Raw genomic sequence first — 56307 nt, 5'->3', positions numbered from 1 at the left:
GTAGTAGCAGACCGCGGTGGCGACGGCGGAGGCCACCGTGCCGAGGGTGGCCGCGAGCACGTGCTCGCCGGCCGCCTGGGTCGCCGGGTCACCGAGCGACCGGCCCGCCAGCCCGGCCCGGACGACCGCCGGAGCGGCGAGCGCGGCACCGGCCGCCGCGGCGCCGATCAGGGCCGCACGGACGAGCAGGGCGACCGGTCGCGGTCTGCCCCGGCCGCCGGCCATCCAGCCCAGCAGCAGCGCGGTGAAGACGGAGATCGCCCACAGCACGGCCCGCTGGGAGGCCTGCAGCGGGGGTTGCGGCGTGCTGGAGGCGGCCATCACCCAGGGCAGCACCGCGGGCAGGGCGAGCAGGTACCCGGCGACGAACCAGCCGGGGAACAGCAGGAGGACGGCGCACCCGCAGCCGCCCCCGTCCGCCCGTCCGACCCCGGGACCGTAGTGCCCTGACATCGCCACCCCCCGGTGCCGCCGTTGCATTCCGGCCGACGATAGCGGGGGCACCCGCCCACCGGGGCGAAACGACCGAAACGGTCGACGGACCGTCAGGCGACGATCTGGTAGATGCCCCTGGCGGTCAGGTACAGGCCCGCCACCAGCGACAGTGTGACGATCAGCCGCTCCTGGTGCCGCGTCAGCCAGGTCCGCAGGGCGTTCAGCCGGGCGTTCGCGGCGGCCGGCGACCGGAGGGCGTACACCTCCATGACGGCCAGGCTGAGCGTGGCCAGCAGGCAGTAGACGATCAGGGCGATCCAGTCGGTGAGGGAGGAGAGGTCGGCGTCGACGACGACGGCCGCGCCGGCCCCGACCAGCGCCCAGGGCTGCAGCAGCCAGGCGAGTCCGGCCGCGGTGCCGAGCGAGGCGTTGTCGACCCGGGCCGTCCAGCGCGGCGGGCCGTGCGGCCGGGGCGGCCGCCGGCGGCGGTACACGGCGTAGCCCGCCAGGCCGACGCCGATGGCCAGCTCGGCGGCGTCGGCCGCGGTCGACGGGGTGCTGTGGCGGGCGGGCGGGGTTCCGCCGGTCAGCAGCAGCACGCACACCACCACCGCGACCAGGTTGGCGAGCCAGGACAGCACGAAGGCCAGGCCCTTGCGGGCGCCGCGCTGCGAGGAGAGCAGCAGGATGAAGGCGCTGTTGTGCAGGGGCCCGAGGGTGATGGCCGTGCCGATCACGACCAGGTCGACCACCATCGCCTCAGCCGCTCCCGGAGGTCGGGGCCGCCTGCCGTCTCCGGACGGGCGGGCCGGTCGGGCACGGGCGGGCGGCACCCGCGGCGCCGCACCCCGACTCTCCGGCCCGCCGCCGCACCGGTCAAGCGGACCACGCCGACACCGCCCGGAATGCCACCGGGCGGCCGGACACCGCCTACACCCCGTTCTCGAGGGCCCGCAGCACCCGGCGGGCGTCGTGTCGGAACATCCGCGGCCCGACCGTCCGGTACGCCAGGGAGAGCAGCCGGGCACCGGGTGTGCCGAGGAACTCCCGGACCCAGATCATCTCGACGTGGCTCCCGCTCGCGGTCGGCGTGGCGGTGAGCTCCCAGGTGCTGCCGGGGGCGTAGACGTTGGAGTCCACCACACGGGCCTTCACCGAACCCGGCCGCGACCAGTCGTAGGCGCAGCGCTCCCAGACGACCACGCCGGCCCGGCTGCCCTCCGTGACGTCCGCCGACGACGCACCGACACGGTGCACCCGGAAGTGCTTCGGTGACACCGCGGGGAAGACGGCCGCCCTGCGCGGCGAGAAGTCGTGCGCCGCCTCCAGCACACGGTCGGCCGTCACCGGGGTCTCGACGGCCACCCGGATCGTCGTCGCCATGATCCGATTCTACCGACGGACCCCGCGCCGCCCCATCCGACCGGCCGCCGCCGTCAGCGCACGAGCGGGAGGAAGATCGTGTCGACGATCTCCTCCAGGACGTGGTCGGGCACGGGGGCGTAGGTCGTGAGGATCTCGTGGCGCAGCAGGTCGAAGGGGAGGGCCTTGATCCGGTCGCTGAGGCGGTCCGGGTCGATCTCGCCGCGGGCGGCGGCCCGTTCGAAGAGCACGTCGCCGCTGGGCTCGTGCCCGCCGGCGAGGAGGTCGCCGGGGCCGGTGCCCGTCTCCTGGTAGTAGCCGGCCAGGTGCACGCTCATCACGGTGACGAGCCGGACGCGGGTGGCGTTGATCGTCCGCATCAGGGTGAGGACGTCCTCGCGCAGGCTCCCGGTGTCGGGCGCCTCGATCCGGGACTCCTCCAGGACGTGGGCGATCGCGGCGCGGACGAGCTCGTCGCGGTCGGCCCAGCGGCGGTAGAGCACCGGGGGGCTGGTGCCGGCGCGGCGGCCGACGGCGTCCATGGTGAACCGGGCGTAGCCGTTGGCCGTGAGCTCCTCCCAGGCCGCGTCGAGGAGTGCCTTCTCCAGTGCCGCCCCGCGGCGCCGCTCGGGCATCCGAACCTCCATTAGAAAGACTTGCCTATCTTATTTCGCCGCCCTACGCTGGGCGCCGCAAGATAGGACTCTATATCTTAAGGCGGTTGCCCGTGAGCATCCCCGAGATCACCGGGGCCGGTGCCGGAACGACGGCGCCCGACCCCGACCGCGTCGACCCCGCCGTGTGGCGCACGGCCTTCACCGTCGTGGTCGGCGCCCTCGCCGTCGTCTTCGACACCACCGTCGTCACCGTCGCCCTCGGCGACCTGGCCCGGGAACTCGGCGCTCCGCTCGCCACGATCCAGTGGGTGAGCACCGGCTACCTGCTGGCCGTCTTCGCCACCGTCCCGCTCGCCGGCTGGGCGCAGGCCCAGCTCGGCGGCAGGCGCCTGTGGATCGCCGCCCTGGGCGTGTTCCTGCTCGGCTCGGTGCTGAGCGCCCTGGCGTGGAACGCGCCCGCCCTCATCGTCTTCCGCGTCGTCCAGGGGATCGGCGGCGGCATCATGATGCCGCTCATGGCCACCCTGGTCGTCCAGGCCGCGAAGGGGCGCAACATCGGCCGGGTGATGGCCGCCGTCACCCTGCCCACCGCACTCGGTCCCGTCCTCGGCCCCGTGCTGGGCGGCGTCGTGCTGAGCGTGGCCGACTGGCGCTGGCTCTTCCTCGTCAACGTGCCCTTCTGCGCCGTCGGCGCCTGGCTGGCCCGGCGCAACCTGCCCGACGACCGGCCCGCACCCGACGGCCCCCGCACCCGTCTCGACGCCGCCGGCCTGCTACTGCTCTCCCCGGGGGTCGCGGCGACCGTCTACGGCCTGTCCCGGGTCGCGGGCAGCGCGGGCTTCGCGAGCGCCGGGGTGCTGGTGCCGCTGCTCGGCGGGCTCGCCCTGACCGGCGGATTCACCGCACGGGCCCTGACCCGCACCGGTGCCCTGGTCGACCTGCGGCTCCTGCGCCATCGGGCGCTGGCCTCGTCCTCCGCCCTGGGCTTCCTGGCCGGCGCCGCCCTGTACGGGGCGATGCTGCTGCTGCCGCTGTACTGGCAGCAGGTCCGCGGCGAGGACGCGCTCGGCGCCGGGCTGCTCCTCGTCCCGCAGGGCGTCGGCGCGCTGCTCGCCCGCACCCTGGCCGGCGGCCTCACCGACCGTCTCGGGCCGCGTCCGGTCGCCCTCGCCGGGTTCGTGCTCACGACCGCCGCGACCGTGCCGTTCGCGCTCGCCACCGCCGGCTCCGGCGAGCTGCCGCTGATGGCCGCACTGCTCCTCCGCGGCATCGGCATGGGCGCCGTCATGATCCCGCTCAGCGGCGCCGTCTTCACCGGCCTGGGACACCGGGAGATCCCGGACGCGAGCATCATCACCCGGATCGCCCAGCAGGTCGGCGGCTCGGTGGGCACCGCCGCGCTCGCGGTCGTCCTCCAGCACGCCACGGGCGGAGCCCGCACCCCGGACGCCCTGGCCGGCGGCTTCGCCGACGCCTTCTGGTGGTCGGCCGGCCTCACCGCCGTCGCCGTGCCGCTCTGCATGCTGCTGCCCGGCCGCCGGCGCCCCTGATCACCCGAACGGTCGACCGCTCCCGACCGGCGGCTTCCGGCCGGCGACTTCCGGCCGACAGCACCCGCCGGGCGGGGTGCCGCACTCCCCGGGCACCCGGACGACGGCAGCGGTCGTCCGGCCGCTCGCCCGGTCGGGGCAGATCCGCAGGACGGGTGGTCGGACGGCGGCCGAACCGGGCACGGATGACCGGACGGATGCCGAGAACCGGTCCGGCGACCGCCTGCGCTTCCAGGAAGGGACCACCGTGCCCACGAGCCGTGCCCAGGATCCGGGTCCCTCCCCCGAGACCGGCAGGGCGTTCCGCATCGCCCGGGACTTCGTCTTCGAGGACGCCGCGCTCGGACGGCTGCGCTACCACCTGCTGCGGCTCACCACGGTCGGGCTCACCCGGGACGAGGTCGAGGACGTGCGCGAGCTCGGACGGCTGGCCTTCGACGGCACCGACCCGGCCGGCTGCGCCGCACGGATCAGGGACCGGGCCGGTGCGAGCCGCCTCGCGGTGGCCCTCGTGGAGATCGTCGAGCACGCGGAGCCGGACGAGCGGGGCCCGGTCCTGGTCGGTGCGGTGCTCGGCGCGTACGCGAGCCTCGGCAGTGTCGGCAGCGGCGAGGGCACGACGGCGGCGCTGCTGGGCGCCGTCGGGGGTGCGGTGGTGGCGGCCTCGCGGTTCTTCGTCGAACGGCGGATGCAGCTGGAGGGTCTGGCCGTCTACCTCGGCGCCGAGGACTGACCTCCGTCCGGCGCGGGCGCGTCCCGGGCCGCGGCTCTCGCGAGGGCTTCGCGGGTCGCGTGCCGGCCGCCGAGCAGGAAGGCGTACTCGCTGGAGTCGACGGCGTGGGCGCGGGCGCCGGTCAGCACCACCCGCACGGCGGGCCGGGTGCCGGGCGCCGCCGCGGAGAGTTCGTCGCGGACGCCGTGCTCGCAGGCGGCGAAGAAGACCGGCAGGTCCTCCGGCCAGTCCCAGTCGGCCAGCACACCGGACGCCACCTCGAAGACGACACCCTCCTCGGCGGGCTCGAAGTCCAGGGTGACGTCGACGAACGGGCCGCAGCCGCCGACGCCGTGCTTGCGGTACCGCACGGAGCGCACCGGACGGACGGGGAAGCGCACCGGCTCGGTCATGGCGGCACCCTACCGGGGCCGCGCTCGGACTTTCGTCCCGCGACGACGGGCCGATCGTCGCATCCCCCGGTCCACCGCGCGGTCTACGCTCGTAGACACAGTGCTCGCCGGCACAGTGCTCGTAGACGCAGCGCCCGTCGGCACAGCGCTCGCACACGCAGTGGGAGGGCGACCGGGGACGCGCATCGTCGGACCTCGTGGGACGGACCCCGCCCTTGGAGGACGAGAGCCATGCATACCCTGATCGCGGCGGACCTCACCCTGCCCCGTGTTCCCCAGGCCGTGACCAGGGCCCGGCACACGGTGACCGCGCTGGTGGCGGACTGCACCGTCGCCGACGACGCGCGCCTGCTGATCTCCGAGGCGGTCGCCAACGCCGTCGAGCACACCGCCGGGCCCGCCGTCCGGATCCGCATCAGCCACGACAGCCGCTCCGGTGAACTGCTCTGCCACGTCCGGGACTTCTCCCGCACGGTGCCCCGCCACGAGCCGACGGCCGCACCGGACGGCGAGGCGGAGGGCGGCCGGGGACTGCACCTCATCGCCGCGCTCAGCGAGAGCTGGGGGTACGAGAGGGACGCCGCGGGCAAGCAGCTCTGGTTCCGCCTCCTGCCGAAGGAGGAGGCCTGGGGTGTGTCTTCAAAGATGATCAAGTGATGAGCGATCATGTCGGGCGTGATACGTCGTCACGAGCTTTCGGATGTCGAGTGGGCCGCGCTCTCGCGGTTCCTGCCGAGTTGGAGCGGACGTTTTCCCGGCTGGGGCGGTACAGACGGTTGGCGAGGGACTACGAGCGCAAGACCGCGCACGCCGAGGCGATGATCAAGGTCACGATGATCCGGCTCATGGCCGCTCGCCTCGCCGGTGAGGAGGTCGAACCGCGCGGTCCCATCGAGACCGAAGCAGCCCGCCGCCTCGCCGACGACCTCAAGAACGAGTAGTCACCCACGTACCCAACACTTTCTGAGCCGAACGCCTGCGCCCGTTCGCGGGCCGGGAGGCGCGGTCTACGACGCACCCCCGCTCCGGCCCAGGTCCTGGCCGCGCAGACGCTCGGCCTCGGCGAGGAACCAGGCCGGGCGGACGAGTTCGACGTTGCCGACGATGCCATCGGCGGCGCGGGTGAGGGCGTCGGCGGCTGCCGCGGGCTGGGAGGCGGGCACGGCCCGGGCCGCCTCGGCGAGGGCTTCCGCCGCCGCTGCCTCCGTCGCTCCGGCGAGCCGGAGCGACGCCGCCGCCCGGTCCGCGGCGTCGGCCGCTCGGTCGTACCGCTCCTCGGTCCAGTAGGCCCATGCCAGATCGAACAGCGACACCCCGACGGCGCGGGGATTCTCCATCTGCAGCGACTCGTCCAGCGCCGCCTCCAGGGCGGTGACCGCCTCCGCCCGGCGGCCCAGCGCCAGTAGGGCAATGCCCTGGGCGTTGAAGGCGTAGTTGACGGCTTCGCTCACGCCCGCGTCCCGGTATCCGCGGATGGCTTCGTCGCCGGCCGGGAGCACGTCCTCCCAACGGCCCAGCACCAGGAGTGCGATGGCGCGCGCGTTCCATGAACGCGCCTCTGTGAGACGGTCGCCGGACCCGCGCGCCAGGCCGCGCAGGCGGTCCGCGCCGGCGAGCGCGGCCGTGCCTTCGCCGAGGTAGCTGTGGGTGAGGCTGAGGCTCAGCAGCGCGTGCGCCTCGCCATCCGTATCGCCCGTCTCCTGCGCTAGTTGGGCGGCCCGGGCCAGCGGCTTCGCCGCGGCGTCGAGGCTACCGAGCTGCCGGTGCGCGTCGCCCAGGCCGAACAGGGCGTCCCTCAAGGATCCACGCTCACCATGGCGTTCCGCCAGATCGGCGGCCTGGGTGAACAGGGCGACGGCATCCGCCATCGGACCCGCGCTGAGCCGTGCGTGCCCGAAGCCGATGAGATGGGCGAGGCGTGCCCGGTCGTCCGTCAACTGTCCCTCCAGGGTCAGGTGCATCGAAATCACTGCGGCCACTCCTCCGCGCCAGATCATCCACTCGCTGATCTTGCCGAGGACCAGCGCGGCCTGGTCCGGTTCCCCGGCGCGGGTCCGGTGCTCGAACTCGCGCCGGTACGGCTGGATATCGTCCAGAGTGCGCCAGGTCTCGCGGGGCGGGGCGATCCCCGCGTACCAGTCGGCTGCCCGCCGCTCCACGGACCGGCGTCCCAGCGGGCCGTCCAGGGGCATGGCTCCGTACGCCAGGTCGGCGTCCATCGGGTGCAGCGCGAATGTGCGGCTCGCCCGGTCGACCGAGAGCATGTGCACCCGGAGCAGTTCGGCCAGCACCACGGCGAGATCGAGTTCCGGCGCGAGCCCGGCGACGATCCACTCGATCGCCTGGCGCGGCACCGGTGTGCGCAGCACCGCGAGGACGTTCAACACGGTGCGGCCTTCGGGACCGAGCCGGTGGTACCGGTCCTCGGCGAGGCCCGCGACCACATCCCCGCGCAAGGTGAAGTCCTCCAGGATCTCGCGCAGCGTCGGCAGGGTGAGCATGTCGTCGGCCATCGCGCCCACAAGGAGCTCCAACGCCCTCGGCACACCGTGGACATGGACCGAGGCGCGGAGCAGCTCCGCGTCTGAGAGTTGCCCGACGCCGAGGCTCCCGTCCCGGTCGAGCTCTCGCAGCAGCGCCACCGAGTCACCGGCGGGCAGTCCGTCGGACAGCTCGACCTCGACGGCGAAGCGCCGCAGCTCCGGTGCGAGGCGCAGCGGTACCTGCGAGGTGACCAGCAGTCGGGGCGTGGCCCTGGTCCGGAAGAGGCAGTCGAAGAAGACGGCGAGGTCCTCGTCGTCGAGGCGGCCGTCGTCCTGGAGCCGGTCCTCGAGGTTGTCCATGAGGATGACGACGAGCTCGTCCCCCATCGCGGAGAAGAGCTCTCCGACCTTCTCCGGCACGGGCCGGTTCGAGGACCAGACCTCCTGGAGGCGCCGCTCGCGGTCGGGGCCGAGTACCCGGGCGCAGTCGAAGTACACGCGCTCCAGCGAGACCCCGGTCGTGCGGGTGCTCAGGTTGACGAGTGCGGACGGCAGGGGCGCGGACACCCGGCCGGGCCACTCCCCGTTCGCCAGCCCTTCCATGACCTTGGCCGCGACCGCGCTCTTGCCCATACCGCGCCGCCCGGTGACGGTCACCACGCGGATGGCCGGGTCCGCGAGACAGCGGCCGATCGTCTCGCGCGCCTCGGTCCGGTCCTTGAACAGTTCCAGCCCGTGAGCCACGGGCAGCCCGATGACCCGGAAGCCCGCCGGCTCAGGGGGTTCGGGCTCCGCGTTTGCCGACTCGGCGGCCGAACGCGGGAGCGCCTCCGGATCGGGTATCGCCAGCAGCCGGACGAGCTCGCGTCGCTGCGGCTCGTCGACCCGTCGCAGCGCGTGGTCGATCCGGGCCGCGGTCAGTCGGCCCATCCCCTCCCCGCGGTGATGTTCGGCGACCACGCCGACGATGCGGCTTCCCGCCCAGACCGCTGCGCCTGACATCCCTGACCACGGCGACACCGCGGGGTCCGGGTCGGCCGCGGCCGCCGGCACGGTGAGCTCCAGGGTGCCGGTCCTCAGGTTGGACAGTGCCGCGACGGTCCCGTCGGCCTGGTGCAGTTCCCGGAAGGCGCGCCCGTCGGCACGACGTCGCTGCTTCCACAGCGGGAATCCCGCCGCGTGGACGGCGACCACGGCGTGGCGATCGTCGGGGATGCGACCGAACCGGGCGGGAGGCACGGACTGCGCGCCCGGCGGCGTGAAGCTGAGCACTGCCAGGTCGGTTCCGGGGTCCGCCCAGGACACCGCGGCCTGTGCCGCCCACTGTCCGGCGCGGTCGGCGTCGAAGCGCACGCGCACCTCCGCGGCCTCCGCCACCACGTGCCAGGCTGTCAGGACCGCGGTGTCGCCGACTCGGTAGCCGGATCCGCGCCGCCCCCTTCCGGCGGCGGAGGTGGCGATGACCTCAGCGATGCGGTGCGGGTCCAGGCCTCGGTCCGCAGCCTCCGGGTCCGCGGCGTCCCGGTCCGCGGGTTCCCGGTCAGTCCTCACCGAACAGCTCGTCTCCGGAGATCAGGGCCATCCGGTCCGGGGCGTGGGCGCGGACGGGCTGCAGCACCAGGGTGAGCTTCTGCGTGGTCGTAGCCGAGCGCTTCACCGACACACCCGCGTCAAACACCCAGAACCGCACCTTCACCCCGGGCTCGTGGCTCCGCTCCACGCCCACGGTCAGCTCCAACTCGACGCGCTCGGCCCGGAAGCGCAGACCCGCGTCCTCGCCCTCGGCCATCGCCCGGCTCAGCTCCCGGCGCAACTGCGCGATCATCTCCGCCAGCTCGACGGCATCATCCACGACCCAGCCCCCAACCCGCTCGTTCCCCAATCACTGTTCAGCCTAAAGGATGTCACGGTCCGTCATGAGGTCGGGTGCTCCCAACGCCCGTCTCCGCGGAGGACCTTCACCCAGGTGCGAAGCTCGTCCGCGATATCGCCGGTGTACTGCTCGATGGCGAATTCGACCCGGGCCGCGTCGGCGTTCTTCCGCTGGGCCGGGGCGAGCCCAAGTCGGCCATTGGAGAACTCCAACGCGAGGCCGCCGGCGTGGTGGCCGCCGGCGCGCAAGCAGTGCTCCTGGCGACCAGCGGCGAGGATGGCGGCCTGAGCGTCCTCGGCGGCGCCCGCGTCGCGGGCGGCGAACAGGTCGCGGGCGACGTCGCCGGACAGGTGCCGGCTGATGATGCGCAGCCGGGGTCGTCGGTGGAACCGGCCGCGCTGGCGAACCCACTGCCCGTCCCGCGGCAAGAAAGCGACGGCGCGAGACTCATCTCGGTTGCTGGATGCGGCGCCAACGCCGGGGCCGGCTCCGGTTCTCATGGCCACGATGCACACGGAGACTTGCGTTGGGGTGACCGGTCCGGGCCCGCACGGGAGTGGTTCTGCTGGGTCGACGAAAAATTCTTGGAATCGCTCCGCTGCTGCGGACACGGAAAGTGTGTGGAGTCCTTCTTGCCCCATCAGCAGAGCCCGGCCGGTGATCGGCGCGCCTTCGCCTTACTCTTCGATGAGCACGCCAGGACGGTGTACCTGCATGCGGTCAGAGCGACGGGGGACGGGAGCTGGCCGACGGCGTGGTGTCCCTGACGTTCCTCGAGGCCTGGCGGCTGCGCGGTGACGTGCTCAACCCGCGGGCCTGGCTGTTGGGAGTCGCAACCAACGTGCTGCGCAACACCGCGCGGGCGGCCCGCTGGCACCGTGCAGCGATGTCCCGGCTACCTCCACGCGAGCCGCTGCCGGACTTCGCCGAGGTGGTGGGCAGGATCGTCGATGCCGACACGGCCGTGGCGGCGGTGAAGGCACTCGATCAGCTTCGACCGACAGACCTACCGCCTTCGCAACGTCGTCGAACGCTGCTTCAACCGGCTCAAGCAGTGGCACGGCCTGGCCACCCGCTACGACGAGACCCGCGAGTTCTACCGGGCCGCCGTCACCATCGCGTCCATCCTGCTCTGGATTTGATCTTTGAAGACGATCTCTAGAGCGGGCGGACCCGAGGGGCGGGAGACCGGAGTGACCGGGGCGAGGCCCGACCGGCACGGAGGCGGCAGGGGCGAGGGCCGCGCTGCCGCCCTGGAGGACCCGGGGACGCGCGAGGTGAACGCGCGGCACGGCGACGACCACGGCGTGGACCTCGGCAAGCTGCGCGCGCTCGCGAAGCGGCTGAAGACGCAGCAGGAGTTCGCCCGCGGGCTCCGGGCGACGGGCGACTCGGCGGCGCGGCTGCCGGCCACCTGATCTGCCGTCCGAGGGCTGCGGGGAGGGTTGTCCGGCCGGGCGGACGACGAAGGCAAGGGAGCGAACCCGCCCCTTGCCACTCTCAACGTATAGCGCACCGGGGGTCTTGCGGCAAGGCCCCCGTGGTGCCGCACAATCGCTCGTCTGAGCCGGTAGCTGCGGATTTGGGAGATTCACGACGTGTGTTCAGGTATGCCCGTTCACGGGACGCGGGACGGTGCGGGTGCGGCCTCGGATCGGAGTGCGTGAGATGAACCCTTCGGCCACCGGTGCGTTCGACCTGCCCGGGCACCTCGCCGCCAAGGCGGACCCGGCGCTGATCGCCGACGACGAGCGGCACTTCGCGACCGTCGCGAGGACCCTGGACCGGGAGACCGCCGAACTGTCCGGCCGCCTCGACGAGATGCGCAGGGCGCCGGGCGGCCCGGGCCGGGCGGCGATGGACCGGGACGCGGAGATCCACCGGCTGACCGCCCGGCTGCGCGCGCTGCGCCGCTTCGGGCTGGACCTGTGCCTCGGCCGGATCGTCGCCGCGGACGGCGCCGATCCGGTGTACGTCGGGCGGCTCGGCCTGACCGACGACACCGGCCGCCGGCTGCTGATCGACTGGCGCACCCCCGCGGCCGAGCCGTTCTTCGCCGCGACGCACGGCAACCCGATGGGCCTGGCGAGCCGCCGCCGGTACCGGTGGACGCGCGGCCGGATCGGCGACTACTGGGACGAAGTGTTCACGGCGGACGGCCTGGAGGGGCATGCCGCACTGGACGACCAGTCGGCCTTCATCGCCGGCCTGGGCAGCAGCCGGTCGGCCCGGATGCGGGACGTGCTCGGCACCATACAGGCCGACCAGGACGCGATCGTCCGCGCGGGCTCCCGCGGGGCGCTGGTGGTCGACGGCGGCCCGGGCACCGGCAAGACGGTCGTCGCGCTGCACCGCTCCGCCTACCTGCTGCACTCCGACCCGCGGCTCGGCCACCGCCGCGGCGGCGTGCTGTTCGTGGGCCCGCACCAGCCGTACCTGGCGTACGTCGCCGACGTGCTGCCGAGCCTCGGCGAGGACGGCGTGCAGACCTGCACCCTGCGGGACCTGGTCGCCGAGGGCGCCGGCGCGGGCGTCGAGGGCGACCCGGAGGCGGCCCGGCTGAAGTCGTCGGCGGCCATGGTGAAGGCGATCGAGGCGGCGGTGCGGATCTACGAGGAGCCGCCGACCGAGGGGATGACGGTGTCGACGCACTGGTCCGACCTCCGGCTGAGCGCCGCGGACTGGGCCGACGCCTTCGACGCGCCCGATCCGGGCACGCCGCACAACGAGGCGCGCGACCAGATCTGGGAGGAACTGGTCACGATCCTGCTGGACCGGCACGAGGACGAGCACGGGGAGGAGGAGGCGCCGCCGCGCGACCTGTTCCGCAGGTCGCTGCTGCAGGACCGGGAGCTGGTCACGACCCTCCACCGGGCCTGGCCGACGATCGAGGCGGCCGACCTGGTCGGCGACCTGTGGTCGGTGCCCGCCTACCTGCGGCTGTGCGCCCCCTGGTTGAGCCGCGAGGAGGTCCGGCTGCTGCAGCGCGCGGACGCCCGGGCGTGGACGGTGTCCGACCTGCCGCTGCTGGACGCCGCACGGCAGCGGCTCGGCGACCCGGAGGCGGCCCGGCACCGACGCCGCCGGGAGGCCGCGGTCGCCGCCGAGCGCGAGCGGATGGCCGGGGTCATCGACGACCTGCTCCGGGCCGACGACGACGGCGAGGGCGCGGTGACCATGCTGCGCGGCCGGGACCTCCAGGACAGCCTGGTCGACGGGAGCGCGCTGCCCGGCACCGACCCGGACCGGCTGGCCGGGCCGTTCGCGCACATCGTCGTGGACGAGGCGCAGGAGCTCACCGACGCGGAGTGGCAGATGCTGCTGCAGCGCTGCCCGTCCCGGAGCTTCACGATCGTCGGGGACCGCGCGCAGGCGCGGCACGGCTTCCCGGAGTCCTGGCAGGAGCGCCTGGAGCGGGTGGGGCTGGACCGGATCGAGCTGGCCTCGCTGGGCATCAACTACCGCACGCCGCAGGAGGTCATGGCGGAGGCCGAACCCGTCGTCCGGGCCGTGCTGCCGGACGCCAACGTGCCGGTCTCGGTGCGCAGCAGCGGGATCCCGGTCCTCCACGGGTCCGTGGCGGACCTGGACTCGGTGCTCGACGGCTGGCTCGCCTCCTCGCCCGACGGGACGGCGTGCGTGATCGGCGCACCCTCGTTCCGGGGGACGGGCCGGGTCCGTTCGCTGACCCCGGAGCTGTCCAAGGGGCTGGAGTTCGACCTGGTGGTGCTGGTCGACCCGGAGGGGTTCGGCGGGGGTGTCGGAGGCGCGGTCGACCGCTACGTCGCGATGACCCGGGCGACCCGGCAACTGGCCGTGCTGACCGGCCCCTGACGCACCGGAGCCCGGCCATGGTCTGGACCACTGGACGGGTTCGGGCCGGGTCGGGAGACTTGCCCGATGAGTCGTCAACGAGGCACGCCCGAGATCGAGTTGCATCGACTGGCGGTGCCGGACCGGGGCCGGCTGCCGTTCGCCGTCGGCACCTTCGACACCATCGGCCCGCTCTCCCGGGCCGGTTTCCCCCACCGGCACTCCTTCTACGAGCTGGCCTACGTCACCGCCGGCCGCGGCAGCCACGTCCTCGATCTCGCGGACCAGCCGCTGCGTCCGCCGCAGCTCTGCGCCATCGTGCCGGGCCAGGTCCACCACTGGGCTCGGGCCGCGGGGCTGGACGGCTGGGTGCTGCTGTTCGAGGAGGACTTCCTGCTGCGCCACCCCGAGGACACGGCACTGGCCCGGGAGCTGGCCGGCGCCCCGCCGCTGCGGCCCGACCGTGCGGAGGCGCGCCGGCTGGCCGGGCTGCTCGCCGACCTGGACGGTGAGTACCGCACGGCCGGGGCGGGTCACCCGGGTGTGCTGCAGGCGCTGCTGCACGTCCTGCTGGTACGCGCCGTGCGGGCACTGCCCGACCGGCCGCGGCAGGCACCGCCGGCCGCGGAGTCGGCGGCGGCGCGGCCGCACCCGCTGGTCGACCGGTTCGGCCGGCTGGTCGCCGAGCCCGGCCGGGCGGACCGGTCCGTCGGCTCTTACGCCCGGGAGCTGGGCGTCTCCACCGGGCGGCTGCACGAACTCGTCCGGGAGACGACCGGCCGCACCCCCGCACGGCTGATCCGCCAGCAGCAGACCCTGGAGGCGAAGCGGCTGCTGAGCGCCACGGACCTGACCGTCCGCCAGGTCGCGGCGGCCGCGGGCTTCGCCGACCCGGCGTACTTCTGCCGCTTCTTCCGCCGCGAGGTCGGGCTGACGCCCGGGGAGTTCCGCGCGGGCACGGGCGGAGGAAAGCACCACGGCCCGGGCGCCGAGTCCATCGACCTGCGGACGGCCCGGCCGTAGCGTCGGTGCACGGCGGGCGGGTCGCTCCCGCACCGCCGCCGGACGTTGCCTGTCATGCGCAGGACACCCCCACGGTCCTGCGCCCCCACCCCCGAACGGAGCGATCCGCCATGCCCATTCCACCTCCGCCGCAGCCCCAGGGCCGGCCCCAGGAGCGACCGCAGTCCCGGCCGACCGGCGAGCCCGGGATCACCCGCAAGAACCTGCTCAAGGCCGCCGTGCTGGCCGGCGCCGCCCCCGTCCTGCTCGGCGGCGGCGCAGCGCTGGCCCGCGACGGCGGCGGCGGCCCGGTGGGCCTGACACCGGCCTGCCACGACGGCGACGAGCCGACCACCGAGCAGATCGAGGGCCCGTACTTCAAGCCGGGCTCGCCGCTGCGCACCGTGCTGACCGGCTCCGGCACACCGCTGACGGTGAGCGGCTACGTCTTCGGCCGGGCCTGCCGGCCGCTGGCGGGCGTGCTGCTCGACTTCTGGCAGGCGGACACCGCCGGGGCCTACGACAACTCCGGGTACGGCTTCCGCGGGCACCAGTTCAGCGACGAGCAGGGCCGGTTCACCCTGACCACCGTGGTGCCCGGGCTGTACCCGGGCCGCACCCGGCACCTGCACGTGAAGCTGCAGGCCCCCGGCCGCCCGGTGCTGACCACCCAGCTGTACTTCCCCGGCGAGCCGAGGAACTCGACGGACACCGTCTTCGACCCGCGGCTGGTGATGACCGTCCGGCAGTCCGGGCCCGGGCGGGAGGCGTCCTTCGACTTCGTCCTGGACGTGCCCCAGTCACCGTCGCCGTCCCCGTCACCCACCGGGCCCACCCCGACCCCGACCGGGCCGACGCCGGGCGGCACCTGGCGGGCCGGCACGGCGTACCGGGTCGGCGACGCGGTCACCTACGACGGCGTCGGCTACGTCTGCATCCAGGCGCACACCGCCTTCGCCGGCTGGGAGCCGCCGAACGTGCCGGCGCTGTGGCGGCGGGTCTGACGGACGGGACCGGTCAGCGGACGGCGGTCACCACGTGGGCGCGCATCGCGCCCACGACGGGGCCGCCGCCGAACCGCTCCTCGATCGCCGAGGCGACCGCGTCGGTCGCCCCGGCGATCGAGATCCCGGGCCGGGCCTCGATCTCGTCGCGCATCGGCGTGCCGTGGCAGAAGGCGGTCGCGACCTCGACCGCCGACCCGGCCCGGCTGCGGGCCTCCACGGTCTCGATCCGGGGCGCCTCGAACCCGCCGGCGCCGACGTCCCGCGCGATGGCCACGTGGTCGTGGTAGCCGTGCGGGATCCGGGCCATGAAGTCCGGCGGGTCCTCGGGCACCAGCGCGGCCACGGTCGCCGCCGCGGTCGCGGCGAACTCGTTGGCGGCGATGTGGTCCCACACGTTGAACAGCAGCACGCCGCCCGGGCGCAGCACCCGCCGCGCCTCGGCGAAGGCCCGCGGCTTGTCGGGGAAGAACATCGCGCCGAACTGGCAGACCACGGCGTCGAAGGAGCCGTCGGGGAAGGGCAGGTCGAGGGCGTCGGCCTGCCGGAAGTCCACCGGGCGTCCGGTGTGGGAGGCGGCGGCGAGTTCGATCATCGGCCCGCTCAGGTCGGTGGAGACGATCCCGGTGGACCCGGGCAGCACCGCGGCGAGCTCCCGGGTCACCGCACCGGTGCCGGCCGCCGTCTCCAGCACCCGGGCGGGCCTGTCGGACATCAGTCGGGCGGCGAGGTCCCGGGCGTAGGGGCGGAAGAGGAGCGGCACCATGTACTGCTGGTAGACGCCGGGGATCGAGCCGTCGAAGGCCATGCCGTCTGCCTCCCGTGGTGGGCGACCGTGGACCGGCGGGCCGGTCGCGGCTACGGCCGGACTGCCGTTCCTGCGAGTGTGGCACGCCAGCAGGGCGGTGAGCAGCAGGATCGACGCCTCCGCAGCCGCGGGTGCACCACCAGGTGCCCCCCCCACGCCCCTGAGGTGACCACCCGCGCACCCCCGGAGCCGTTCCTAGTGCCGCGTCAGGCAGCCTTCGCCTGTCAAGGAGCGGCACTAGGCCACGGCGGCGCGGCTGCGTTCGGTGGCGATGCGCAGGGCGAAGGCGGCGAGCAGGGTGCCGGTGGCCCAGCCGTGCAGGCGCTGCAGCAGCGGGCGGCGGGAGAGGAAGCCGGCCAGTGCGCCGGCGGTGAGCACGAAGGCGGCGTTGCCGAGGGTGCCGACGGTGATCTGGGTGAGGCCGAGCAGGGCGCTCTGCAGGGCGACCTGCCCCTTCTCCGGCCGGACGAACTGCGGGAGCAGGGTGATGTAGAGGACGGCCAGCTTGGGGTTGAGCAGGCAGGTGAGGGCGCCCGTGCCGAAGAGCTTGAGCGGCCGCTCGTGGGGCATCTCGGCGGCCCGGAAGGGCGAGTGGGCCGGGGAGCGGAAGGCCCGCCAGGCCAGCCGGAGCAGGTAGCCGGCGCCGGCGAGCTTGAGCGCCAGGTAGGCGGTCGGGACGAGCGCGAAGAGGGCGGATATCCCGGCGACCGCGGCGGTGAGGTAGACGAGGAAGCCGAGGACGACGCCGCCGAGCGAGATCAGTCCGGCGCGGCGGCCCTGGCTGACGGACCGCGACACGCAGTAGATCATGTTCGGCCCGGGGGTCATCACCATGCCGAAGGAGACTGCGGCGATTCCGCCGATGGCACTCGCGCTGATCACCCGGTGAGCCTATCCCGCCCCCGCTCAGGTGTTCGACAGCCCCACCGCGCCGATGCCGATCCGAGACCGACCGACCATTGTTCGACATTGTCGAATGGCGTAGCGTCTTCACGAACGGGCTGCCCCCGCACCCGGCGCGCATGGCGACGACTGCACGCCCCGGCCCTGGCGGCCCCCGGGCCGCCTCCCCTGCCCGCGGCCCGCGCACCACCTGCCGAGGAGCCGCCGGATGTTCACCTTCACCAGCAGCGACGGGTTGGCGATCCACGTCCACGAGTGGCAGCCCGTCGGCCCGCCGCGCGGCATCGTCCAGCTCGCCCACGGCACGGGCGAGCACGCCCGCCGCTACGCCCACCTCGCCGCGTCGCTCACCGGCCAGGGGTACGCCGTGTACGCCGCCGACCACCGCGGCCACGGCCACAGCCTCGGCGCCGGCCCCGGCCCCGGCCACCTCGGCGAGGACGGCTGGAACCTGCTCGTCCAGGACATGGTCGCGCTCTCCGACCTCGCCCACCGGCGCCATCCCGGGCTGCCGCTGGTGCTGGTCGGCCACAGCCTGGGCTCCCTCGCCTCCCAGCAGTACGTCCTCGACCACTCGGAGCGGCTGGCGGGCGTGGCGCTCTCCGGCACCACCGCGCTGGACCGGCTGCTCACCGCCCTGGCCGCGGCCGGCGGCGACGCCACGGCCGCCTTCAACGCGCCCTTCGAACCCGCCCGCACGGATCACGACTGGCGCACCCGGGACGAGGCCCAGGTCGACGCCTACCTCGCCGACCCGCTCTGCGGCTTCGCACTGGACGCCCGGGGCTGGGAGGACCTCGCCGCCGCGGCACACCGGCTGGCCAGGCCGGAGACCGTCCGCCCCGACCTGCCGGTCTACGTGGCGGTGGGCGACCGCGACCCGATGAACGCCGAGCTCACGCTCTCCGACGTGGTGGTGGAGCGCTACCGGCGGGCGGGCCTCACCGACGTCACCTACCGCACCTACCGCGGCGCCCGGCACGAGATCCTGCACGAGACCAACCGGGTCGAGGTCGCGGCCGAACTGGTCGCCTGGATCCTCTGCGTCACCGGCTAGAAGACGACTCCCGGGCGGCCCGGAGCCACCCCTCCGACCCCGGCGACCTATGCACCTAGTTGCACAATCGGGTCCCGGCGGTCTACAAAGGGCCCGGGCCTGTCCGACGAACGGCGCCGCATCGGCGCGCGGCGGGGATCGCCGGACGGGCCCAGCCACCCGACCGTGCGAGGAGCCCCGGATGACCGCGTACCCCCACCTGCTGAGCCCGCTCGACCTGGGCTTCACCACGCTGCCCAACCGGGTGGTCATGGGCTCGATGCACGTCGGCCTGGAGGAGGCGCCCGACGGCTTCGAGCGGATGGCCGCCTTCTACGCGGAGCGCGCCCGCGGCGGCGTCGGCCTGATCGTCACCGGCGGCATCGCCCCCAACGAGGCCGGCCGCCCGTGGGAGGGCGGCGCGATGCTGGCCACCGAGGAGGAGGCCGCCCGGCACCGGGTGGTCACCGACGCGGTGCACGCCGCCGGCGGCCGGATCGCCATGCAGATCCTGCACTTCGGCCGGTACGCCTACCACCAGGACCTGGTCGCGCCCAGCCCGCTCAAGGCGCCGATCAGCCCCTTCACCCCGAACGAGCTCACCGACGAGCAGGTCGAGCAGACGATCGAGGACTTCGCCCGCTGCGCCGAGCTCGCCCGCGCGGCCGGGTACGACGGCGTCGAGATCATGGGTTCCGAGGGCTACCTGATCAACGAGTTCATCGCCGCCCCCACCAACCACCGCACCGACCGCTGGGGCGGCTCCTACGAGAACCGGATGCGCTTCCCGGTCGAGATCGTCCGCCGGGTCCGCGAGCGGGTCGGCGAGGACTTCATCCTGGTCTACCGGCTCTCCATGCTCGACCTCGTCCCCGGCGGCTCGACCCTCGCCGAGGTGGTGCAGCTCGCCAAGGCGGTCGAGGCGGCCGGCGCCACCATCATCAACACCGGCATCGGCTGGCACGAGGCCCGCATCCCCACCATCGCCACCTCGGTGCCGCGCGGCGCCTTCACCTGGGTGACCCGCAAGGTGATGGGCTCGGTCGGCATCCCGCTGGTCACCAGCAACCGGATCAACACCCCCGAGCTGGCCGAGCAGATCCTCGCCGACGGCCACGCCGACCTGGTCTCGATGGCCCGGCCGCTGCTCGCCGACCCCGACTTCGTCGCCAAGGCCGCCGCCGGCACCCCGGAGGCCGTCAACACCTGCATCGGCTGCAACCAGGCCTGCCTGGACCACACCTTCAGCCTCAAGATCACCTCCTGCCTGGTCAACCCGCGGGCCTGCCACGAGACCGAGCTCGTCCTCTCCCCCACCAAGCTGCGCAAGCGGATCGGCGTGGTCGGCGCCGGCCCGGCCGGCCTCGCCTTCGCGGTCTCCGCCGCCGAACGCGGCCACGCCGTCACCCTCTACGACGCGGCCGACACCGTCGGCGGGCAACTGAACGTCGCCCGCAAGGTGCCCGGCAAGCAGGAGTTCGACGAGACCGTCCGCTACTACCGCCACCAGCTGGACGCCCGCGGGGTCGAACTGCGCCTGGGCACCACCGCGACCGCCGGGGCGCTGGCCGCCGAGGGCTACGACGAGGTCGTCCTCGCCACCGGCGTCACCCCGCGCGTCCCGGACATCGAGGGCGTCGACCACCCGAGCGTCGTCGGCTACCTGGACGTGCTCCGCGACGGGGCGCCGGTCGGCGAGCGGGTCGCGATCCTCGGCGCCGGCGGCATCGGCTTCGACGTCGCCGAGTTCCTCACCGACCCGGGCGAGCAGGCCGCCCACAACGCCGACGTCTTCTTCGCCCAGTGGGGCGTGGACACCGACCACACCACTCCGGGCGGCCTCGCCGAGCCGGTGCGCAGCGCCTCCCCGCGCCGCGTCCACCTGCTGCAGCGCAAGACCGGCAAGGTCGGCGCCGGCCTCGGCAAGACCACCGGCTGGATCCACCGCACCGAGCTCAAGCACCGCGGTGTCACCACCGTCGCCGGCGCCACCTACAAGCTGATCGACGACCGGGGCCTGCACTTCGAGCTCGACGGCGAGCCGCAGCTGCTGCCGGTCGACACCGTGGTGCTCTGCACCGGCCAGGAGCCGCGCCGCGATCTGCACGAGGAGCTGCGCGCGCTCGGCATCGAGGCGCACCTGATCGGCGGGGCCAACGTCGCGGCCGAGCTCGACGCCAAGCGCGCCATCGACCAGGGCACCCGCCTCGCCGCGGCGCTCTGACGGACGACGGGGACGCGGACAGGGCCGGGAACGGGGTCAGGGCGCGAGCGGGCTGAACGTGTGCAGCTCGCCGTGCCCGTCCTCGACGACGCCGTAGGAGGACTCGGGCACCTCGTGCCAGGCGCCCTCCAGGTCGCCGAGCGGCTCGGAGACCACGATCCGCGTCCCGTCCGCCACCTCCTGCAGCGCCTCGATCTCCGGATGGAGCGTGCGCAGGGTGCGCACGTCGGTGCTGAAGAACAGCGAGCGGGAGTGGCGCTCGGTGGAGTAGCGGAAGGCCCACAGCCGGCGGCCGTCGGAGACCGCCACCGTCATCTGCAGCGGGTCGGGGACGCCGTGGCGCTGCGCGACCGCCTCGATCGTGCCGATCATCCGCTCGACGGCACGCGGGGCGTCGTCCTGCAGGCCGAAGGTCAGCGCCAGGTAGAACATCAGCTCCGAGTCGGTGGACCCCTCGATGAACGGGTACAGCGACGGGTCCACGGACAGCGCCAGGTCGCGCTTGAGCTCCGGGAAGCCGCTGATCGCACCGTTGTGCATCCACAGCCAGCGGCCGTACCGGAAGGGGTGGCAGTTGCTCTGCTGCACGGCCGTGCCGGTGGAGGCGCGGATGTGCGCCAGGAAGAGCGGCGAGCGGACGCAGCGGGAGAGTTCGAGCAGGTTGCGGTCGCTCCAGGCCGGTCCGGTGGCGTGGAAGATCGCGGGTTCGGCACCGTCGGTGCCGCCGCCGATGTCCGGGTACCAGCCGACGCCGCAGCCGTCGCCGTTGGTGGTTTCGACGCCCATCCGGGCGTGGCGGCTCTGGTCGATCAGGGAGTGCCGGGGCTTGTAGAGCAGCTCCGCCAGCGCGATCGGCGACCCGGAGTAGGCCAGCCATCTGCACATGTCCTCACCGTCCCCTCGCGGGCGCACCGGGCGGCCGGGCGGAGCGGCCGCGGACCCGTCACCCGCCTTCCACGGTAGGCGGGGCCGGACGGGCGGGCCCTCCGGGCGGCGGGCCGGGATGCAGGGTGAGGACCTCGTCGGTGCCGGTCACCGCCAGCAGCCTGCGCAGCTGGTCCGGCACGTTCTCCAGCTGCAGGGTGCTGCCCCGGTCGCGGGCCTGCCGGTCGGCGTCCAGCAGCACGTTGAGGCCGCTGGAGTCGCAGAACGCGACCGCCGCGAGGTCGACCCGGACGGCCGGCGGCGCACTGCGCGAGGCCCACGGCTGCTGCAGCGCGTCGGCCAGCCGCGGCGCGGTCTCGCGGTCGATCGTGCCCGCGACGCGCACCAGCGGGCCACCCGCCTGGGCCAGCACCACGACCGTGAGGTGGGACGGTGTCCGGACCATCTCGGAACGCTCCCTTCGCCCCCCGACACTCCACGGTAGGCCGCGCCGGCGGACCGGGCCGTACGCAGCCGTCGGGTGCGGCCGTTCGGTGCGGCCGTCGTCGGGCGGGCCGTCGTGCGCGGCCGTCGTGCGGAGCGGGGCTGTCAGGGACCGTCGATCAGCCGCTGCAGCGCCGGGGCGCAGAGGTCGGCGAGCCGCTCGGGCGCGGTCTGCTCACCGGCGCCGCCGTCCCGGTGGATGCTCAGCGTGGCGCCCAGGCCGAGCAGCTGTCCGAGGATCAGCTCGGCGCGCAACTCGGCGTCCGGGCCCTCCAGCCGGTCCGTGAGGCGGCGGGTCGCCTGGTCCCGGAACCGGCCCCTGATGATCGTCCGCTCGTCGGCCATGCCGAGCGAAAGGACGACCCGCAGCAGCGGGTCGGTGTGGCGCTCCCGCCGGACGCGGACCAGCGTGAGCACCAGGTGGCGGCCCAGCCGCTCCAGCGGGGCGTCGAGCAGCTCGTCGAGGTCCGCGGAGAAGTCCGCGGTCTGCGCGAAGAGCTCCTCCTTGCTGCCGAACAGCTTGACGATCAGCGAGGCGCTGACCTCGGCCTCGGCGGCGATGCCGCGCAGCGTGACCTGTGCGTACGGCTGGAGGGCGAAGGCCCTGCGGGCGGCGCGCAGGATCGCCTGCCGGCCACCGCCGGCGGCGGGGTCGGGGTGGGGGTCGGTGGTGTGGTCGGTCATGCCCGGCCCTCCCCGACCGCCGCGGACTCCCGGTCGCCGGCGACCGGCCCGTCCGCGGCACCGGTGGCCGCCGGGCGCTGCCGGCCGGGCAGGGCGAGCGTGACCAGCAGGGCCAGCACGGCGGCCGCAGCGGCGACCAGGAAGACGACCAGGTAGGCGTGGAGGGTCGGGGCGGTGCGTCCGCCGACCCGGAAGGTCAGGTCGGCGAGGACGGCGGCGACCACGGCGCTGCAGACGGCCTGGCCGAGCGAGCGCATCAGGGTGTTGAGGCCGTTCGCCGCTCCCGTCTCGGAGGCCGGCACCGCCCGGATCACCAGGGCGGGCAGCGCGCTGTAGGCGATGGCGGTGCCGGCGGAGACGACCGTCGCCCCGGCGATGATCATCCACAGCTGGTGGCTGGTGAAGAACCGGACGACGTAACCGACCGCCATCACGCCCGCCGCCACCGCCAGGGTCACCTTCGGTCCGAAGGCGGCGGAGATCCGCGCCGAGACCGGCGAGAGCGCCACCATCGAGAGGCCGCCGGGCAGCAGGCACAGGCCGCTGACCACGATGGACGCGCCCAGTCCGTACCCGGTGCTCTTCGGCTCCTGCACCATCTGTGCGGTGACCAGCGAGTTCGCGTAGAAGGCGAAGCCGATCAGCAGGGCGGCGACGTTGGCGAGCAGCACCGCGGGGCGGGCCGAGACCCGCACGTCCACCATCGGGCTGGGGTGGCGCAGTTCGTGGCGCAGCCAGAGCGGGGCCAGCACGACGGCAGCGGCGACCAGGCCGAGGGTACGGCCGGATGTCCAGCCCCACTGGGCGCCCTGGGTGACCGCCAGCAGCAGCGCCACCAGCACGGTGGAGAGGCCGACCGCGCCCGGCACGTCGAAGCGGCCGGCGGTGCGCACCGGGGACTCGGGGACCCGCCACAGCACCAGGGCCATGTCCAGCAGGCCCAGACCGGCGGACACCCAGAACATGGTGTGCCAGTCCGCGTGCTCGACGACCAGTGCGGCGGCCGGCAGGCCGACGGCGGCGCCGATGCCGAGCGTGGAGCTCATCAGTGCGACGGACGGGAGCACCCGGGCGGGCGGCAGTTCGTCGCGCATGATGCTGATGCCCAGCGGCACCACGGCCAGCGCCGCGCCCTGCAGGGCGCGGCCCGCGATGAGGACGCCGATGTGGGAGCTCACCGCGCACAGCGCCGAACCGAGCACGAGCACGCCGAGCGAGGCGAGCAGGACGCGGCGCTTGCCGTACATGTCGCCGATCCGGCCGAGCAGCGGGGTGCAGACCGCGCCGGTGAGCAGGGTGACGGTGACCAGCCAGCTCGCGGCGGTCGGGGTGCTTCCGGTCAGCTGCGGGACGTGCGGGAGCAGTGGCACCACCAGCGTCTGCATGACGGCGACGACCACGCCGCAGAAGGCGAGGATGCCGACGAGGTACGGGGGTGCGGAGGGCTCGGTGCCGGGTGGCCCGGTCTCGGTCATGGTGCTCCTGATCGGCAGCCGGGGGCTGGTGTACGCGTGTTCACCCCCAGGGTAAACGTCTGTGCACCCGGGCGGGTGAGCGGGTACGGGTGGGGCAGGCGGGGCCGGAGAGGTCGTCGGTCCGCCGCTCCCGGCCGGGCGGCGCGGCATGCGACCGGACGGGGTCGGGGTGCGGGCCGGTCGGGGGCCGTCGCGGGGCCGGGCGGGTGAGCCGCCCGTCGCGCCGGCCGCCGGACCGGGGGCCGTGCAGGCCGAAGCGGAACCGCAGTGGACGGTCCAGGAGGGCGAGGACCCGGCCGGCATCACCGAGGCCCGGGGGTCTCCGGCGGCCGGCAGGCCCTGCACGAGCCGAACCCCGACCTCATCGGCGACGACCCGGACCTCGTCGTCCTCGGCCAGGTCCTCCGGCTCCCCGCGTAGGCCGTTCCCGCAGGCCGTTCCCCGCAGGCCGTTCCCCGCACAGGCCCCCGGGGGATCCCGGGGATCCGTCGGACGTCAGGCCGAGGCCTGGTACGCGGTCATCCGTTCGAGCAGGCCGCGCGGGGCGTCGGCGGCGAAGCAGAGGTCGAGGTTGCCGGCGGACTCCGCGGCGGACGCCTCGCTCCGCGGGAAGAGCTCGCGCTCGTAGGCGGCGAGCGCGGCCTCGGTGTCGCCCGGGTGGGCGACGATCGCGGCGGCGAGCTCCGCACCGTCCAGCATGGCGAGGTTGGCGCCCTCGCCGGCGAAGGGCGACATCAGGTGGGCGGCGTCACCGAGCAGGGTGACGCCGGGGGTCCGCGGCCAGCGGTGCCCGATCGGCAGGGCGTGGATCGGCCGCGGCACGAGGGCCCCCTCGGCGTCCGCGATCAGTGCCCGCAGCCGCTCGTCCCAGCCGTCGAAATGTGCGAGGACCTCGGCGCGGGCGCCACCGGCGTCGGTGAAGTCGATGCCGCCGGCCCACTCCTCGGGCACCCGCAGGGCGGCGTAGCCGTGCACGGTGCCGTCGCTCTCGAGGTGGGTGAGCAGGCCGCGGTCCTCGCCGAGCGCGAACATCATGCCGCGCCCGGTGAGGCCGAGCGTCGCGGCGTGGGCGGCGGAGGTCGCGGGCAGGTCCGTCTCGACGAAGGAGATGCCGGTGTAGGCGGGGACGGCCGCCGAGACCAGGGGCCGGATCCGCGACCACGCGCCGTCGGCGCCGACCAGCAGGTCGGTGGTGAGGACGCCGCCGTCGGCGAGCCGGACTTCGTGCCGCCCGTCGCCGAGCGGCCGGGCGCCGGTCACCTTGGCGCCCCAGCGGACGGTGCCGGCGGGCAGCGAGTCGAGCAGGATGCGGCGCAGGTCGTTGCGGTTGACCTCGGGCCGGCCGCCCTCGTCGCCCTCGTCGTCGGCCATCAGGACGCTGCCGTGCCGGTCGACGATGCGCATCGCCTGGCCGCCGGGGTGGACGATCGCGAGGAACTCCTCGTACAGGCCGGCGGCGCGCAGCGCGACCTGGGCCGAGTCCTCGTGCAGGTCGAGCATGCCGCCCTGGTGGCGGGCGGTCGGCGAGGCGTCCAGGTCGAGGACGATCGCGTCGATGCCGTGGACGTGCAGCACCCGGGCGAGGGTCAGGCCGCCGAGTCCGGCGCCGACGACGGTGATCGGGTGGTGGGTGGTGGTGGTCATGTCGGAACTCCTGACAGGGATGCGGGCGGAGGCGGCGACGGGGTGGGCGCGGCGGTTCAGCGCGGGGTGTGCAGCACGCCGCTGAGCAGGACGCGGAAGCCCCAGGCGAGCCGCGCCTCGCCGGGGCCAGCGAGCAGGTCGGCGCCGAGGGCGGCGAGGTGCGGGCGGGTGTCCGCGGTGGCGCCGCGCACGGCGGCGGCGAGTGCGTCCCAGTCCTCGGCACGGGTGCCGTCTCCGCTCGCGGCGCCGGCCCGCGGGGCGTGCTCGGCGGCGGTGGCGGTGGCGAACTGCAGCAGCAGGTCGAGTGCCCAGGACGCCCGGTCGCCGGGGACACCGCCCTCGTCGAGCAGGGCGAGCACCGCCTCCACCAGGTCGAGGTAGCGCTCGCCGGAGGGGCGGGCCACCAGCGCCGACTGGGCAAGGCCGGGGTGCGCGAAGAGCAGGTCGGTGTACGAGGTGAGGACCGCGACCAGGCGGTCCTGCCAGTCGCCGGGCGTGGTGACGGGGGTGAGGTCGACGGAGCCGAGCAGGTCGTCGAGGACGGCGGCGTGCAGCTCGGCGGTGTTGCGGACGTAGACGTACAGCGAGGCGGGGCCGGTGTCGAGCTCCTGCGCCAGGCGGCGCATGGTGACCCGCTGGAGGCCCTCGGATCGCATCAGCTCCACGGCCGTGGCGACGATCCCGGAGCGGCTCAGCGCGGGCTTGGCGGGTCGTTCGCGGCGGCTGCGCGGGGCGTCGGGGTGTGCGGTCATGCCTCCACCGTAACGAACATGTTCGTGACGAACAAGCTCGTAACGAACATGTTCGTCAGAGCCGGCGACGGGCCGCCGCGTTCCACCGCCCCGGTGGCGCCCCCGGACTACGATCGGGCCATGGTCGCTCGCACGCCCGCCCGGGCGGACTCGCTGCTCTCGCTCTGGTCCAAGGACTCCGTGCTGTCGATCGCCTCGACCGGCTCGGCCCTCTCCATCGGGTCCGTCGGCTCGGTGCTCTCGGTCGGCTCGGTGGGCAGCGCGCTGTCCGCCGGTTCCATCGGCTCGGCCCTCTCGCTGGTCTCGGTCGGCTCCTGGCTGAGCACCGGCTCGCTGCTCTCCGCCCGGTCCTGCTGGTCGGTGCTCTCCTGGCGCTCCTCCCGCGGGGTGATGGCCGCCGGCGCCGTCGCGGCGGTCGCCGCCACGGCCCTGCTCGCCGGCCGCCGGACCACCCGGCCCTGAACCGCCCACCCCCGAACCGGCCGCCGCGACAGGGGCGGGTACGGCCTCGGGGAGGCCCCCGGAGGCTGGGCCGCGGCCACGACCGACGTGCTGCTTCTGCTCGCCGCCCTGGACGGCACCGGGGCGGGGCCGATCCTGCTGCGCCCCGCGACGGCCCCGACACGCCGATGCGGGAGGTGCGGGCGCTCGTCGGCGACCGACGGCACGGCCCGGGCGACCGCGCGGGCGCCGACGGAGTGTCAGCAGTGTGTCAAAGGTCGGCGGTTCTCCCTGTCGGGGTGGGCGATTGCCCCGGTCGGGCCGTGGTCCGAGACTCCAGGGACGTCGGCGGGTAGCCTGCCGGGACGACGGACCGTCACCCGGGAGACGCCACGCATGAGTACGCCAGCATCACCGCCCGGAGCGGAGCGGACCGGCCCGCCGCCCGTCCGGATCGGTGCCCTCGTCCCGCTGACCCGGCCCGGCTGGGTCGAGGCGGGCCGGCACCTGCTCGCCGGACTCGAACTGGCCGCCCGCGAGGCCGACGACTCCGGCGGGATCGCCGGAAGGCCGCTCGAACTGCTCGTCCGGGACACCGCGGCCGACCCGCAGCAGGCCACGGCGGCCGTGGACGAACTGGACCGCCTGGGCGTGGCCGCCCTCGTGGGCGAGTACCACAGCGTCGTCGCCCGGGCCGCCGCGGCCAGGGCCGACGCGCTCGGCCTGCCGTTCCTCTGCTCGTCGGCCGTCCTCGACGCGCTCACCGATCGGCCGACCGAGGTGGTCGCCCGCCTCGCCCCGGCCCAGTCCCACGGCTGGCGGACCTACGCGGACTTCCTCCTCGGCGCGGGCCACCGCAGCATCGCCGTCGCAGCCGAGCCGAGCGTCTACTGGGCGACCGGGACGGGCATCCTGCGGGACCGCCTCGCCGCGCACGGGGCGACCGTCGTCGAGTGCGACATGCGGGCGCTCTCCCCCGCGGACCTGTGCGAGGAGCTCGCCGGCCGGCGGACGAGCGCCCTCCTGCTGCTGGTCGGACACCCGGAGCCGGCGGTGCCGATCGTCCGGGCCGTCCGCCGCGACCCACGCCTCGCCGGGGTCCTCGTCGGCGCTCCCGCCGGGCAGCCGGAGTTCGCCGCATGGGCGGCGCTGCTGGGCGAGGACGGCGCCGGGATCCCGTTCCTGCGCTACCTGCCCGAACGCCTCGGCCCGCTCGGCACCCGGGTCGGGGCGGCCCTCCGCGAACGGCTGGGCGAGGCCCCCTCCTTCGTCGCCTTCGAGGGCTACGACACGATCGCCGTCCTGACCGAGGTGCTGCGCACCCGCGGCACCGGGCGGGCCGACGTCTCCGGGGCCTGGCCGCACGTCGCGGTCGAGGGCACCCGCGGAACGATCCGGTTCTCCCGGGTGCCGGGCATCGGCGTCCGGCAGTGGGCCTGGCCGCCCGTCCAGGTCGTCGACCGGGATCCTGCGGCCCCCGACCGCTTCCGGGTCCTTCACTCCGGTTGAGGGCTCGCACGAGGGCTCGCAGCCCCGGCGGGGCGGGCACCGCGGCCGCGCAGACGGCGGGCCGGCTCCGTCAGACCGAAGCCGTCGGCCCACTCCGGTGCCGTCCGGCCCCTCGTCCGGGCCTCGACGTCGGGCCCTGCGGGCCGCAAAACCTGTGGAACCCCAGGCGGTGAGCGGTGAGGATCGGCCGATGACCACTGATCCTTCTGCTCCTTCTGCGGCCGAGGCCGCCGCCGCTGACCGCGAAGCACTGCTGACCGTCCTCGGTCGTCCGATCCCCCACGACTGGCCGGACGGGGCCTGGGCCGCGGGCCGCCGCGTCACCGTCGTCGGCGACGAGGCGTTCGAGGGGCCGTGGCAGCGGGAGTTCCGCGGGACGATCGACGGCTTCGCCGCGCCGCAGCCGATCGAGCACCGCCGTGCCCGCCCCGGCGACCTGGCGTACTGGGTCGCCTTCGACGAGCCCGAGTACGACGTCGACGGGGACGGCCCGTACCGCAAGGCCCTGATCTGGGAGCGCCACCTGCGCCCCGGTCCCGAGCCGGCGGAGGGCTGACGGGCGGCCACGGCCCGGTGCGGCCGGCGGTCGGTACGATGCACGCCGGACGACTGGGGGAGCCGCGGTGTACTGGGTCGGGCTGGCGTTGTGCGTGCTGTTCGGCGGTGAACTGGGGGCGGTGGCCGCGGGCATCGCGGACACCGGCGTTCCGCTGATCGTGATCGGCGCGAACCTGGCGCCGTGGACGGCGATGCTCGGATTCGCGCTGCTGCTCGCGGGCCGCCGCCGGCGGCAGGAGGCCGTGGCGGGCCCGGTGCGGACGGAGGCCGCGATGGCCCGGATCGAGTCGTCCCGGGCGGTCGGCGAGGGCCCGGAGATCCCGCTGCAGCTGGATCTGACGGTGGCGCCGACGGGCCGTTCCGCGTACCGGGCGCACGCCACGGCCGTGGTGAACCTGATGGACCTGGAGGACTACCGGGCCGGCCGGACGGTGGTCGTGGACCACGATCCGGAGCGGCCGTGGGACGTGCGGGTGCGCCGGCGGCCCGGCGCGGAGTTCGCCGGCCGGATCGCCCTCGCCAAGATCGACACCGCACCGGTGGAGACCCGCCGCAGCGCCCCCGCCCGCACCCGCGAGGCGGGCGGCATCCGGCTCGGCCTGCTGGCGGCCCTCGCCGGGGCGCTGCTCTCGCTGGTGCCGTTCCACGGCCTCTACGGCTGACGGCTGACGGCTGACGGCGTCCGGCGGGACCTCCGCGGGCGTCAGGTGCGCAGGTCGAAGACGCCGTAGGAGAAGCCCTCGGCGCGGATGCGGGAGCCCTCGACGGTGACCCGGTCGACCTCCAGGGGGTGGGCGCCGGCCGGGGCGGTCCCGGGGGCGAGGGAGGCTTCGGCGGCGTCGCGGCGCGGGTTGACGACCACCAGGTGGGTGCCGCCGCGGAGGTAGACGAACGGGTAGCCGCTGTGCAGGACTTCGACTCCGGCGCCGGCGCCCAGGGCGGGGTGTGCGCGGCGCAGCGCGACCAGCCGTCGGACGCGGTGGAGCAGCGAGTCCGGGTCGGCTAGGGCGGCGGCCACGGTGGGGCGGTCCTCGGCCGGGTCGATCGGCAGGTAGAGGCGGTCGGCGGGGGCGGTGGAGAAGCCGGCGTTGGGGCCGTCGTCCCACTGCATGGGGGTGCGGGAGCCCTGGCGGACCTGGCCGTCGTCGAGTTGGGCGCCCTCCTTGTCGGGGGTGCCGGGCACGTACCGCATGCCGATCTCGTCGCCGTAGTAGATGGTCGGCAGGGTGGGCCAGGTGAGTTGGAAGGCGAAGGCGGGGGCGGTCATGTCGCGGGTGCGGGTGCCGCAGGCGAGCCGGGAGAAGTCGTGGTTGGCGGTCGGCAGGGCGACGTGGCCGGAACCGGCGACGGCGGCGGACGCGGACTGCCAGGCGGCGAGGAAGGGCTCCATGCTGCCGCCGCCCTCGGGGGCGAAGTAGCAGGGGGCGGTGCCCCAGTCGGCGCGGTGGCTGCCCTGGGCGTTGCCCCAGAGGGAGCGGAGGGCGTCGCCGACGAAGTGCAGGAAGAAGTCGGCGTGGAAGCCGGCGGGGACGGAGACCGCGGGGTCTCCCCATTCGGCGACGAGGGCGCAGTCGGGGTAGGTGGTGTCGATCCACTCGCGCATCTCGGTCCAGAGCTTGCCGGTCTCGGCGAGCCCGGGGTCGTCCTTGACCAGGGAGAAGGCCATGTCGACGCGGAAGCCTGCGATGCCGCGGTCGAACCAGTACGCCATGATCTCGCGCAGCGCGGCCCGGTTGGCCTGCGGGCCGGGGGCGTCGACGCCCTGCCGCCAGGGTTCGTCGGGGTGGGGGCGGGCGTAGCCGAAGTTGAGGGCGGGCTGCACGGGATAGAAGTTGGCGAGGTAGTAGCCGTCGCGGGCGCCGGGGGCGGGGATCCAGTGCGAGACGGGGGTGCCGATCCGGTCGGACCAGATGTAGCGGTCGTCGTCGGGGTCGGCGGCGGAGGCGGTGAACCAGGGGTGCCGGTGGGAGGTGTGACCGGCCACCAGGTCCAGCATGATGCGGATGCCGCGTCGGCGGGCCTCGGCGACGAGCCGGACGAGGTCGTCGTTGGTGCCGTAGCGCGGGGCGACGGTGAGGTAGTCGGCGACGTCGTAGCCGGCGTCGCCGAAGGGCGAGGTGAAGCAGGGGCTGAACCAGACCACGTCGACGCCGAGCCGTTCCAGGTGGTCGAGGCGGCTCAGCACGCCGGGGAAGTCCCCGATGCCGTCGCCGTCGGAGTCGGCGAAGGTCTGCGGATAGATCTGGTAGATCACGGCGTCGGCGAGCCAGGCCGGGGTGCGGCGGCCGGGCGGGGCGGGGACGGGCGGGGCGGGGACGGGCCGGTGCGGCGGTGTCGGCTGGGTCATCGGAGGCGGTTCTCCTTCGGCGACGGCGAACAGGGGCCTTCAGGGCATGCTGCCAGGCCCCTACCCGCCGGGCCCGTCGTGGACGCGGCCGGGTCGGGGCGCCGGTGCCGAATCGGACACGCGACCCGCCGCCGGGTGGACCGGGCCGGACGGACCGGACGGGCCGAGGACGGCGGGTCGCGTGTCGAGCGGGGTGTCAGGTGAGGGTGGTGCGGTCGGCCCTCGCGTGGACGGTGAGCCCGTCGCCGTCCACCGAGACGCTGCTCGCGGCCAGGCCGATCGGCAGCTCCGGCAGGGTGCGGTCGCGCTGCTGGAAGACCGCGGCGAAGCGGGTGTCGGCCGGGTCGAGCGGGCGGCCGGCCAGGGTCGCGGTCGCCGGGACGACGGTCACGGTGTGCCCGGTGAGCCGGACGTCGGCGGTGACCTCCAGCGGCAGGCCGAGGACGCCGCGGGCGAGGTGCAGCCGGCCGTGGTCGGCGGTGACGGTGGAGTCCGGGCCGAGTGCGGTGGCCAGTGCGTCGAACGGGACGGTGAACCGTGCCTCGGCGCCGGCCGCCGTGTAGTGGCCGGACCGGTCCGAGACGTCCCGCAGGTCGACCCGGGCGGCCACCGGCAGTCCGGCGGCGGTGTGCGCGTCGGCCCGGACGGTGACGGCCGGGAAGGCGCCGCGGGCCGCCTCCAGCAGGAACGGGAAGCCCTCGACGGTCACCTCCGGCGTGCCGACGACGGCCGGCTGCCGGTCGGCGACCCGGTGGGCGAGCCGGTCCTCGGCGGCTCCGGCGGCCACCCGGTCGGTGCCGAGCGCGGCCGCGGCGAGGCCCGCCAGTGCGGCGGCGGCCACCCACCGCGGACGGATCCGCCCCCGCGGGACTGCCCGCGGCGGACGCGGCGGGCGCGGCACCGTGGCGCGGGTGCGGCGGGCGGCCGCCGTCCGGGGCGTCACGGTGCACCGGCCGCGGTGGGCAGGGCGGTCTGCTCGGCGTCCGTCCGCTCGGCGGCGGCTGCGGGCTCCGCAGTCCCGGGCTCCGCAGCCGCGGGCTCGGCGGCCTCGGCCGTCGGCTCCTCCGTCCCGTCGCCCTCGATGTCGATGTGCGGCAGCAGCGCGTCCAGGCGGCGCGGGAGCCACCAGTTGCCGCGGCCGAGCAGCACCATCGTCGAGGGCACCAGGATGCCGCGCACCACCGTGGCGTCCAGGGCGACGGCGGTGGCGAGGCCGATGCCGAACATCTTCACCACGGGGTCGTCCGAGAGCAGGTAGCTCAGGAAGACGCTCACCATGATCAGGGCGGCCGAGCTGATGATCCGCCCGGTGCCGCCGAGGCCCTCCACGACGGCGCGGCGGTTGTCCCGGTGCCGGAGGTAGGCGGTGCGGACGGCGGTCAGCAGGAACACCTCGTAGTCCATGGAGAGCCCGAACAGCACCGCGAACATCAGCAGCGGCACGTAGCCGGGGATCGGCACCGGCCCGTCGAGGCCGAGGAGGCCGGCGCCGTGGCCCTGCTGGAAGACGGCGGTGAGCACGCCGTACGCGGCGCCGACGGAGACCAGGTTCATCACGGCGGCCTTCACCGCGACGACCGGGGCGCGGAAGGCGAGCAGCAGCAGGAGTCCGGCGATGGCGAGGACGAAGCCGACGACCAGCGGCATCCGGCGGGCCAACCGGTCGTTGAGGTCCGCCTGGGCGGCGGGTGTGCCGCCGACGTGGACGGTGTCGCCGCGGCCGGCCGCGGCGGGCAGGGTCTCGCCGCGCAGCCGGTCGACGAGGTCGGCGGTGGCCGGGTCGGAGGGGGCGGTGGTGGGGGTGACCTGCCAGCGGACGGAGTGCTTGTCGGTGGAGAGCTGCGGCTGCCCGGCGGCGGCCACGCCCGGGGTGGTCTGCAGGGCCCGGGTGACGGCGGTGACGCGGTCGTCGGTGAGGCCCTCGGCCGGGGCGGCGAGGGTGTCGGTGACCTGGAGGGTGCCGTTGATGCCGGGGCCGAAGGCGGTGGCGAGCCGGTCGTAGGCGGTGCGGCTCGCGGAGCCGGTGGCGTTGGATCCCGCGTCGAGCTGGCCGAAGGCGAGCTGGGCGGCGGGCAGCGCGAGGGCGCCGACCAGGAGGGTCGCGGCGATCAGGCAGCGCCACGGCCGGGCGGCGACGACCTCGGCGATCCGCCCCCAGCCGCGGGGGCCCGCCTGGTCCGCCTTCGCGCCGCGCCGGGGCCTCGCGGCGAGGCGGGGGCCGAGCAGGACGAGGACGGCGGGCAGCAGGGTCAGGTTGATGCCGACGGCGACGAGGACGGCGATGCCGGGGGCGAGCGCCAGGGCGTACAGCAGCGGGATGCCGCCGAGGGCGAGGCCGGCGAGTGCGGCGATCACGGCGCTGCCGGCGAAGGCGACCGCTTTGCCGGAGCCGGCCGTGGTGCGGACGGCGGCCTCCTCGCGGCCGACTCCGGCGGCGAGGAGTTCGCGGAAGCGGGTGAGCCCGAAGAGGGTGTAGTCGATGCCCACGCCGAGGCCGATCATCGCGGCGATGGTCTCGCCGGAGGACGGCATGTCGACCAGGTGGCCGACCAGTCCGAGCACCGAGAGCGAGATGCCGAGGCCGAGTCCGCCGGCGAGCAGCGGGAGGCCGGCCGCGACCAGGCCGCCGAAGGTGAGGGCGAGGACGACGAAGGCGGCGGCGAGGCCGATCGCCTCGCTGTGGCCGGTGGAGCCCTTGTCGACGGCGGCGGCGAGGAAGCCGCCGGGGGTGACCTCGATGCCGGCCGCGGTGGCCGGGGCGGCCGCGGCGGTGATCCGGTCGGTGATCCCGGGGGTGATCTCGCGTCCGGTGACGTCGAGTTCGACCGACAGGTAGCCGGTGCGGCCGTCGGCGGAGATCGCCTTGGCGCCGGCCGGGTCGTACGGGGTGGTGACGGCCACGACGTGGTCGACGCGGGCGATCGCGGCGGCGGCCTGCTTCACGGCCTCGGTGCTCGCGGGCGAGGTGAGCAGCGGCCCGTCGGCGGCGGTGTGCAGGACGAGCGGCTGGCGTCCCGAGGCCGAGCCGGGGAAGGCCTCGTCGCCGAGGTCCCGGGCGGCCTGGCTGTCACTGCCGGGGATGGACACCGCCTCGGTGGTGACGCTGCCCAGCACGCCGACCGCGGCGAGGGCCGCGGCCAGGAGGAGCAGCCAGGCGGCCACCACGCGTTTCGGTCTGCGGGCGCACCAGCGCCCCACGGCGGTGAACATCGGCACACCGGCCTTCCGTACGGGGACGGGGTGGCGCCGGGCCCCCCGCCGAACTCATTGCACTCTTCGTGCAATCAGTACGTTGCACTGGCGGTGCAATAATGTCAACGTGACGGAAGGAGGCCCCGGCATGCCGCAGAACCCCGACCCCGGACGGCCCGCGGAGGGCCGGACCGCGCGACCCGCGGACGACCGGACCGAACAGCCCGCGGACGGCCGCACCGAACGCGGACGGCTGACCCGCGAGAAGATCGCCGACGCGGTGCTGTCGCTGTTCGACGAGGGCCTGGTGCAGTTCCCCGCCGAGCGGGTGGCCGAACGGGCCGGCGTGTCACGGCGCCTGGTGTTCCACCACTTCGCGGACATGGCGCAGCTGACCGACACCGCCGTCACCCGGCGGATCGACCAACTGCTCTCCCAGATCAAGCCGTTGCCGACCGACGGCCCGCGGGAGCTGCGGGTCGCCGCCCTGGCGGAGCAGCGCGGCCGGATCCTGGAGTGGCTCACCCCGACGCGGCTGGCCATGATGCGGCTGGAGAACCCGTCCGAGCGCGTCCAGGAGGCGGTGCGGATGATGCTCGACTACGGCCGGACGCGGATCTCGGAGATCTTCGCCACCGAGCTGGACCGGCTGCCCGAGGCCCGCCGCACCGACCTGCTCAACGCGCTGGACGCCGCCACCACCTGGAGCACCTGGCACCACTGGCGCAGCTCCGGGCTCGACGTGGCGGCCGCCCGCCGCACCATGGCCACCGCCGTCCACGCCCTGCTCGCCGCCACCGACCGCCCGGAGACGATCCCCGACCCCCCGGACGGGTGACGGTCCGCAGGAGCGCGGGGCGTTCTCGGAAGAATCGTCGGCGGCGGTGTCGGATCGGGGCGCAGGCGTTCGTAGAAGGGGTGAGCGGCCGCCCGTGAGGGGCGCCCCCGAAGCACAGGAGATGGTTCACGATGCAGTACCTGTTCTCGGTGATCCACGACGACTCCGGCCTCGCCACCGCGGAGGAGATGGCGGCGATCGACGTGTTCAACGACGGGCTCCGGGCCGAGGGCCACTGGGTCTTCGCCGCCGGCCTCGGCGGACCCGACACCGCGACCGTGATCGACAACCGCGGCGAGGAGGCGCTGTTCACCGACGGGCCCTTCGTGGAGTCGAAGGAGTACCTGGTCGGCTTCTGGATCGTCGAGGCCGCCGACCTCGACGTGGCGCTCAAGCTGGCGTCCGAGGGCTCGAAGGCCTGCAACCGGAAGGTCGAGGTGCGTCCGGTCCTGTGAGCACGACCGACGTCCGGGAGGCGGTCGCCCGCGCCCACCGCGAGGAGTGGGCCCGCGCGGTCGCCGTCCTGACCAGGCGTTTCGGTGACCTCGACACCGCCGAGGAGGCGGTGGCCGAGGCGTTCGCCACGGCGGTCGAGCGGTGGCCGGCCGACGGCGTGCCGCCCAACCCCGGCGCCTGGCTGACCACCACCGCCAACCGCAAGGCCATCGACCGGATCCGGCGCGAGAGCAAGCGCGACGCCAAGCAGCGGGAGGCCCTGACGGCGTACGACGAACCCCCCGAGCCCGTCGGCCCCGTCGGCGACGAGCGGCTGCGGCTGATCTTCACCTGCTGCCACCCGGCACTGGCGACGGGCGCCCGCGTGGCGCTGACGCTCCGTCTGGTCGGCGGTCTGACCGTCACCGAGATCGCCCGCGCCTTCCTGGTGCAGGAGAGCGCCATGGGGCAGCGGATCACCCGCGCCAAGGCCAAGATCAAAACGGCCCGCATCCCCTACCGGGTGCCGTCCGCGGAGGACCTCCCGGGACGGGTCTCCGCGGTCCTCGCCGTGCTCTACCTCGTCTTCAACGAGGGCTACCTGGCGACCGGCCCCGGCGCGGATCCGGTACGGCACGACCTCACCGCCGAGGCGATCCGGCTCACCCGGCTGCTCCGCGGCCTCCTGCCGGAGGACGGCGAGGTGGCCGGGCTGCTGGCCCTGATGCTCCTCACCGAGGCCCGCCGCACCGCCCGGGTCTCCCCCGGCGGCGACCTGGTCGCCCTCGGCGAACAGGACCGCGGCGCCTGGGACACGGCACTGATCGCCGAGGGCCACCGGCTGGTACGGGAACGGCTGGCCACCGGGGCGGCCCCGGGGCGCTACCAGCTCCTCGCGGCGATCAACGCCGTGCACACCTCCGCCCGTCACGTGGACGACACCGACTGGTCGCAGGTCGTCGCCCTCTACGACCGGCTCCTCCGCCTCGACCCCTCACCGGTCGTCGTCCTCAACCGGGCCGTCGCGCTCGCCGAACTCGACGGCCCCGGGGTGGCGCTGGCCGCCGTCGACCGGCTCGGCGACGCCCTGACCGGCTACCACGCCTACCACGCGACCCGCGCCGACCTGCTCCGCCGGCTGGGCCGCAACCGGGAGTCCCGCGCCGCCTACGACCGGGCCGTCGAACTGGCCGGCAACACCGCCGAGCGCGCCTACCTCGCCCGCCGCCGCGACCTGCTGGAGTAACCGGGCGGATCCACGGACTCTCCACCGGGGTCAGCCCGGCCGTGCACCGGGTCGAGCACCTGAGCGACAGCCACCTCATCCGTCCGGGAGCCACCGCTCGGGCATTGCGGCGCTCCCGCGGGTTCCTCCACCCACCGGGCAGGCGCGCGCTGTACCCACGGGAGTCGTCCTGCTCGTGCACCCGGTGCTCCTTCGACGACGTCAGGCACGCGCGCGACGTGCTGGAGGAAGTCCTGGACAGACTGCCGGAACGGGCCCGTGCCGAGGTCGGTCCGGAGATCCGCGAGGGGCCGGCGACCTGCAGGAGGCTCGCCGCGCTCTCGCCGGTTCCCGGGCTCATCGGACTGCGGTGCACCGTTACGATGATCGCGTCATGGTCACATTGAAGGTGCTCGGCTCGCTCCGGGTCGAGGTCGACGGCCGCGCGGTCGATGCGGGTGGCCGGCTCGCCCGGATGGTCCTGGTCCAACTGCTGCTCGCCGGTGGGGCGGTCGTTCCCACGGAGCAGATCGTCGAGCGGCTGTGGCCGACACGCGTCCCGTCCAGCGCACAGGGCTCGCTGCACGCCTACGTCGCACGGCTGCGGCGCGTCCTCGAACCGGAACGGGCGCCGCGGGCACCCGCGCGGCTGCTGGTCAGCGCACCCTACGGCTACGCCCTCGCCGTCGAGCAGGACGCGGTGGACGCCTGGGTGTTCGAGCGCAGGGTGGCGGCCTGTTCGGGGACGGAGGTGCCCGCCCGTTTCGCCGCCGAGGGCCTGGCCGAGGCGCTCGCCTCGTGGGGCGGGCAGCCGTACGCGGAATTCCTGGACGAGCCGTGGACCGCCGCCGAACGCACGCGCCTGGAGGAGGTGCACCGCACCGCCCGGGAGCGGCTCGCCGCAGCACGGCTGGGCAGCGGGCAGGCCGCACGGGCACTCGCCGACACGCTCCTGCTGACCCGGGAGGAGCCGTTGCACGAGGAGGGCTGGCGGCTGCTCGCCCTGGCGTTGTGGGCGCGCGACCGCCAGGGTGACGCCCTGGCCGCGCTGCGGCAGGCACGGCGCGTCCTCGGTGAGGAACTCGGCGTCGAGCCCGGGCCCGCTCTCCTGGAGTTGGAGGGGGCCCTGCTGCACCAGCGTCTGGACGTGCTTCGGCAGGCGACCGGCGCCCCCGCCGTGCCCGCCCCGGCCACCGTACGGGCCGAGGTGTCCACCGCCGTGGCCGCGGTGGAAACTCCGGGGGCGAGCGTCGGGCGCCGGACGCCGACCGTCCTGGCGGCGGACCGGCTCCTGGGCCGGGACGAGGAGTTGGCCGGGCTCGCCGCCGCTGCGGACCGGGCACGGGACGGCCGGGCCCAAGTGGTCCTGGTCTCCGGCGAGCCCGGCATCGGCAAGTCGAGTCTCCTGGAGGCGGCCGTCCGCCAACTGCCGCAGCAGGGCTGGCTGGTCGGGTCCGGGCAGTGCCCGGAGAGCGAGGGCGCCCCGCCCGGCCGGGCCTGGTTCGACATGCTGCCGGCTCTGGCCGAGAGCGCGCCGCCCGGCCGGTACGCCGACGAGCTCGCCCCGCTGCTGGCGCCGGGCACCGAGAGCGACTCCGAGCAGCCGGACGGCAGTCCGGCCCGGCGCTTCCGTCTGCACAGGGCGCTGCTCGGCTGGCTCCGCGACACCGCGCGTCGACGGCCGCTGCTGGTCGTGCTGGACGACCTGCACCGGGGTGACCAGGAGAGCATCGAGCTCTTCCTGCTCTGTGCCGAGCAACTGCGCGACGTGCCGCTCCTGTTGGTGGGCTCGTACCGCACCGGCGAGGGTGACCTGACCGGGGCGCTGGCGCGCCTGGCCGCCTGCTCGCCCGTCCGGATGGCACTCGGTGGCCTGTCGGACGCCCAGGCCAAGGAACTGCTGCGGCGCACCGCGGCCGGCATGAGCGAGCGGGCTGCGGTGGCCCTGGCCGAACGGGCCGGGGGGAACCCCTTCCACCTGCACGAGAGTTCGCTCCTGCTCGCCGGTGAGGGCGAGCAGGAGGCGCTGGCCCGCGTCCCGCAAGGAGTCCAGGACGTACTGCGGCGGCGGCTCGCCCTGCTCGCACCGACCGTCACGGCCGGACTGCGGCTGGCGGCCGTCGCCGGCCGCGAGGCCCGGGTCGCCCTCCTCGTCCACGCCGCGGACGGCGACGGCGAGCAACTCCTCGACGCCTTGGACGCGGGAGTCACCGCCGGGCTGCTCACCGAGCCGCGTCCCGGCACGGTCCGCTTCAGCCACGCCCTCGTACGCGACGCCCTGGAGGCCGACCTCACCCGGCTGCGGCTGGCCCGGATGCACTCCCGGTTGGGCAGGAGCCTGATCGCCCTCGGCTCGGACGACGTCGCCGCCACGGCCCACCACCTGCTGCAGGCGGCCGCGGTCGTGACCGCCGACGCCGGGCCCGCCGTGCACCACGCCCGGCTGGCGTGCGAGCAGGCGGTGCGCCGCTACGCCCCGCAGAACGCCGAGGCCCTGCTGAACGCGGCGCTCGGACTCCTCACCGATCATCCGGCCGCCTTCGCCGGTCAGGACGCCGCCCTGTTGCGGGTCATGCTGCTGGGTCAGCTGGTGGACTGTCGGATCCGGATGGGGGCCGTGGTGCCCGCCCGCGAGGCGCAGCAGCAGGCCGTCGCGGTGGCCCGTGCAGCGGACCGGGCCGACCTGCTGACCGCCGCCTACACGACGTGGACCGAACCGACGCCGTGGCGCGTCCGCGCGTACGACGCGGCGTCCGACCCCCAGGCCGTGGCGGAACTCGGCAGGCTGTTGGAGAGCCCGGGACTGGCCGACCGTCAGCGGTGCCTGCTCCTCGACCAACTCGCCGACGCCCTCGACGACACCGATCCGCGCGCCGTGGCCGTGGGACGCCGGGCCGTGGAGCTCGCCCGGTCCGTGGGCGAGCCCCGACTGCACGGCCTGGCGCTCGCCTCGCTGCTGCGCCGGGTCGACTGCGACCTCGAACCCGCCGTCTACCGGGAGCTCCAGCAGGAACTCGCCGAGCTGGCCGACTCCCAGGACAGCCCCGAGTACTCCTGGATGAGCGCCTACACCGCGGCCCGGATGGCCGCCGGCCGCAACGACCCGGCGGAGATGGAGCGGTGCCTCGGCCGCGCGGACGACATCGCCCGCACCTACGAGCTCCAGGGTGCGTTCGCGGTGGCCAGGCTGCGGCATCCGATGGTCGCCATGGCCCGGGGTCGCTTCGACGAGGCGGAGCAGGCCATGGCGGAAGCGGTGGAAGCGCTGCGGGCACGCGGGGCCGTGGACCTCAACGGGCTGGCCGCCCTGGGCCTCGGCTGCATCCGGCTGCAGCAGGGACGGCTCGCCGAGATGCTGCCCGTACTGCTCGCGGTGTGGGAGCAGTACCAGCCGCTCAACGAAGCCCTCACCGCGCTCGCACTGCTGGACGCGGGCCGTCCCGGCGAGGCCCGCGACGTCCTCGGCCGACGGGTGCCGCTCCGACGCGACTTCGCGTTCTCCGTCCTGGCCGAGCTGCGGGGCACGGCCGCCGTCGTCTTCGAGGACGAGGCCCTGGCGGCCGAGGTCTACCGGGACCTGCTGCCTCTCGAGGGCCTGGCGGGCGGCGCGAGCACCCTCAGCATCGTCCTCCGGCCCGTCGCGCAGACCCTGGGCGAACTGGCCCGGTTCCTGGGCCGCCCCGAGGAGGCCCGCCGCCACTTCCTCGAAGCCGTCCGGGTGGCGGCCGCCTGGGACTCCTCACACTGGGCGGACGCCGCCCGGGCCGCCCTGGCCGGGCTGCCGCCGGCGCCCGTCTGACGGGCGGTCCTCACGGCAGGGGCTGCCGGGGCCGGGACGACCCGGTCAGTTCGGCCAGGAACGCCGCCGCCAGGTCGAGGAACTCCTCGGGCGAGTCCGTGGTCAGCTGGAGGTCCACGAGCACCTCGTCGGTCTCCGCCGCGCACATCACCCGGAGGTGGTCGCAGATCTGACGCACCGTGCCGCGGTGGTGGGTCTCCTCGGGTCCGGCCTCGGCCTCGGTGACCTCCGGGTTGACCCGGAACACCCGGCGCAGCCCCGCCGGGTCCCGCCCCGCCCGCTCGGCGGCCTCGGCGGCCACCGCCCACAGGGCCTCGAAGAACGGCAGCGGCATCGAGGCCGCCAGCCAGCCGTCCGCGCGCCTGCCGACCCGCTCCAGGGCGGGCGGGGTGAACCCGCCCAGCAGGACCGGCGGCCTCGGGCCCTGGCGGGGCTTGGGGAGGACGGTCGACTCGGGGACCGTCCACAGCGGGCCGGTGTGGGCCACCGTGTCCGACCGCCAGACGGCGTCGAGGACGTCGAGGGTCTCCTCCAGCCGCTCGCCGCGACCCCGCCAGGGCACCCCGGCGGCCTCGTACTCCTCGCGCATCCAGCCCAGCCCGAGACCGACGTCCAGACGTCCGTGGCTGATCAGGTCGAGGGTCGTCAGCGCTCGGGCGAGCACCACGGGCGGATGCCACAGGGCGTTGAGCGTGCTGCTGCCGAGCCGCACCCGCTCGGTGGCGGCGGCGGCCACCCCCAGGGCGAGCAGCGGGTCGAGGTGGGTGGCGTACCTGACGGGCATCGCCTTCCCGCCGGGGTAGCCGTCGGGCGGGGCGAGCGGCGCCAGGAGCCGGTCGGCCACCCAGAGGCTGTGGCAACCCAGCGTCTCGAGTGCCGCGCACATCACGGCGGTGCGGTCGGGATCGGCGAACGGGCCGAACTGGGGGACGGAGAATCCGATGCGCATGGGTGGCGGTTCCTCGATCGGTACGGGCGGGTCGGACGGACGGTGCCGGCCCCGGACGGGCGGCCGGACGCGGGGTGCGCCTCAGGCGGTCGTGCGCGGGCCGCGGACCCGGTCGGTCTCGCGGCGGTACTGCCGCTGCCCGAGGAGCTTCCAGAGCACCCGGGCCGGGACCGGCAGCCGCGCGAGGAACTCCCGGCGCTCCTCCGGCGAGGTGTCCTCCAGGATCGCGCCCAGGGCGATCATCAGCCGGTTCCGGGGCGTCTCGGCGAGGCCCCGCTCGCCCACGGCGTGCCACTGCTCCTCGTTCACGTGGAGCGCGACCAGCGGCATGACCTCCCGCTCCTCCTCGTCGAGGTGGGCGCACAGCTGCCGGTGGTGCCTGTGCAGCGCCTCGGTGAGCTCGTCGCGGTCCTCGGGCAGGGCCCGGGCCTGCCACCGGTCCACCAGCCGCTGGACCTCGGCGATGCCGTCGGAGAGTTCACGGTGCTGCGCCTCCATCGCCAGGACCTGCTCGGCATCGAGGTCCAGGTGGGGCAGCAGGACCGGCCAGAGCATCTCGTCCTCACCGGTGTGGTGGGCGTGCAGGCCGATGGAGTACAGCCGCCAGTGCTCGGCGAGGATCCGGGACCGTCCGGTGTCACCGGGCCGTACGTCCTGGACGAGCTCGGCCAGCAGGCGCGACTCGCGTCGGAACACCTGGTGGATCATCGCCATCTCGCGGGTGTAGGGGTGGAGGGTGGAGCCGGAGTCGTTGTTCGAAGTCATGACACCCAGTCTCCGCAGCACTGTTGCAGGGCACTTGCAGCCGACTTGCGCCGACCGGCCCGCGCAGGGCCGACCGCGACGGCCGCCCCTGTGTCTCGCGCGCCCGGCAGGGCGAGGTCGGTGGGACAGGTCGGCCGGCAGGCGTCGGGCGGCGGTGCGGACCTCCTCGTCCTCTCGGACGATCCCGGTGCGGCCGCCCCGGCGGACGGTCCGGCGGTCCCCCGGCGGGCCGGGCCCGCGGTACCCGCGCCGAACCGTCTGACCAGGGCACAAGGAAGGTACGTACACGTGCGGGTGCAGATCGATCACAGCTCCTGCAATCCCTTCCCGGCACCGCCACCGGGCCCCCTAGAGTGTCCGCCGTGACCCAGGACGACGCGGAACTCATCGCCGGCCGGTACGAGCTGATCGAGCGGATCGGGCAGGGCGGCATGGGCCGCGTCTGGCGCGGGACGGACCGGCACCTCTTCGGCCGCGAGGTCGCCGTGAAGGAGATCCTCTTCCCGCCCGGGCTGCAGGACGACGAGCGCGCCGTGCTGCTGCGGCGGTTCACCGGCGAGGCGCGGGCCGCGGTCATCCTCAACCACCCGGGGATCATCACCGTCCACGACGTGGTCGAGCACAACGGCGCGCCGGCCATCGTCATGGAGTTCGTCCGCGGCCGGTCGCTCGCCGCCGAGATCCGCGAGCGGGGTCCGCTGCCGGTGCGCCGGGTCGCCGAGATCGGGGCGGCGATGCTCGGCGCGCTCGCCGAGGCGCACGGAGCCGGCATCGTCCACCGCGACATCAAGCCGGACAACGTGCTGCTGACGAAGGACCGGGTGGTCCTCACCGACTTCGGCATCGCGCACCTCGCGGACGCCACCACCAAGCTGAGCCACAGCGGGACGGTCATCGGCACCCCGCACTACATGCCGCCGGAGCAGCTGGAGGGCAAGCGGCCGACCGCCGCCAACGACCTGTGGGCGCTCGGCGCCACGCTGTACCACGCGGTCGAGGGCCGGACGCCGTTCGACGCCGAGGGCCTGCACGCCCTCGCCATCGCCATCTTCACCCGGCCGCACCGGCCGCCCGTGCTCGCCGGGCCGCTCGCCCCGGTGCTGGAGGCACTGCTCGTCAAGGACCCGGCCGAGCGGGCGACCGTCGCGCAGGCCGAGGAGCTGGTGGCGGCGGTGCTGCGCGGCGACACCACGGCGGGCGGCGGGCCCGCACCGGATCCGGCGCCGCCCGCGCCGCGGACGCCGACCGCACCGGACCCCGTTCCCGTCCCGGCCGACCGGCAGCCGCCGCCCCCGCCGCCGCAGGTCCCGGCGGCGGAACGGCCCGCCGAAGCCCCCGCCGAAGGGCCCACGGACGGACCGTCGGACGGGCCCGCCGGGGAGGCCGGGCCGGCTGCGCCCGTCCCGGCGCCGCCCGCCGCACCCCCGGCCGTTCCACCGCACCTTCCGCACGTGCCGCAGGGCCGGCCGGTGCCGGACAACCCGTACGCCGCTCCCCCGGCCGCCGACGGGACGCCGGAGGACGGGGTGCCCACCGGGCCCCTGGAGGGCCACCGCATCGAGGAGCTGACGGCCGACCGGTCGGGGCGGCGGCCGATCGGCCGGAAGGCCACCGTGCTGGCGGTGGCGCTCGCGACCCTGGCCGTCGGCGGCGTCCTGAGCTGGACCCTCCTCCCGGACTCCGGCCACGGCAGCGGCAGCGGCAGCGGCAGCGCCCACGGCGGCAGCTCGTCGAACGACACGGCGACCACGACCGTGGTGATCGGCGTGGACGCGCCGCTCACCGGCGGCCTGGCGAGCTTCGGCACCGGCATCAAGAACTCGGCCGACCTCGCCGTGCGGACGGCCAACCGGCGGACGTACGTCCCGGGTGTCGCCTTCGAGCTGAAGGCGCTGGACGACCAGGCCCAGCCGCAGACCGGCCGGCAGAACGCCGATGCGCTCGTCGCCGACGACCGGGTGCTCGGCGTGGTCGGTCCGCTGAACTCGAGCGTCGCCCAGTCGATGCTGCCCTCGTTCGCGTCGGCCGGGCTGGTGGACGTCTCGCCGGCCAACACCAACCCGGTGCTCACCCTGGGCGGCGACTGGCAGAAGGGCGTCAAGTCGCGCCCGTACCCCGTGTACTACCGCACCACCCCCACGGACGCCCTGCAGGGCCCGTTCGCCGCCCGGTACCTCGTCAAGGTCGCGAAGAAGACGAAGTTCTTCGTGATCGACGACCGGAAGACCTACGGCGCCGGGCTCGCCGACGGGTTCACCGCCGAGGTCGCCGCCCTCGGGGGCACGGTCGTCGGTTCGGAGCACGTGGAACCGGGCAGCAACGACCACGCCGCCCTGGTGGCGAAGGTCCGCGCCAGCGGCGCCGAGGCGGTCTACTACGGCGGGGAGTACCCGGACGCGGCGCCGCTCTCCCGGCAGCTCAAGGAGGGCGGCGCGACGGTGCCGCTGATGGGCGGCGACGGCATCTTCGACACCGAGTACACCCGGCTGAACGACCGGGCCGAGGGCGACCTGGCCACCTCGGTGGGCGCGCCCACGGAGGCGCTCGGCGGCGGGACGGCCTTCCTCGACGACTACCGGGCCGCCGGCTACCCGGAGGACGCCGGCCAGTACGGCGCCTACGCGTACGACGCGGCCTGGGCCGTCATCGAGGCGGTCAAGTCCGCGGTGGCCGCGAACGGCGGCACGCTGCCGTCCGGCGCCCGGGCCAAGGTGGCGGAGGCGATGGCGGGCGTCTCCTTCGACGGCAGGACCGGGGCGGTCTCCTTCGACGACTACGGCGACACCACCAACCGGCAGCTCACCGTCCACACGGTGCAGGGCGGCGCCTGGCACTCCGTCAGGACCGACACCTACTGACCGTCGCGCGCCCGGCCTGCGGCAGCCTCCTGCAGGGTGCGCAGCAGGCCCGCGCCGGCGGCGTCCACGGACCGGCCGGTGTTGCCGAGGACGGCGACGGCCGTGCCGGTCTCCGGGTCGAAGCCGGCGTACGAGGCGAAGCCCCCGGTGCGGCCGTTGTGCCAGACCTGCAGGTGGCCGCCCTGCTGCGGGTGCAGGCGGTGCGCCGACCAGCCGAGGTGCGTCCAGGAGAACGGGCTGGTGCGGTGCTCCACCTGCCGGGTGAGGACGATCGCCTCGGCGGTGTCGGTGGGCGCCCCGCCGAGCTGGGCGCGCAGGAAGGCGGCGAGGTCGTTGCCGGTGGAGCGCAGGCCGCCGGCGCCGGCCAGGTCGGCGAGGTGCCACGGCGCGGCGGGCCTGCGGTTGGCGGTGTGGCCGCCGGCGAGCCGGCCGGCGCCGCCGGCACCGGGCGTGACGACCGTGTCGGCGAGCCCGAGCGGCAGGCAGACCTCGCGGCGGACGAGCTGCTCGTAGTCGGTGCCGGCGCGCCGGGCGAGGGCGAGGCCGAGGAGCCCGGCGCCGAGGTTGGAGTACCGGAAGGTGCGGCCGGGCACCGAGCGGAGCCTCGTCCGGGCGAGCCCGTCGAGCAGCCGGTCGGCGGTGCAGCCGGCGTACGGGTCCGCGGCCCGCGGGTTGAGCAGGGCGGGCAGCAGCATGCCCTTGGGCAGGCGCGGCAGGCCGGAGGTGTGGGTGGCCAGGTGCTGGAGGGTGATCCGCCGGCCGCCGCGGCCGGGGACGGTGCAGCCGGGCAGCAGGCCGGCGAGCGGCTCCTCCAGGGCGGCGTCGCCGGCGAGCACCGTCCGGGCCAGCAGCAGGGCGGTGAAGACCTTGGTGATCGAGCCGATCTCGAAGAGGGTGTCCGGGCCGGGCGGCCCGGAGGCCGCGCCGCCGGCCCGCCCGGCGCCGCGGATCTCCGCCGCGCCGTCCGCGAGGCCGACCACCACCGCGCCGACCTGCTGCTCCGCCAGCCGGTCGGCGGTCCGTCCCACGAGGTCCCCCAGCTCTGCCATGTCCACAACCCTAGGCGCGGCCCGCGACCGGCCCGTCCGCCCGCATGAGGAATCCCACCCCCTCCGCCTCGTCCGCCAGGTGTACGCCGCTGGACGGACCGGGCACCGGCCCGGCTCCCCCGGAAGACAGACCCGGCCCGCCGCGCCGACGGGCCCTCAGTCCCGGCGCCCGGACCGCGGTATGACGGACCGCCGGCCACCATGGCTCCCGGGCAGGAACTTCGCGCACGGACGGCCCTTGTCTCGGAAGCATCTCAGCTGGTGAACGGGTTGCGCACATCACCTTGACAGCGAAGGAAGGGTTACCTAAGTTCTGCTGGCATGTCTCCGCAGTCGCACCACCGCACCGAGGACGCCGACCGCCCCGAGCCGTCGACGGCCTTCGTCTTCGACATCACCGCCGACGAGATCCGCCGCCGGTCGCTGGCGGCCGCCTCGCTCGGGCCCACCCGGGACATCGCCGAGGAGGAGCGCCGCGAGGCCGAGGCCTACGCCCTGCTCTACTCTGGCCTGGACGCCGAGCAGCAGCGGCTCTACGACGACCTCGTCACGGCGGGCGTGCTCCCCGTGGAGGAGCGGACCGATGCTGCCCGTTGACCCGCAGGCCGACATCGGTCGCCGCGCGTGGATCGCCTGCCCCAACTGCGACGACGCCCGCGACTGCGCGCCCTGCGGGGAGCGCCGGTCCTGCTCCGAGCACTGGCGCTACCTGATCTCCAACACCGGAAGCCTGCTCCACCTGCAGTGCCCCGGCTGCACCCACGTGTGGGACCACGAGACCGGCTTCGGCGCCACCCGCTCGGCCCTCGGCCGGGTGCCCGGCCCGCGCCGCTCCGAGCCGACGGCCGGCGTGCTGCCCGAGGACGGCCCGGAGGCCGGCGACCGGGCACCGCACGACGCACCGTGATCCACGGCGGACCGTGATCCACCGGGGGGTCGGGCAAGCCCTAGACTGCGCGGCATGAACGCCACGCCCGACGACCGGCTCGAACGCCTCGTCCGCCTCGCCGCAGGCAGCTACCTGCTGGTCACCACCTTCAAGAAGGACGGCACGGCGGTCCCCACCCCGGTGTGGGTGGTGCGGGACGGCGACGCGCTGGGCGTCTGGACGGTCTCCGACTCCTGGAAGGTCCGCCGGATCCGCAACCGGGCGGACGTGCTGGTCGGCCCGTGCGACGTCCGCGGCAGGCCGACCGGCGAGCAGGTGCCCGGCACCGCCGAGATCTGCCCGCCCGAGAAGACCGCCGCCTACCGCACCCTGCTGCGGCAGAAGTACGGCCTGCTCGGCGTGCTCACCCTGCTCGGCAGCAGGGTCCGCCGCGGCGACCGCGGCACGGTCGGCATCCGGATCACCCTGACCTGACCCGCGGCACCGCCCGCGGGAACACGACGCGCCCGACGGCGCGGCCGGGCGGACCCGGTCGCGCCGTCGGGCGCGGTCGCACGTGGCGGGTGCTCAGTTCTCCGCGAGCAGTTCGAGGGTGTCGATGACGCGGTTGGAGAAGCCCCACTCGTTGTCGTACCAGGCGACCACCTTGACGTGCTTGCCGTCGACCCGGGTGAGGGCGGCGTCGAAGATGGACGAGGCGGGCTGGCCGGTGATGTCGCCGGAGACCAGCGGCTCGTCGGCGTAGTCGAGGATGCCCTTGAGCGGGCCGTCCGCGGCGGCGCGGTAGGCGGCGAGCACCTCCTCGCGGGTGACCTCGCGGGAGACCGTGGTGTTCAGCTCCACGATCGAGCCGACCGGGACGGGCACCCGGATCGAGTCGCCGGACAGCTTGCCGTCGAGCTGCGGCAGCACCAGGCCGATGGCCTTCGCGGCGCCGGTGGTGGTCGGCACGATGTTCACGCCGGCGGCGCGGGCGCGGCGCAGGTCGCGGTGCGGGCCGTCCTGGAGGTTCTGCTCCTGGGTGTAGGCGTGCACGGTGGTCATGAAGCCGTGCTCGATGCCGGCCAGGTCGTCCAGGACGGAGGCCAGCGGGGCGAGCGCGTTGGTGGTGCACGAGGCGTTCGAGACGATCACGTGCCGGGCGGGGTCGTACGCGTCGGTGTTCACGCCGTAGGCGAGGGTGACGTCGGCGCCGTCGGAGGGGGCGCTGACCAGCACGCGGCGGGCGCCGGCCGTGATGTGGGCGCGGGCGGCGTCCGCGGCGGTGAAGCGGCCGGTGGCCTCCAGCACGATGTCGACGCCGAGCTCGGCCCACGGCAGGTTGGCCGGCTCGCGCTCGGCGAGCACCTTGATGCGGCGGCCGTCGACGACCAGGTCGGTGCCGTCGATCTCGACGGAGCGGTCGAGCCGGCCGAGCGCGCTGTCGTACTTGAGCAGGTGGGCGAGCGCGTCCGGGGCGGTGAGGTCGTTGATGGCGACGACCTCCAGCTTGCTGTCGCGCTCCAGCAGGGCGCGCAGGGTGTTGCGTCCGATGCGGCCGAATCCGTTGACGGCGATGCGGGTCATGGAGGTTCCTCTCGTGTCGTCCCGCCATCCATGGTCGGCATCCCGGCGCCCGGCGGACAGTGGCCCGGATGACAGCGTGCGCAAGGATCTCGCCAGATCCTTCGCCAACGCTCGCAAGGATCCCGCCACCCCGCCCGGCGGCCCCCGACGGAGCACCCCGTCGGGGGCCCGGATCCGGCCCTCAGGCCGAGAAGGTGTGGCGGTACTCCGTCGGGGAGGTGCCGAGGATCCGGTGGAAGTGCAGGCGCAGGTTGGCGCCGGTGCCGAGGCCGACCCGGTCGGCGATCTGCTCCACGCCGAGGTCGGTGCGCTCGAGCAGCTCGCGTGCCAGGTCGACGCGGGCCCGCAGCACCCACTGCATCGGCGTGTAGCCGGTATCCTCCACGAACCGCCGGGAGAAGGTGCGCCCGGAGACCTTGGCGTTGCGGGCCAGGTCCTCCAGGGTCAGCGGTTCGGCGAGGTGGGCGAGGGCCCACTCCCGGGTGTCCGCGAAGAGGTCGCCGAGCGGCTCGGGGACGCTCCGCGGCACGTACTGCGCCTGCCCGCCGCTGCGGTAGGGCGCCGCCACCAGCCGCCGCGCCACGTGGTTGGAGAGCCCCACGCCGTGGTCGCGGCGGAGCAGGTGCAGGCACAGGTCGATGCCGGAGGCGGCGCCCGCGGAGGTGAGCACGTCGCCCTCGTCGACGAACAGCACGTTGGCGTCGACCCGTACCAGCGGGTGCCGTTCGGCGAGGGCCCGGGTGTAGTGCCAGTGGGTGGTGGCCCGCTTGCCGTCGAGGAGTCCGGTCGCGGCGAGGGCGAAGGCGCCGGTCGAGATCGCGGCGAGGCGGGTGCCGCGGGCGTGGGCGGCGGTGAGTGCGGCGACGACCTCGGCCGGCGGTTCGGTGATGGCCGGCTCGCGGTAGCCGGGGATGAAGACGGTGTCGGCCTGCTCGAAGGCTTCCAGACCGTCCGCCACGTGGTACGAGAGGCCGTCGCCGCCGGTCACCAGCCCCGGTGCGGCTCCGCAGACCCGCACGTCGTAGGGCATGCTCGGCCGGTTGGAGAACACCTGGGCGGGGATGCCCACGTCGAGCGGCTTCGCGCCCTCCAGCACGAGCACCGCGACCTGGTGGTTCCTCCGCCCCATCGGGCCTCCTCCTGCGCACTCCGCGGCCACCGGTCGTCCGCTCCCCCGCGGATGGCCCGAACGACGGCTGTCGCAAGCATCCTGCCACCTGTGCCCGGCCGGGGCCCCGGCACGGCTCAGCCCCCCCGGTGGTGGAGGGCGCCGAGGACGGCCAGGTCCTCGGCGGTGAGCCGGAGGGCGGCGGCCGCCACGTTGGCGGTCAGGTGGTCCGGGTCGCCGGTGCCGGGGATGGCGAGCACGTGCGGGCCGCGGTGCAGCGTCCAGGCGATCCGGACCTGGGCGGGGCTCACGCCGTGGCGGCGGGCGACCGCGAGGACCTCCGGCGGTTCCTCCCCGGTGCTCCCCGCCTGCCGTCCGGGGCCGGCGATCGCGTAGAACGGCACGAAGGCGGTGCCCCGCTCGCCGCAGGCGTGGAGCAGCGCCTCCTGCTCGGGCGGGCTGCCGATGCCGTAGGGGTTCTGCACGCAGACGACCGGGGCGATCGCCGCGGCCTCGGCGAGGTGGTCGGCGGTGACGTTGGAGAGACCGAGGTGGCGGATCAGGCCGGCCTCGCGGAGTTCGGCGAGGGCGCCGAAGCGGTCGGCGACCGGGTCGGTGCCGACGACCCGCAGGTTGACCAGGTCCAGGTGGTCGCGGCCGAGCTGGCGCAGGTTCTCCTCGACCTGGCCGCGCAGTTGCTCGGGGGTGGCGTGCGGCAGCCACCGGCCGGAGCGGTCCCGGCCGGGGCCGACCTTGGTGGCGATGACGAGGTCGTCGGGGTAGGGCGCCAGGGCGCGGTTGATCAGCTCGTTGGCGGACCGCAGCGGCGAGAAGTAGAAGGCCGCGGTGTCGATGTGGTCGACGCCGAGGTCGACGGCGCGGCGCAGCACGGCGATCGCCTGCTCGCGGTCGCGGGCACGGCGCGGCGGACCAGGGCGGGGCCGGTCTGCGGCAGGCGCATGGCGCCGAAGCCGAGCCGGTTGACCGTCAGGTCGCCGAGGGCCCAGGTGCCGGCCGCGGCCGCGGCCGGGGTGATGGTCTGTGAGGTCATGTCCGGCATCATCGGCGGGGCCGTAGAGTGGCCGCCATTGATTCGGGCAGGGGCGAATCCGGGCGGGGGCGCGGGTGGCGGAGCTGGTCTTCTCGGTGCGGGACCTGGCGCAGATGCGGTTCGCCGTGTCGCCGATGTGGGAGGTGGGGCCGAGTCTGCGGCTGCTGCGGTCGGGGGTGGTGCATCCGGTGCACCGGCGGTGGGCCGAGCAGGTGCGGCCGCGGCTGGCGGCGGCGGGTCTGGACCGGGGCCGCCTCGCCGAGTTGGTGCCGCCGTCGGGGTACGTGCCGGACTTCCTCAATCCGACGCCCGCGGCGCCGGTCGCCGAGCTCGCCGAGGAGGTGGACGGCATCCTGGCGACCCCGCCGGAGCGGGTCCGCCGCGACCTGGACCGGCTGCGGCGCGAGCAGCGCGGGCTGGGCCCGCGCACGGAGGCGCTGTACGCCCGGCCGGAGGCCCGGCTCGCCGGGGTGGCCGAGGAGGTGCGGCAGTACTGGGAGTTGGCGCTCGCGCCGTACTGGGCGCGGATCCGGGCCGTGCTGGACGCGGACGTGGCGCACCGGGCACGACAGGTCGCGGAGCGCGGCGCGGCGCACCTGCTGGGCGGTCTGCACGCCTCGGTGCGGTGGGACGAGGACACCCTGCGGCTGCTGCGCCGGTCGAGCGCGATCTCCCGGCCGACGGCGGGCCGGGGGCTGCTGCTGATCCCGTCGGTCTTCACCGGTCCGGTCCCGTTCACCCGGGTCTCCCCGCCGGACCCGCCGCAACTCGCCTATCCCGCCCGGGGGATCGGCTCGCTCTGGGAGGCGCCGTCCGGGGACGGGGGCGAGGCGCTGGCGGCCGTGCTGGGCCGTACCCGGGCCCGGCTGCTGGCGGAGCTGGACTCCCCCGCCTCGACCACCGAACTGGCCCGCCGCACCGCCCTGTCGCCGGCCGCGGTCTCCGAGAACCTGACCGCGCTGCGCGCCGCAGGTCTGACCACGGCCCACCGCGTCGGCCGCTCCGTGCTGTACGCCCGCACGGCGGCCGCGGACACCCTGCTCGCGGCGCCCGCCGCGGCGGGCGGCTGAGCGGTCCAGCCGTTCAGCCGTCCTCGCGCACCAGGCCGCAGCTGAACGGGAAGGACCGCAGGAACTCCCGCCGGTCCCGGTCCGGTTCGGCCTCCGGGCGGACGGCGATCCCGCACCGCAGCGCCCCGGCCCGCCCGCGGGCGCCGCGGACCGGTCAGGAATGGAGAAGCCCTGCTCACCGCTGCGCGGCTAGCGTGACGGCCATGGACATCACCATTCAGTGGACCTTCCTCCCGCACACCGACCCGGAGGCCTCGCTGGCCTTCTACCGCGACCTCCTCGGCTTCGAGGTCCGCAACGACGTCGGCAACGGTGCGATGCGGTGGATCACCGTCGGCCCGGCGGAGCAGCCCGGCATGTCGATCGTCCTGGAGCCGCCCGGCATGGACCCGGGCATCACCGAGGACGAGCGCCGCACCATCACCGAGATGATGGCCAAGGGCACCTATGCCCGGATCACCCTGGCCACCGCCGACCTGGACGGCGTCTTCGACAAGCTGAAGGCGGGCGGCGCCGAGTTCGTCCAGGAGCCGACCGACCAGCCGTACGGCCTGCGCGACTGCGCCTTCCGCGACCCCGCGGGCAACCTGGTCCGTTTCAACCAGACCGGCTGAGCCGTCCGCGGCCGCGGCCCGACCCCGCCCCACCGGGTGGCGGACGGGCCGCGGCCGCATCGGCGGAAGTGCACCGGGCGCGACGCCCGGGCTGGTTGGATCGGACCGGGCAAGGCCGGCGGTGACCGCGGACGCGGCCCGCCCGACGGACGGACGGACGGAGAGACGATGAGCAGGGCCACGGGGACGGACGGGCAGCAGCCCACCATGCACGGTGCCGACAGCCACCACGTGATCCGCGTGCACGGCGCGCGCGAGAACAACCTCAAGGACGTCAGCATCGAGATCCCGAAGCGCCGGCTGACGGTGTTCACGGGCGTCTCCGGCTCGGGCAAGAGCTCGCTGGTGTTCGACACCATCGCGGCCGAGTCGCAGCGGCTGATCAACGAGACCTACAGCGCCTTCGTGCAGGGTTTCATGCCGACGCTGGCGCGGCCCGAGGTCGACGTCCTCGAGGGGCTGACCACCGTGATCACCGTCGACCAGCAGCGGATGGGCGCCGACCCCCGTTCCACGGTCGGCACCGCCACCGACGCCAACGCGATGCTGCGGATCCTGTTCAGCCGGCTGGGCGAGCCGCACATCGGCCCGCCCAGCGCGTACGCCTTCAACGTGCCGTCCGTCCGCGCGAGCGGGGCGATCACCGTCGAGCGCGGCGACCGGAAGACGGTGAAGGCGACCTTCAACCGCACCGGCGGCATGTGTCCGGGCTGCGAGGGCCGCGGCTCGGTCACCGACATCGACCACGCGGAGCTGTACGACGAGGCCAAGTCGCTCGCCGGGGGCGCGATCACCGTGCCCGGCTACAAGGCCGGCGGCTGGAACCACCGGCTGTACAGCGAGTCGGGCTTCTACGACCCCGAGAAGCCGATCCGCGACTACACGGCGAAGGAGCTGCACGACTTCCTGCACCACGAGCCGGTCAGGATGAAGATCGCCGGGATCAACATGACCTACGAGGGCCTGATCCCGCGGATCCAGAAGTCGATGCTCGCCAAGGACCGGGAGGGGATGCAGCCGCACGTCCGGGAGTTCGTGGACCGCGCGGTCACCTTCACGACCTGTCCCGAGTGCGGGGGCTCCCGGCTGAGCGAGGGCGCCCGGGCGTCGAAGATCGGGCGGATCAGCATCGCCGACGCCTGCGCGATGGAGATCCGCGACCTCGCCGAGTGGGTCCGCGACCTCGCCGAGCCCTCGGTGGCGCCGCTGCTGGCCTCGCTGCAGCGGACCCTCGACTCCTTCGTGGAGATCGGGCTCGGCTATCTCTCGCTCGACCGGGCGGCCGGCACGCTGTCCGGCGGCGAGGCGCAGCGGGTCAAGATGATCCGCCACCTCGGCTCGGCGCTGACCGACGTCACCTACGTCTTCGACGAGCCCACCGCGGGCCTGCACCCGCACGACATCCAGCGGATGAACGAGCTGCTGCTGCGGCTGCGGGACAAGGGCAACACGGTGCTCGTCGTCGAGCACAAGCCGGAGACGATCGCGATCGCCGACCACGTCGTGGACCTCGGCCCGGGCGCCGGCACGGCGGGCGGCAGCGTCTGCTTCGAGGGCACCCTGGACGGCCTGCGGGCCAGCGGCACCGTCACCGGCCGGCACTTCGACGACCGGGCCGCGCTCAAGAAGGACTTCCGGACGCCCAGCGGCCGGCTGGAGATCCGCGGCGCGTCGACGCACAACCTGCGCGACGTCGACGTGGACGTGCCGCTCGGGGTGCTGACGGTGATCACCGGTGTGGCGGGTTCGGGCAAGAGCTCGCTGGTCCGCGGGTCCCTGTTCTCGGGGCGGACTCCCGGGGCGGACGGGGTGATCGCGGTCGACCAGACGCCGATCCGCGGCTCCCGGCGGAGCAACCCGGCGACGTACACCGGGCTGCTCGACCCGATCCGCAAGGCCTTCGCCCAGGCGAACGGCGTGAAGCCGGCGCTGTTCAGCGCCAACTCCGAGGGCGCCTGCCCGACCTGCAACGGCGCCGGGGTCGTCTACACGGACCTGGCGATGATGGCCGGCGTGTCCAGCACCTGCGAGGACTGCGAGGGCCGGCGGTTCGACGCCTCGGTGCTGGAGTACCGGCTCGGCGGCCGGGACATCAGCGAGGTGCTGGCGATGCCGGTGACCGAGGCCGAGGAGTTCTTCGGCGCGGGTGAGGCGCGCACCCCGGCCGCGCACCGGATCCTCCAGCGGCTCGCCGACGTCGGCCTCGGCTACCTCGCCATCGGCCAACCGCTGACCACGCTGTCGGGCGGCGAGCGGCAGCGGTTGAAGCTGGCCACCCACATGGCGGAGAAGGGCGGCGTCTACGTCCTCGACGAGCCGACCACCGGTCTGCACCTCGCCGACGTGGAGCAGCTGCTCGGGCTGCTCGACCGGCTGGTCGAGTCCGGCAAGTCCGTCGTCGTCATCGAGCACCACCAGGCGGTGATGGCGCACGCCGACTGGATCATCGACCTCGGCCCGGGGGCCGGCCACGACGGTGGCCGGATCGTCTTCGAGGGCACGCCGGCCGACCTGGTCGCCGCCCGCTCGACCCTCACCGGCGAGCACCTCGCCGCGTACGTGGGCGCCTGACCACCCCCGACCGTGCCCGGCCCGACCGGCCCTCACCGACCCCGGCCGACCCGACCCGCCGCGCTCAGCCGGCGGGCGGGCCGACCGGGTCGGCGAGGCCCGGCGGGTCGTCCACCCTGCCCGGCCCGGCCGCCCACGGCGGGCAACCTGCCGGATCCCGCGCCGCCGGTGCGGATCGACGGTGCGTCAGACGAGCGAGGCCAGGTCGATGACGGTGTAGCCGCGGGACTCCACGGCGTCGACGACGGCGGGCAGGGCGCGGGAGTCGACGTTCGGCCCCGAGGTCTCGGTGGAGCCGAGGTGCATCTGGAGGATCGTGCCGGGCCGGATCGCCCGGACGGCGCGGTCCACCGCGTCCTGGACGCTCACGCCGCCACCCTCGCCGAGGTAGCCGAGGGTGTCGTCGGTGAACTCGATGTCGGCGTAGCCGAGCGCGTTGACCTGGGCGATCGCGGACGGGCTGGTCTCGCTGTAGGGGAAGCGGTAGAAGGGCAGCGGGTCGGTGCCGGTGGCCCCGCGGATCGCCTCGGCGGCGCGCTCCACCTGCTCGCGCAGGCCGGCCGCGTCGAGGTCGGAGAGTTCGGGGTGGTCGTAGGAGTGGCTGGCGACGCCGTGCTCGGCGGCGAGGGCTGCGGCCGCCTCCGGGTTGGCCTCCGCGAACTGCCCGGTCAGGAAGAAGGTGGCGGGGACGCCGCGGCCGCGCAGCTCGTCGAGGACGGCGTCGATGCCGTCGTCGTTCCAGGCGGCGTTGAAGGTGAGGGCCACCACCGGGTCGTCGGTGGGGATCCGCCGGATCTCCTCGCCGAAGAGGTCGGCCAGTCCGCGGCGGGCCGGGAGCGGCCGGGGCCGGTCCGGGCCGGGACCGGCGGGACCGGCGGGACGCCGGAAGTCCGCCGGGCTGCCGAGCGGGAGGACGAGGGCGGCGCCCGCGGCGAGGAACGTCCGCCGCCGGAGCGGCTGCTGAGGGTGCGTCATCAGCGCAGTATCCGGTCGTTCCGGGACGCCCGGCGCCCGACACGCCTGCGCGGCGGGCGGGCCGTCCGCCGGTGGGGTGCGACACGCTCGGCGGGTGGGCGGGGCGTGACTCGCCGTGCGGCGGGTGATAGGCCGGAGGCTGTGCGGGGAGGCGCTCCCCGGCCGGGCGGCGTCCGACGGCGCCCGGGTGCGACGGCAGACGGGATGGCGGGCATGCCTCTGGAGGGCGAGTACGAGCCGAGTCCGGAGCAGTGGGTGCGGGACCAGGTGGAGCTGTACGAGAGCTCGGGCGGCACGCGGGGCACCACCCTGCGGGGCATGCCGGTGGTCCTCCTCACCA

General features: G+C 74.9%; 48 protein-coding genes and 6 pseudogenes (2 of these 54 cut by a window edge). 28 read left to right on the top strand and 26 right to left on the bottom strand.

The genetic code is table 11. The features are described 5' to 3' along the window. The 4 genes from AB0O09_RS12610 to AB0O09_RS12595 form a co-directional block, all read right to left on the bottom strand. Positions 1-453 carry the 5' portion of a hypothetical protein gene (locus AB0O09_RS12610; protein ID WP_363541588.1) on the bottom strand. 405 nt of this gene lie to the left of the window's left edge, so only the first 453 of its 858 coding nucleotides appear in the window; the start codon lies at positions 451-453; its stop codon lies beyond the left edge, outside the window. Between the two features lie 92 nt (positions 454-545). Next, entirely contained in the window at positions 546-1190 is a 645-nt protein-coding gene (locus tag AB0O09_RS12605) for a GAP family protein (RefSeq protein ID WP_363541587.1), read from the bottom strand. Between the two features lie 175 nt (positions 1191-1365). Further along, on the bottom strand, positions 1366-1818 hold the full coding sequence (locus AB0O09_RS12600) for a hypothetical protein (RefSeq protein ID WP_363541586.1): 453 nt from the start codon (positions 1816-1818) through the stop codon (positions 1366-1368). A 53-nt stretch (positions 1819-1871) separates the two neighbouring features. Beyond that, on the bottom strand, positions 1872-2432 hold the full coding sequence (locus AB0O09_RS12595) for a TetR/AcrR family transcriptional regulator (RefSeq protein ID WP_363541585.1): 561 nt from the start codon (positions 2430-2432) through the stop codon (positions 1872-1874). A gap of 92 nt (positions 2433-2524) precedes the next feature. Between AB0O09_RS12595 and AB0O09_RS12590 the strand changes: the two genes are divergently transcribed. Together AB0O09_RS12590 and AB0O09_RS12585 are read left to right on the top strand one after the other, a co-directional pair. Continuing rightward, positions 2525-3964 carry an MDR family MFS transporter gene (locus AB0O09_RS12590; RefSeq protein ID WP_363541584.1) on the top strand — a complete coding sequence of 480 codons (1440 nt, stop codon included), beginning with the start codon at positions 2525-2527 and terminating at the stop codon, positions 3962-3964. A 247-nt stretch (positions 3965-4211) separates the two neighbouring features. Next, on the top strand, positions 4212-4697 hold the full coding sequence (locus AB0O09_RS12585) for a hypothetical protein (RefSeq protein ID WP_363541583.1): 486 nt from the start codon (positions 4212-4214) through the stop codon (positions 4695-4697). Here AB0O09_RS12585 and AB0O09_RS12580 read toward each other — a convergent pair. Next, positions 4676-5089, bottom strand: coding sequence for a hypothetical protein (locus AB0O09_RS12580; RefSeq protein ID WP_363541582.1), 414 nt, complete (start codon positions 5087-5089; stop codon positions 4676-4678). The genes AB0O09_RS12585 and AB0O09_RS12580 overlap by 22 nt on opposite strands. A 231-nt stretch (positions 5090-5320) precedes the next feature. Between AB0O09_RS12580 and AB0O09_RS12575 the strand changes: the two genes are divergently transcribed. Then, positions 5321-5746, top strand: a complete 426-nt coding sequence (locus AB0O09_RS12575; RefSeq protein ID WP_363541581.1) for an ATP-binding protein — start codon at positions 5321-5323, stop codon at positions 5744-5746. An 80-nt stretch (positions 5747-5826) separates the two neighbouring features. Next, positions 5827-6030 (top strand): annotated as a pseudogene (locus AB0O09_RS12570) (IS5/IS1182 family transposase); the annotation flags it as partial. Positions 6031-6096: 66 nt separating this feature from the next. Here AB0O09_RS12570 and AB0O09_RS12565 read toward each other — a convergent pair. From AB0O09_RS12565 to AB0O09_RS12555, 3 genes are all read right to left on the bottom strand, one after another. Further along, positions 6097-9123: a trypsin-like peptidase domain-containing protein gene (locus AB0O09_RS12565; protein WP_363541580.1), complete on the bottom strand. Its 3027-nt coding sequence runs from the start codon at positions 9121-9123 to the stop codon at positions 6097-6099. Continuing rightward, the gene (locus AB0O09_RS12560) at positions 9113-9424 is read right to left on the bottom strand and encodes a trypco2 family protein (protein WP_363541579.1); all 312 of its coding nucleotides are present in this window, start codon (positions 9422-9424) and stop codon (positions 9113-9115) included. The genes AB0O09_RS12565 and AB0O09_RS12560 overlap by 11 nt, the downstream gene beginning before the upstream one ends. A gap of 62 nt (positions 9425-9486) precedes the next feature. Continuing rightward, positions 9487-9945 (bottom strand): hypothetical protein, encoded by a 459-nt coding sequence (locus AB0O09_RS12555; RefSeq protein WP_363541578.1) that lies wholly within the window; start codon positions 9943-9945, stop codon positions 9487-9489. A 495-nt stretch (positions 9946-10440) separates the two neighbouring features. Here AB0O09_RS12555 and AB0O09_RS12550 point away from each other — a divergent pair. The 5 genes and pseudogenes from AB0O09_RS12550 to AB0O09_RS12530 all read left to right on the top strand — a co-directional run. Next, positions 10441-10533 (top strand): annotated as a pseudogene (locus AB0O09_RS12550) (IS5/IS1182 family transposase); the annotation flags it as partial. Positions 10534-10698: 165 nt separating this feature from the next. After that, a pseudogene (locus AB0O09_RS12545) lies at positions 10699-10889 on the top strand (DNA alkylation repair protein); the annotation flags it as partial. A 224-nt stretch (positions 10890-11113) separates the two neighbouring features. Then, positions 11114-13279, top strand: coding sequence for an RNA polymerase recycling motor ATPase HelR (gene helR / locus AB0O09_RS12540; RefSeq protein ID WP_363541577.1), 2166 nt, complete (start codon positions 11114-11116; stop codon positions 13277-13279). A gap of 66 nt (positions 13280-13345) precedes the next feature. Next, complete coding sequence (locus AB0O09_RS12535) at positions 13346-14281, top strand: helix-turn-helix domain-containing protein (protein WP_363541575.1); 936 nt, start codon at positions 13346-13348, stop codon at positions 14279-14281. A gap of 110 nt (positions 14282-14391) precedes the next feature. Beyond that, positions 14392-15264: a carbohydrate-binding protein gene (locus AB0O09_RS12530; protein ID WP_363541574.1), complete on the top strand. Its 873-nt coding sequence runs from the start codon at positions 14392-14394 to the stop codon at positions 15262-15264. Between the two features lie 13 nt (positions 15265-15277). Here AB0O09_RS12530 and AB0O09_RS12525 read toward each other — a convergent pair whose 3' ends face one another. Together AB0O09_RS12525 and AB0O09_RS12520 are read right to left on the bottom strand one after the other, a co-directional pair. After that, entirely contained in the window at positions 15278-16072 is a 795-nt protein-coding gene (locus AB0O09_RS12525) for a class I SAM-dependent methyltransferase (RefSeq protein ID WP_363541573.1), read from the bottom strand. Positions 16073-16309: 237 nt separating this feature from the next. Continuing rightward, positions 16310-16954, bottom strand: coding sequence for a LysE family translocator (locus AB0O09_RS12520; protein WP_363541571.1), 645 nt, complete (start codon positions 16952-16954; stop codon positions 16310-16312). 229 nt (positions 16955-17183) lie between these two features. Between AB0O09_RS12520 and AB0O09_RS12515 the strand changes: the two genes are divergently transcribed. Both AB0O09_RS12515 and AB0O09_RS12510 read left to right on the top strand, forming a co-directional pair. Beyond that, positions 17184-18032 carry an alpha/beta fold hydrolase gene (locus AB0O09_RS12515; protein WP_363541570.1) on the top strand — a complete coding sequence of 283 codons (849 nt, stop codon included), beginning with the start codon at positions 17184-17186 and terminating at the stop codon, positions 18030-18032. 181 nt (positions 18033-18213) lie between these two features. Then, positions 18214-20235, top strand: a complete 2022-nt coding sequence (locus tag AB0O09_RS12510) for an NADPH-dependent 2,4-dienoyl-CoA reductase (RefSeq protein ID WP_363541569.1) — start codon at positions 18214-18216, stop codon at positions 20233-20235. Between the two features lie 36 nt (positions 20236-20271). Here the strand turns inward: AB0O09_RS12510 and AB0O09_RS12505 are convergent, their stop codons facing one another. From AB0O09_RS12505 to AB0O09_RS12480, 6 genes are all read right to left on the bottom strand, one after another. Next, positions 20272-21120, bottom strand: a complete 849-nt coding sequence (locus tag AB0O09_RS12505) for a class II glutamine amidotransferase (protein WP_363541568.1) — start codon at positions 21118-21120, stop codon at positions 20272-20274. Between the two features lie 58 nt (positions 21121-21178). After that, entirely contained in the window at positions 21179-21565 is a 387-nt protein-coding gene (locus AB0O09_RS12500; protein WP_363541567.1) for an STAS domain-containing protein, read from the bottom strand. Positions 21566-21708: 143 nt separating this feature from the next. Next, positions 21709-22287, bottom strand: a complete 579-nt coding sequence (locus AB0O09_RS12495) for a TetR family transcriptional regulator (protein ID WP_363541566.1) — start codon at positions 22285-22287, stop codon at positions 21709-21711. Further along, on the bottom strand, positions 22284-23762 hold the full coding sequence (locus AB0O09_RS12490; RefSeq protein ID WP_363541565.1) for an MFS transporter: 1479 nt from the start codon (positions 23760-23762) through the stop codon (positions 22284-22286). The genes AB0O09_RS12495 and AB0O09_RS12490 overlap by 4 nt, the downstream gene beginning before the upstream one ends. A gap of 495 nt (positions 23763-24257) precedes the next feature. Continuing rightward, positions 24258-25406, bottom strand: a complete 1149-nt coding sequence (locus AB0O09_RS12485) for an NAD(P)/FAD-dependent oxidoreductase (protein WP_363541564.1) — start codon at positions 25404-25406, stop codon at positions 24258-24260. A gap of 56 nt (positions 25407-25462) precedes the next feature. Further along, on the bottom strand, positions 25463-26158 hold the full coding sequence (locus AB0O09_RS12480) for a TetR/AcrR family transcriptional regulator C-terminal domain-containing protein (RefSeq protein ID WP_363541563.1): 696 nt from the start codon (positions 26156-26158) through the stop codon (positions 25463-25465). Positions 26159-26278: 120 nt separating this feature from the next. Between AB0O09_RS12480 and AB0O09_RS12475 the strand changes: the two genes are divergently transcribed. The 4 genes from AB0O09_RS12475 (at position 26279) to AB0O09_RS12460 (ending at position 29328) form a co-directional block, all read left to right on the top strand. Beyond that, positions 26279-26620, top strand: a complete 342-nt coding sequence (locus tag AB0O09_RS12475; protein ID WP_363541562.1) for a hypothetical protein — start codon at positions 26279-26281, stop codon at positions 26618-26620. 375 nt (positions 26621-26995) lie between these two features. Next, on the top strand, positions 26996-28108 hold the full coding sequence (locus AB0O09_RS12470) for an ABC transporter substrate-binding protein (protein WP_363541560.1): 1113 nt from the start codon (positions 26996-26998) through the stop codon (positions 28106-28108). A 190-nt stretch (positions 28109-28298) separates the two neighbouring features. Next, positions 28299-28664 carry a ferrous iron transport protein A gene (locus tag AB0O09_RS12465; RefSeq protein ID WP_363541559.1) on the top strand — a complete coding sequence of 122 codons (366 nt, stop codon included), beginning with the start codon at positions 28299-28301 and terminating at the stop codon, positions 28662-28664. Positions 28665-28731: 67 nt separating this feature from the next. After that, positions 28732-29328 carry a hypothetical protein gene (locus tag AB0O09_RS12460; RefSeq protein WP_363541558.1) on the top strand — a complete coding sequence of 199 codons (597 nt, stop codon included), beginning with the start codon at positions 28732-28734 and terminating at the stop codon, positions 29326-29328. Positions 29329-29369: 41 nt separating this feature from the next. Here AB0O09_RS12460 and AB0O09_RS12455 read toward each other — a convergent pair whose 3' ends face one another. The 3 genes from AB0O09_RS12455 to AB0O09_RS12445 form a co-directional block, all read right to left on the bottom strand. Continuing rightward, complete coding sequence (locus tag AB0O09_RS12455; RefSeq protein ID WP_363541557.1) at positions 29370-31013, bottom strand: alpha-amylase family glycosyl hydrolase; 1644 nt, start codon at positions 31011-31013, stop codon at positions 29370-29372. 196 nt (positions 31014-31209) lie between these two features. Beyond that, positions 31210-31854 carry a DUF2993 domain-containing protein gene (locus AB0O09_RS12450; RefSeq protein ID WP_363541556.1) on the bottom strand — a complete coding sequence of 215 codons (645 nt, stop codon included), beginning with the start codon at positions 31852-31854 and terminating at the stop codon, positions 31210-31212. A gap of 98 nt (positions 31855-31952) precedes the next feature. Continuing rightward, the gene (locus AB0O09_RS12445) at positions 31953-34223 is read right to left on the bottom strand and encodes an MMPL family transporter (RefSeq protein WP_363541555.1); all 2271 of its coding nucleotides are present in this window, start codon (positions 34221-34223) and stop codon (positions 31953-31955) included. A 130-nt stretch (positions 34224-34353) separates the two neighbouring features. Here AB0O09_RS12445 and AB0O09_RS12440 point away from each other — a divergent pair, with 130 nt between their 5' ends. The 4 genes from AB0O09_RS12440 (at position 34354) to AB0O09_RS12425 (ending at position 40502) form a co-directional block, all read left to right on the top strand. Further along, positions 34354-35043 carry a TetR/AcrR family transcriptional regulator gene (locus AB0O09_RS12440; protein ID WP_363541554.1) on the top strand — a complete coding sequence of 230 codons (690 nt, stop codon included), beginning with the start codon at positions 34354-34356 and terminating at the stop codon, positions 35041-35043. 131 nt (positions 35044-35174) lie between these two features. Next, positions 35175-35498, top strand: coding sequence for a YciI family protein (locus AB0O09_RS12435; RefSeq protein ID WP_363541553.1), 324 nt, complete (start codon positions 35175-35177; stop codon positions 35496-35498). Beyond that, positions 35495-36724: a sigma-70 family RNA polymerase sigma factor gene (locus tag AB0O09_RS12430; RefSeq protein ID WP_363541551.1), complete on the top strand. Its 1230-nt coding sequence runs from the start codon at positions 35495-35497 to the stop codon at positions 36722-36724. Before AB0O09_RS12435 ends, AB0O09_RS12430 begins: the two co-directional genes overlap by 4 nt. A 373-nt stretch (positions 36725-37097) precedes the next feature. Next, the gene (locus AB0O09_RS12425) at positions 37098-40502 is read left to right on the top strand and encodes an AAA family ATPase (RefSeq protein WP_363541550.1); all 3405 of its coding nucleotides are present in this window, start codon (positions 37098-37100) and stop codon (positions 40500-40502) included. 10 nt (positions 40503-40512) lie between these two features. On the opposite strand, the gene AB0O09_RS12420 is transcribed toward AB0O09_RS12425, so the two are convergent. Continuing rightward, complete coding sequence (locus tag AB0O09_RS12420) at positions 40513-41451, bottom strand: TIGR03619 family F420-dependent LLM class oxidoreductase (protein WP_363541549.1); 939 nt, start codon at positions 41449-41451, stop codon at positions 40513-40515. An 81-nt stretch (positions 41452-41532) separates the two neighbouring features. Further along, a complete protein-coding gene (locus AB0O09_RS12415; RefSeq protein WP_363541547.1) occupies positions 41533-42216 on the bottom strand; it encodes a hemerythrin domain-containing protein in 684 nt (227 codons plus the stop codon). A 353-nt stretch (positions 42217-42569) separates the two neighbouring features. On the opposite strand from AB0O09_RS12415, the pseudogene AB0O09_RS12410 reads away from it, so the two are divergent. Together AB0O09_RS12410 and AB0O09_RS12405 are read left to right on the top strand one after the other, a co-directional pair. Beyond that, positions 42570-43358 (top strand): annotated as a pseudogene (locus AB0O09_RS12410) (serine/threonine-protein kinase); the annotation flags it as partial. A gap of 453 nt (positions 43359-43811) precedes the next feature. Beyond that, positions 43812-45074, top strand: coding sequence for a branched-chain amino acid ABC transporter substrate-binding protein (locus tag AB0O09_RS12405; RefSeq protein WP_363541623.1), 1263 nt, complete (start codon positions 43812-43814; stop codon positions 45072-45074). Here the strand turns inward: AB0O09_RS12405 and AB0O09_RS12400 are convergent. After that, complete coding sequence (locus AB0O09_RS12400; protein ID WP_363541546.1) at positions 45068-46123, bottom strand: serine hydrolase domain-containing protein; 1056 nt, start codon at positions 46121-46123, stop codon at positions 45068-45070. The genes AB0O09_RS12405 and AB0O09_RS12400 overlap by 7 nt on opposite strands. A 321-nt stretch (positions 46124-46444) precedes the next feature. On the opposite strand from AB0O09_RS12400, the gene AB0O09_RS12395 reads away from it, so the two are divergent. The 3 genes and pseudogenes from AB0O09_RS12395 to AB0O09_RS12385 all read left to right on the top strand — a co-directional run bounded on the left by AB0O09_RS12395 (position 46445) and on the right by AB0O09_RS12385 (position 47486). Beyond that, on the top strand, positions 46445-46720 hold the full coding sequence (locus tag AB0O09_RS12395; protein ID WP_359988432.1) for a DUF6400 family protein: 276 nt from the start codon (positions 46445-46447) through the stop codon (positions 46718-46720). After that, a pseudogene (locus AB0O09_RS12390) lies at positions 46707-46925 on the top strand (hypothetical protein); the annotation flags it as partial. The gene AB0O09_RS12395 and the pseudogene AB0O09_RS12390, both read left to right, overlap by 14 nt. Positions 46926-47084: 159 nt before the next feature. Beyond that, positions 47085-47486 carry a PPOX class F420-dependent oxidoreductase gene (locus AB0O09_RS12385; protein WP_344625502.1) on the top strand — a complete coding sequence of 134 codons (402 nt, stop codon included), beginning with the start codon at positions 47085-47087 and terminating at the stop codon, positions 47484-47486. A gap of 93 nt (positions 47487-47579) precedes the next feature. Here the strand turns inward: AB0O09_RS12385 and gap are convergent, their stop codons facing one another. From gap to AB0O09_RS12370, 3 genes and pseudogenes are all read right to left on the bottom strand, one after another. Beyond that, on the bottom strand, positions 47580-48578 hold the full coding sequence (gap, locus tag AB0O09_RS12380; RefSeq protein WP_363541545.1) for a type I glyceraldehyde-3-phosphate dehydrogenase: 999 nt from the start codon (positions 48576-48578) through the stop codon (positions 47580-47582). A gap of 181 nt (positions 48579-48759) precedes the next feature. Next, positions 48760-49707, bottom strand: coding sequence for a helix-turn-helix domain-containing protein (locus AB0O09_RS12375; RefSeq protein ID WP_363541544.1), 948 nt, complete (start codon positions 49705-49707; stop codon positions 48760-48762). A gap of 116 nt (positions 49708-49823) precedes the next feature. Then, a pseudogene (locus AB0O09_RS12370) lies at positions 49824-50737 on the bottom strand (aldo/keto reductase). Positions 50738-50850: 113 nt separating this feature from the next. On the opposite strand from AB0O09_RS12370, the gene AB0O09_RS12365 reads away from it, so the two are divergent. The 3 genes from AB0O09_RS12365 (at position 50851) to AB0O09_RS12355 (ending at position 54992) form a co-directional block, all read left to right on the top strand. Next, positions 50851-51807 (top strand): helix-turn-helix domain-containing protein, encoded by a 957-nt coding sequence (locus AB0O09_RS12365; RefSeq protein ID WP_363541622.1) that lies wholly within the window; start codon positions 50851-50853, stop codon positions 51805-51807. Positions 51808-52010: 203 nt separating this feature from the next. Next, positions 52011-52421, top strand: coding sequence for a VOC family protein (locus AB0O09_RS12360; protein WP_363541543.1), 411 nt, complete (start codon positions 52011-52013; stop codon positions 52419-52421). Between the two features lie 168 nt (positions 52422-52589). Beyond that, positions 52590-54992 carry an excinuclease ABC subunit UvrA gene (locus tag AB0O09_RS12355; protein WP_363541542.1) on the top strand — a complete coding sequence of 801 codons (2403 nt, stop codon included), beginning with the start codon at positions 52590-52592 and terminating at the stop codon, positions 54990-54992. Positions 54993-55178: 186 nt separating this feature from the next. Here the strand turns inward: AB0O09_RS12355 and AB0O09_RS12350 are convergent, their stop codons facing one another. Then, complete coding sequence (locus AB0O09_RS12350; RefSeq protein ID WP_363541541.1) at positions 55179-55967, bottom strand: polysaccharide deacetylase family protein; 789 nt, start codon at positions 55965-55967, stop codon at positions 55179-55181. Positions 55968-56180: 213 nt separating this feature from the next. On the opposite strand from AB0O09_RS12350, the gene AB0O09_RS12345 reads away from it, so the two are divergent. Continuing rightward, positions 56181-56307, top strand: partial view of a nitroreductase family deazaflavin-dependent oxidoreductase gene (locus AB0O09_RS12345; protein ID WP_363541539.1) — the start only. 317 nt of this gene lie beyond the right edge of the window; 127 of the gene's 444 nt are visible here — the first part of the coding sequence; it begins with the start codon at positions 56181-56183; the stop codon falls past the right edge of the window.

Origin of the sequence: Kitasatospora sp. NPDC093679 (assembly GCF_040683455.1) — a bacterium.
Lineage (GTDB): Bacteria > Actinomycetota > Actinomycetes > Streptomycetales > Streptomycetaceae > Kitasatospora > Kitasatospora arboriphila.
Note: the sequence above shows the minus strand (reverse complement) of the source record. Positions and strands in the feature narration are given on the sequence as shown.

Coding starts and splice junctions, on each gene's coding strand:
- AB0O09_RS12420 (WP_363541549.1), bottom strand. CDS start 41,451: ATGCGCATCGGATTCTCCGTCCCCCAGTTCGGCCCGTTCGCCGATCCC.
- AB0O09_RS12375 (WP_363541544.1), bottom strand. CDS start 49,707: ATGGGGCGGAGGAACCACCAGGTCGCGGTGCTCGTGCTGGAGGGCGCG.
- AB0O09_RS12445 (WP_363541555.1), bottom strand. CDS start 34,223: ATGTTCACCGCCGTGGGGCGCTGGTGCGCCCGCAGACCGAAACGCGTG.
- AB0O09_RS12580 (WP_363541582.1), bottom strand. CDS start 5,089: ATGACCGAGCCGGTGCGCTTCCCCGTCCGTCCGGTGCGCTCCGTGCGG.
- AB0O09_RS12360 (WP_363541543.1), top strand. CDS start 52,011: ATGGACATCACCATTCAGTGGACCTTCCTCCCGCACACCGACCCGGAG.
- AB0O09_RS12395 (WP_359988432.1), top strand. CDS start 46,445: ATGTCTCCGCAGTCGCACCACCGCACCGAGGACGCCGACCGCCCCGAG.
- AB0O09_RS12355 (WP_363541542.1), top strand. CDS start 52,590: ATGAGCAGGGCCACGGGGACGGACGGGCAGCAGCCCACCATGCACGGT.
- helR (WP_363541577.1), top strand. CDS start 11,114: ATGAACCCTTCGGCCACCGGTGCGTTCGACCTGCCCGGGCACCTCGCC.
- AB0O09_RS12465 (WP_363541559.1), top strand. CDS start 28,299: ATGACCACTGATCCTTCTGCTCCTTCTGCGGCCGAGGCCGCCGCCGCT.
- AB0O09_RS12535 (WP_363541575.1), top strand. CDS start 13,346: ATGAGTCGTCAACGAGGCACGCCCGAGATCGAGTTGCATCGACTGGCG.
- AB0O09_RS12490 (WP_363541565.1), bottom strand. CDS start 23,762: ATGACCGAGACCGGGCCACCCGGCACCGAGCCCTCCGCACCCCCGTAC.
- AB0O09_RS12480 (WP_363541563.1), bottom strand. CDS start 26,158: ATGACCGCACACCCCGACGCCCCGCGCAGCCGCCGCGAACGACCCGCC.
- AB0O09_RS12400 (WP_363541546.1), bottom strand. CDS start 46,123: ATGGCAGAGCTGGGGGACCTCGTGGGACGGACCGCCGACCGGCTGGCG.
- AB0O09_RS12595 (WP_363541585.1), bottom strand. CDS start 2,432: ATGCCCGAGCGGCGCCGCGGGGCGGCACTGGAGAAGGCACTCCTCGAC.
- AB0O09_RS12435 (WP_363541553.1), top strand. CDS start 35,175: ATGCAGTACCTGTTCTCGGTGATCCACGACGACTCCGGCCTCGCCACC.
- AB0O09_RS12600 (WP_363541586.1), bottom strand. CDS start 1,818: ATGGCGACGACGATCCGGGTGGCCGTCGAGACCCCGGTGACGGCCGAC.
- AB0O09_RS12555 (WP_363541578.1), bottom strand. CDS start 9,945: ATGAGAACCGGAGCCGGCCCCGGCGTTGGCGCCGCATCCAGCAACCGA.
- AB0O09_RS12575 (WP_363541581.1), top strand. CDS start 5,321: ATGCATACCCTGATCGCGGCGGACCTCACCCTGCCCCGTGTTCCCCAG.
- AB0O09_RS12470 (WP_363541560.1), top strand. CDS start 26,996: ATGAGTACGCCAGCATCACCGCCCGGAGCGGAGCGGACCGGCCCGCCG.
- AB0O09_RS12385 (WP_344625502.1), top strand. CDS start 47,085: ATGAACGCCACGCCCGACGACCGGCTCGAACGCCTCGTCCGCCTCGCC.
- AB0O09_RS12425 (WP_363541550.1), top strand. CDS start 37,098: ATGGTCACATTGAAGGTGCTCGGCTCGCTCCGGGTCGAGGTCGACGGC.
- AB0O09_RS12505 (WP_363541568.1), bottom strand. CDS start 21,120: ATGTGCAGATGGCTGGCCTACTCCGGGTCGCCGATCGCGCTGGCGGAG.
- AB0O09_RS12455 (WP_363541557.1), bottom strand. CDS start 31,013: ATGACCCAGCCGACACCGCCGCACCGGCCCGTCCCCGCCCCGCCCGTC.
- AB0O09_RS12500 (WP_363541567.1), bottom strand. CDS start 21,565: ATGGTCCGGACACCGTCCCACCTCACGGTCGTGGTGCTGGCCCAGGCG.
- AB0O09_RS12515 (WP_363541570.1), top strand. CDS start 17,184: ATGTTCACCTTCACCAGCAGCGACGGGTTGGCGATCCACGTCCACGAG.
- AB0O09_RS12475 (WP_363541562.1), top strand. CDS start 26,279: ATGGTCGCTCGCACGCCCGCCCGGGCGGACTCGCTGCTCTCGCTCTGG.
- AB0O09_RS12415 (WP_363541547.1), bottom strand. CDS start 42,216: ATGACTTCGAACAACGACTCCGGCTCCACCCTCCACCCCTACACCCGC.
- AB0O09_RS12440 (WP_363541554.1), top strand. CDS start 34,354: ATGCCGCAGAACCCCGACCCCGGACGGCCCGCGGAGGGCCGGACCGCG.
- AB0O09_RS12365 (WP_363541622.1), top strand. CDS start 50,851: ATGCGGTTCGCCGTGTCGCCGATGTGGGAGGTGGGGCCGAGTCTGCGG.
- AB0O09_RS12485 (WP_363541564.1), bottom strand. CDS start 25,406: ATGACCACCACCACCCACCACCCGATCACCGTCGTCGGCGCCGGACTC.
- AB0O09_RS12525 (WP_363541573.1), bottom strand. CDS start 16,072: ATGGCCTTCGACGGCTCGATCCCCGGCGTCTACCAGCAGTACATGGTG.
- AB0O09_RS12605 (WP_363541587.1), bottom strand. CDS start 1,190: ATGGTGGTCGACCTGGTCGTGATCGGCACGGCCATCACCCTCGGGCCC.
- AB0O09_RS12510 (WP_363541569.1), top strand. CDS start 18,214: ATGACCGCGTACCCCCACCTGCTGAGCCCGCTCGACCTGGGCTTCACC.
- AB0O09_RS12530 (WP_363541574.1), top strand. CDS start 14,392: ATGCCCATTCCACCTCCGCCGCAGCCCCAGGGCCGGCCCCAGGAGCGA.
- AB0O09_RS12350 (WP_363541541.1), bottom strand. CDS start 55,967: ATGACGCACCCTCAGCAGCCGCTCCGGCGGCGGACGTTCCTCGCCGCG.
- gap (WP_363541545.1), bottom strand. CDS start 48,578: ATGACCCGCATCGCCGTCAACGGATTCGGCCGCATCGGACGCAACACC.
- AB0O09_RS12495 (WP_363541566.1), bottom strand. CDS start 22,287: ATGACCGACCACACCACCGACCCCCACCCCGACCCCGCCGCCGGCGGT.